Here is a 57,671-nt window from a genome sequence, read left to right as displayed (position 1 = left end):
CCTCATCCTGAGGTCTTGATTCGAGCTGACTTTTTGCCACATCTACAAGGAGGTAAGGATGTTTGGGTCGGTCGTTCTGGACGCGATTCTCGGGATGTTGGCGCTGTTCACGCTGCTGGGTATTTTCGTCACCACCCTCACTGAAATCATTCAATCGTTCTTCCAGAAGGTCCGGGCGAAGTACCTTTATAACGCCCTGAAGCTGTTGTTCACCGGCAAATTGAAGGGGCTGAACGACAGCGACCTGGCGTTCTTCCAGCAGGTGCTCGATCACCCGATGATCCAGTCCATGGCGCCGCCGGGCAATCGCCCCAGTTACCTGGACCCGGCGATGCTGGCGCAGGTGGTGATCACGCTACTGCTGCACAAAGACGACACCACGACCCTCGATATTCCCCTCGACGAACTCAATGCAGCCCTGACCAAGGGCATTGCGCAGGTTCCGTCCGAGCACTTGCGCCGTGCACTGTCGACGATGCTTGCGGCGGCCCAGGCCAAAGTCACCACGGCCCAGGAGCTGCTGTGCGCGTTCAAGACCCGACTGGAGCACTGGATCAATGCGGTCATGGACCGCGCCGAAGGCTGGATGCGGCGTAATGCCAAAGTCGTCTCGCTGGCCTGCTCGCTGGTGATTTGCCTGGTGCTCAACGTCAACGCGTTCGACCTCATGCAAGGCATGGTGCGCAATGACACGTTGCGCGCGGCCGGCATGCAGATGGCCAACAATCTGGTGACAAACAACCCATCCGCTACGTTCGATCAGCTCTGTGCGAATCGAGACGACAAGGCCCAATGCCAGTTCGATTCGGCATTGAGCAGTTTGCAGGCGCTGCCTCAGGGCGCTATCGGCTGGAACAACCCGCCGGCTTTTTTACACCACGATCAGACAAACAAAATCGCCTGGTTCGGCTACTGGTTACTTGGGGTCATGACGGCGGCGTTGGCTGCCTCGTTGGGCGGCGACTTCTGGTTCAAGATGTTGAGCCAGATGATTCGCCTGACGGGCAGCAAAACAGTCCCACAGCCCAAGCCCTGAGCGCGAGCGGGCACATCAACTCAGGGAGAGCAGCATGGCGAACAACTGGCCCGACGAGATTAAGCACGTCGTTGTGCTGATGATGGAAAACCGCTCGTTCGATCATCTGCTGGGGGATTACACCAGCATCAACCGTGCGTGCGACGGCATCAACCGTAAAGCGCCCAGCACCAACCCGCTGAAGGATGCCAGTGGCAACACGGCGGTGATCACTCAAACGGCGGAAACACCTGACTACTTTGCCCTGTGGGCGCCGCCCGCGCCTTTGCCACCGGCGCTACCGGCCAAGGACAGCGAAGGTTTCGACCTGGGCCATGAGTTCGTCGATGTGGTGAAGCAACTGGATGTGTCACTCAAGACCAGCCTGACTGCACCCAAGCTCGATGGCTTTGCGCAGGACGCCTACGACAAGGCCCGCAACAATCTGAAGGTGTACAAAACTTACTCGCAATCCATGGCCCAGCGGGCGATGAACTACATCCCGTTTGGCGCCACGCCTGCCGCCGATCCGCTGCCGGCGATCCAGGGGCTGGCGCGCAATTTCACCGTGTGCGACCGCTGGTTCGCCTCGGTTCCGGGCCCGACCTGGCCGAACCGTTTTTTCGCCATGCTCGGCAGTTGCAACGGCCACTTGCTGATGCCGTCCACGGGCACCGTGCTGGCGGGGATCAAAAGCCTGATCGCGCAATTTGGCGGCGACAGCATTTTTTCGCTGCTGCGCGACAAGGGCCACGACGTGCGCATTTATTCCGACGGTGCCATCCCGCTGGCGGCGCTGGTCAAAGGTGGCTTGCAACACATGAGCATCGACGACTTCAAGTCGGATGTCGCTGGTAACAAGCTTCCTGAACTGTCGTGGATCGAGCCGAGCTATGGCTTGCTCAACGGTAAACTCGGGCCCAACGTATCGCACCATCCACCGGAAGACCTGCGCTTTGGCGATCAGTTTGTCGGCGAGGTGTTCAACGCCTTGTCGGCCAACACTGACCTCTGGAGCAAAACCTTGTTCGTGCTGCTGTACGACGAGCACGGCGGCTTCCATGACCATGTGGTGCCACCGACTTGCGTGGCGACGGGGTCAACGGTCGATGTCGAATGGCCCAATCCCTTCACCCGGCTGGGCATCCGCGTACCGGCGATCCTCGCTTCGCCGTGGCTCAATCCCGGCCTGATTCCGTGGACCGACAACCTCCAGGCGCAACATTACGATCACACCAGTTTGCTGGCCTTTCTCTGCGATCATTTCCAACTGCCGCGCAGTGCACTAGGTGCAAGGGTGGTCGCGGCCCAGCACTTCGGCAACGCGCCGATCTGGCGCACTGCCGCAAACCTTGCTCCGGCGCCGAAACTGGCCGCCACCGCCGTGCCAAGCCGCGCCGGGCTGCCCTTGATCGAGTCCCAACTGGCGACCCAAAGCCGTCAGGTGGTGGACAGCGCCACCGGTTACCTCGATGGTCTTGATCCGGAGCAGATCTGGAAAAACAGCGCCCAAGGTGTCAGCAGTTTCCTCGACAGCCGCACCCGTGCACTGGCTGAGCCCGGCCAGGCCGCCCTGACGTCCGCCGCGCCCAGTGCCGACAGCCTGGAAGCGAAACTGCGGCGCCTGCAGGATTTGATGGCCACCGCCCACGGTCAAACGGTGGCTGCCGTTGGTGCGCCTGCCGTCAAAACCTTGCAAGCAGGGGCGGTGCCGGCTGTTGTGCCCGCGCAACTGCGAGTCCTGTGCCTGCCGGGTGTGGGATTCACGCCGCCCGCCAATGGGCAGGGCAGTACCGACGCGAACTGGCAGGAACAATGGCGCACGCTGATCCGCAACCAACTGGCGCAGAACGGTCGCGTCATCGACGACCAGGACATCGACTTTCTGCCCTTCGATGATCAACTCAAGGATGGACCGGACTTCGCCCAGATCACCCGCGGCCTGGCCATGTTGCGGGACGACGCCAGGGGCAAGGCCGACGAGGATTTCGGCAGTTGGGGCCTGCCGGTCAATCAGATGCTGCGCACCACCGTCGGCGCCATCGTGCAATGGATCGAAGACGCCGAATTGCGCACCGCACTGACCCAACATCTGCTGGACAAAATCGACGCGTTCAACCCGCAGATCATCTTCGCCCAAGGGCTGGGCAGCCTGATCGGTTACGACGCCTTGCGCCGTTCGGTGGCCAAGAAAGGTTCGGCGCTGAAACTCGTCGATGGCCGGGTATTCGTCAGCTTCGGCTCGCCCATCGCACTGCCATTGGTGATGCGCGAAGTGTGGGGCGGACGGGTCATGCGCCTGAGTGAAAACGGTCGAGGCATTCGCCGTTGGTTCCACCTCTACAACCCCAACGACGGCTTACTGACCCGGCCGATCACCTCGCCAGACTCGGCGCGGGTCGACCTGCAAACCGAGTTCAGCGTGCCGCTGCGTGATGACCTGCTCGACCTCAATCACGCAGCGCAAGCCTACTTGTCATCAGCCACCAGCCAGACCGGCCTCTGGCCACAACTGGCCCGCGACGTGGTGGCGGCAAGCGCTCTGGAAGTGCCGGCGTTCCTGTCCCGCAGCGGCCAACGCAAACGCCGCGCCCTGGTGGTCGGCATCAACGATTACCCCGAACCGGGCGCACGCCTCGACGGCTGCATCAACGACACCTACCTGATCAGCCGCATGCTCCAGGAAAGCGGCTACGACGCCGGCGACATTCGGTTGCTGCACGACGCCCGAGCGACGCGGGCGAACTTCGTCGAGCGCCTCGAATGGCTGGTGGAAGGCGCCCGCGCCGGCGACGAGCGCGTGCTGTTCTATTCCGGCCACGGCACCCAACTGCCGGCCTACAGCAGCAGCGGCGAAGCCGACCGCATGGACGAAACTCTGGTGCTCTACGACTTCGACTGGGACGACGAAAACACCCACTTCACCGACAAACTGTTCCGCCAGTTCTACAGCCACCTGCCATTTGACCCGAACGGCCACGGCGCCAAACTGACCGTCATGTTCGACTGCTGCTACGCCGGCGGCATGACCCGCGGCAACGGCCGCGTGCGCGGCATCACCCCACCCAGCGACATCCGCCACCGCATGCTGCGCTGGGACCCCTACGCCGGCGACTGGGACCGCCGGGTGTACGCCGCCGACAGCGACGGCCGCGACTTCAGCGAACACGACCACACTTCCCGCGGACTCACCCGCACCCGCAGCACCCAAGGCGCCGCCACCGGCCTACGCCCCGAGAAAAAGGCCCAACTACAGCGCCAAGGCAAACTCTACGGCCACCACGGCCCCTACATGCCCCTGATGCTCTACGCCGCCCGAGAAAACGAAAAAGCCAACGAGTATGAGGTGGGCTCCACCAGCTACGGCGCCTTCACCTACGCCGTGGTCGAGCAACTGCGCAAACTGCACCAGGAAAATGTGACGTTGGGGTTTGATAAGTTGATAGAGCAGGTAGGCAAAGTGCTGAGCGCGAGGTCGCTGGGGCAGACACCGGAGATCGTCGGGCCGAGCGGGGTGAGGGAAGCGGTGTGCCCGTGGAAGATTAGTGGGTTGGGGAAATGATCTCGTAGTTGCAGTCACAGCCAAAGAAAAGGGCCGCAGGATAATACTGCGGCCCTAACAACACCGAAACTCCTAAACCCACCGCCAATCCCCTGTGGGAGCGAGCCTGCTCGCGATGGCGATCTCCCAGCCAACGACAACCTCAGCAGGTGAATGAGGTCGCGCAACTTGAGAAGTCATTTTTTGACAGATGTTCAGCTCAACACCTTGCCTATCGAAAATCTACGACTTGGGCTAGCTTGGCTAACGCTATGGAGGTGCCACATGAATGAACTGGTACAAGTAAACATGCACGAAGCAAAATCCCAGCTCTCCCAACTTGCTGAGTGCGCATGGCATGGCGACCAAGTTGTGATCACCAAGGCCGGCAAGCCTTATCTGGATCTGTTGCCCCATGTCGATACCCCTCGGATGCGCAAGCCTGGGCGGTTGAAAGGGCAAATCCGGATATCTGCGGATTTTGACAAAACGCCCAAGGACATCAACGATGGAATTGAAGACGGCCTATGAGGCGCTGACAGAATTATTCCTCAGTATCGGGGCGGGTGGTTGCGGCGCGATTGTGAGGGGGCGGAACACTGAGATTTCCAAACCCGCCGCAGTTCCCCTGTGGGAGCGAGCCTGCTCGCGATGGCGTCGGTAAACATGCCACATAAACAAAATCCGCCACCTGAACTTCAGGCCGCGGATTTCTTCATTTCAGCTACGAACAATCAAAACCCTCGCAGCACCCGTAACGCCTTCCACCACCAGGATTGACGCTGATTGAACGGATCATCCACCGATGATTGAGTGCCGGTTGATCACGACGGATACAGCATCGCATGGCTTTTAGCGTAGCTGTTGAAGCAGTTGATCAAGCGTGTCTTGGCCCTTTTTGAGCTGGCATTCCCAAATGATCAGAACTCGCCAGCCCAGAACCTTCAACGCCTCAACGTTTTCAATATCCCTAGCTACGTTACGTGAAAACTTTTCATTCCAGAATTCACATCTGGTCTTTGGGCTCGTAGCGTATCGACACTCTGGGTGGTGATGCCAAAAGCATCCATGGACAAAGATACAGACCCGAAATTTGGCCAATACAATGTCCGGTTTTCCAGGTAGGTTTTTCTGATGTATCCGAAATCGATATCCATGAGCGTGTAGGAACCTCCTGACAATGAGCTCAGGACGGGTATTTATACTCCGAACGGCTGCCATCATTCTTGATCGCGTCGCTTGGTCTACGACATCCACTCTGGTTACCTATTTGGTAATTCAGCATATGAATTTTGATCACCCTTTGCAGGTCGGGATCTCGTCGTCGGGTCGTCTCGACGAAGGTTTTGCTTCGCCTCGTTATTCGGTAATCAGGCGCGCCACCTTCTTGTAAAGCGACAGCGTGAATTCGTCCTTGTCGCTCGAATGGTGACAACGTTGATGACAATTCGAGCACAGAGCGACCGCATTACTAATACGATCTGAACCCTTCTGCGCCAAATGCTTAACGTGATGCACCTCGAGAAACGGCAGTCCGTTTTTCTCAAACGGAGCAGGTTGGCCGCAGCCTTCACAGATGCCGTTAGCCTCATTCCGAACCCAGGCTCTCACCTCTGGATCACGTACATAAGACGTGCAGGTGGTGAGTCCTTGCTTCGGTTTCAAAATCCCGTTTGGCTGACCATTAAACGGTTGCTTCTGAAGTAGGGAGGCTCGTCGCTCTAGTGTTTCCTCATCGGCTGTGGGGGCAAAGTCGTCAGCGGCCAAAATGCTTCTCTCGGCCAGTGCCGCACGAATGGAGCTCTCAACATTTGAGCCGACATGTGGGGCTGGTTTGTATCCTTTGATACGCTCCCTTCCCATTCGTAACAATACTGTTGAAATGTTCAGCATCCGAAATTCAACGGAACCTTCGGTGCGTTCCGATAAGACACCCTGGCGTAGCAGGCGATTTTCCTGAGCTTTGTTGAATTTCTGGCCACTTTGCTCAAGTGCCAGCATCTTCAAATAGGCATCGACCGCAGCCTTAATCTCTAAGTCGCTCCAGTCGCTGTTCTTTTTTCCAGTGTCCATACAATCGCCGAGGGTTGAAAACCCTCGGACGATACTGAGTGGCCATTACGCCGTCTACGAAATTTCCTACAGGCAAGACCATTTTTTTCGCTCGATTGGTCCTACGCAAGACTCCGTCGCGCTAACTCGCCGAAGCTTTGGACCACTGAAACCAATCCATCACCTTCCGCCACCAAGGCCTAACCACCGGCACCCGCCGCCGCGTACGGTTGAGCAGCAAATAAGGCATATCCCGTAACCGAATCCAGCCTTCATCCTGCCAATGCAACAAACTCAACGACATCTCTGGCCAATCCAACAAACTCAACATTGGCCGATCTGTGTTTTTCGATTGCCGTGCGTCTCGCAGCGCCGGCACCACCTGATGCGTCAACCACTCGCGCAGCAACCGATGCCCCGGTGCGTAGTGATACACCAACAACGCATACACACCCGATTCGCTGAGCATAAGCCTGCTTTCCGGCTGACCGTGGTAACGAATCGTCAGCGTGTGCCGCTGGTCTTCGTCCAGCTTGCTGACCATGCGTTCGTTTAGATAGACACCCATCAACCGACCCAGATCGCGGGCGCAGAACCATGGCTGGTTTTCCAGAAGGAGGRCGTGAAGGTGGAGATTATGGCGGGTGAAAACCGTTGAAATGAAGGAGTCAGACATGACCGATCTCCAAAGCTGCGGGAGAGCGGAGTGGATTTTGTGTAGGCATACCCATTACCTCTACGTATGAATTTGGAAAGGGTCAGAACCCGACGTAGAGGATGTAAGAAATCCCAACAAGCCGTCTCTTTCACACACTGGATTACGCATATGCCTTTGAGACAACACGCGGTTCTGTGTGAGGAAGTCAGCTTCTACGTTGGGTGTTTCTTAGGCACCTGTAATGGAGCTTAGAGGTGTTTTGAATGGGCATCAATGCGGAAGGAACTGGAAGTGCTGTAGGAGTTTTGGTGGCGTAACGTAGGGATGCGTAAAGCGTTTTCTGCGCAATAAAAAGGTTCGCCGTGCACGTAGCTAACTCGTATCACGCCTTTGATGCAGGAGCCGTATGCGGTAGCTGCGCACGTACGGATCTGTGCGGGGGGCAGGTAATGCTATTTCTAATGCGACCCTTGGCCGTACCAAACCATCTCAAGGACTGTTTGACTGCATTTGGCAGTACTGGCACGCCCTATATTAGGGGAGTCAAAAATGGCTACGTCACCGGAGCGAACATAATCTGGCGTGCGGCGCCTAGCCGCCCCTTGTAGGCAACAATACAAACTCTTCGTCACGATGCTAGCACAGGGCCTTCATCTTCAGGCAATATCCATATCTGGAGCATGGGGTATTACATGGAATGGACGTACGTTTTGGGCTTGTCGATCACCAACAAGCTGGACTGGCGACTGATGCATCGCCATGCAGCCTTGCGCACTATTCGAACATGGCGATTTGCAACGCTGAGCCTTCCTGCTCGTGAAGCAGAAAAGCTCACCGAGCCGCCTCTAGACCGAGGGTGCATCTCGTGACAGACATTCTGGTGTCGCTAGTTCGTGACAACATCGTCATCGATCAGATACTCCGCCCCCTGCGCTCTCTGGATGGCAAACCGGCAATCACTTATAACAAGAAACTTTGGCCTATTCATGAAGGCATTGTTTACCTCGACGGGTTTCCTCCTCCTTCACCACAGGTTTGTAATAGTGCAGTAGAAGTTTGTGAGACTTTTCCACCCCCACCTCGGATCACCGCAGCCGCGCTCGAACCAGCCCCAACTCTGACCGTAGGTTGGGATCCTTCGCAGCATGCAGTTATCTCCGCTTCTGGCACTGCGAGGTTGATTGTCGATGCGGGACCAGGAACAGGAAAAACCGCCGTTGCGTGCGCCAGGCTTGCCTCACTCATAGAGCAGGGGCGAATCGAGGCGGTTAATTGTTTAATAGTTAGCTTCACTCAAACTGCTGTTTTTGAAATTCGCCAACGAATAAAAGGCTATCTCTCAGATCCGGCTGAAGCTGCTGGTATTAAGGTCGCAACTCTMGACGCTTATGCTTGGTCCCTACGATCAGGTTTTGATGAGTCAGCTTCTCTTAAAGGTGACTACGAAGAGGGCGTAGCAGCGGCTCTTCGGCTGATTACCGAAGATTCAGATGCCGCCGAATATCTTGAGAGAGCAGAACATGTGATCATCGACGAAGCACAGGATATTATCGGTGTTAGAGCCGCTTTCGTCGTGGGACTCGTTCGCAAGCTAGCACCAGATTGTGGAGTTACAGTCTTTGCTGATGAGGCTCAATCCATCTATGGGTTCGCTGAAGATACAAAGCAAGCTACTTTGGGCACAACATTGGAGGATTCATCCCTCCTTCAACGCCTACGTAGCCTCCCTGGCTTTAAGCTCATGTCGTTAACGGAAGTCCATCGCACTTCTTCTCCTGAGTTACGAKAGATTTTTACTACAGTGCGTGGCATGGTGCTGACACCTACAGGCAGTCCTACCCAGCGTAGCGCGGACGTGCGAGCGGCTATTGAGCGCATAACCGGAGAACCAGACCTAAAAGCACCGACCCTCGACATCACTTCACTCCCGGCAGCTTCCCTCGTGCTGTTCCGACGCCGCGCAGAAGCGCTAATGGCATCAGCACAGCTAAAAGATGTACCGCACCGATTGCGCCTTGGCGGTATGCCTAGCTGCCTACCGCCGTGGATTGCTGCATGCTTCTTCGATTTCAAAGAGTCTCGATTAGGACGAGAAGATTTCGGGGCTCTGTGGAGCGCGCGAGTCGCCGATGTGCTTCCGGGTAGCGGTAATATGACTGATGCATGGGTAAAGCTCGCCGAGCTTGCAGGCTTACCTGGTCAAACTATTGATATGCGAACTCTCCGGCGAAAGCTTGGCCGCCGCCAGCCTCCATCGACTCTTTGTTTTCAGGACTTCGGCTCCGCGGGGCCGGTGCTCGGAACAATTCACGGGAGCAAGGGCAGGGAAGCCGAAACAGTTCTGCTGTTGTTACCCAAAAGCGATGCCCGTGGCAATACGGATGAAGAAATGCGCATTGCGTTTGTTGGGGCTACCCGAGCCCGAACTCAGCTGCGCACTGGCAGCGGCTTCAAGCTCTCCTCTGCAAATCTACCTGAAAGCAAACGTACGTACAGTTTTTTGCCAAGATGCACAGAGCAGGCGCTAATGACCGAGATAGGACGGGAGGGCGATATTTGGGCCACTGGTCTAACAGGCTTTGAGCACTTTGACGAAATCGGGGCGGCCTGGGCTCAGCAGCGCTGTTTGGAGCTTGTAGCTGCTCCCAAAATGGGACGTGCCTCTCGCTCAATGGCAACAAAGAATCTTTATGCAATTGCTGTCGAAGATGAAGCCCCCTTAGCAATCCTATCTCCAGCAGTTCGAAACGATCTCTGGTCGTTAGCTACAGTTATCAAATCCAGTGAAGACCTCTACCCATCGACGCAAATAAATCACTTGCGCCTGATAGGTGCTCGAACTCTGGTACTAGCACCTGACGACCAGGAGGCAACTCGCTTGCACGAGCCGTGGGCAACCAGTGGATTTATGCTTGCACCTATGGTCATCGCCTATACCAAGATCCGGTTCTGGAAGAAAAAATGACTCGAGCACAAACCTACCCGCGAGACCATGTGCTATCACGCTTAGCTACTGACTTGGTCGGCCCGCGAGAATCAGATGAATGCGTCAATGCCCGCCCTTCCGATATATACGCAACGGGCATACTTTGGCCACAGAATAGCGCTCCGGATCCGGATGATGACAACAGTTTGGCCACTGAAGGAGAGTCTGTACATGACGAAGGCACTCCTGCTGATGAAGCCGTGGCAGCATCGTCTTTACGGCGACCATCAACAGCTGGGCTATCGTTTGCGGTGAGCTGCAATGATGGCGCACCCGTAGTATCAGTGTTCATTGAGTTTGGACTTTATTCGCCAGAAGAGCTCCCCGGCGCAAAAGGCCCCAAAACCTGGCGTCGCAGAGCAATCGCAATTGAGATTGATCATCTCGAGCTTACAACAGCGAGACCCAAGCAAGCGCTCAACAAGGTCGGAGTTCCTGCGGGTGTTGCACTGAATATTCGAGTCCTTAACATTGGAGAAAAATGGCTAACCACTTTAACTTTGGTTAACGGAGCAACGCCCGAGCAGGGCAGAGATGAATCGGAAGCCGCAACACTTTTTCAAACAAGCTTAAGGGTTGTCCCTGCATACGGCACACAGCTTGTTCCCAAGCCGTCGCGCAGGCCGAGTGTAGATTCGGACGACGAGGCTGCCGCGTTGCTTTACCGTGAAGCGCACGAGTTTGCAGCAGGTCATACCTGTGCTGCTGACTGGGAAGAGGATGCAGAAGGCGCAGCCATATCTGTAAACACTACCTGGTTGCCTTCTGTGATTGTTCCAGCCGTGGACGCCGGCGGCCACCAAGTTTTCCTCGACTTAGCTAGTAAAAGCGAGACGTTCGAAGCTTCTTGGCTTGCTTCTGCCGCACCTGACAAGCTCGCAACTGCACTTATCGGCGTCTCGCAGTCCTATAGAAACTGGATTCAACTGCAAGAGGAAAAACTAATAGAGTTATCCTCAAATCTTAAGGCGGCGGCTGAGGCGAATATCAGAAGGTGCTACGAAGTTGCCGACCGAATGGAGGCCGGTGCAAGAAAAGTCGGGAGTGACCCTACGCTGACCCGCGCTTTCCAGCTCGCCAATAGCGCAATGATCATCCAGTACAGTTGGGACAAGGAAAAATCTGCTCGAGGCACTTTGCGGTGGCGCCCATTCCAGCTTGGTTTCCTTCTTCTTTCAGCTGAGTCAGCAGTGTATTCAGATCACCCCGCACGAGAAATCATGGATCTGCTGTGGTTTCCTACTGGCGGCGGGAAAACTGAAGCGTATCTAGGTCTGATCGCATTGACAGCCTTTTATCGGCGTCTTGCTAGGGGGGACGAGGGGGCAGGAGTGGCCGCAGTTATGCGCTACACCCTACGATTGCTTACTACCCAGCAATTCATTCGTGCCTCAGCACTTATTATGGCGTGCGAAACTATCCGCCGTAACTCCTCTGGACTTGGTCAAACTCCATTCTCGATCGGCCTCTGGGTGGGTGGAGACGCGTCGCCCAATATGCGCAAGGGGTCATATGCATCCCTCAAGGGAGAGAGCGGAGCTTCTCCAAAACAGCTGCAAGCTTGCCCTGCGTGTGGAGAGCGTCTCACATGGACCCAGACTTCTAATGACGCTCCCGTGCTCGTTCACTGCGTCAATAACACCTGCCAACTACACGCTGGTGGTTTACCCTTACCGATCTGGACAGTAGACGAAGATATATACGAAGTGCGCCCAACTTTGCTTATCGGCACCGTAGATAAGTTTGCGCAGATAGTCCGCAAGCCGGCGATAAATCGGTTATTCGGATTGGATAACGGCCACGTGCCAGATTTGATCATCCAGGATGAGCTTCATTTAATTTCGGGGCCTCTCGGGACTGTGACTGGTCTCTATGAAGCTGCCTTCGACCTCATGCTATCGTCCCAAGGTGCGAAACCTAAAGTCATAGGTTCAACAGCTACTATTCGGCGAGCTGCAGACCAAGTACTTGCTCTTTTCGATCGATGCATTTGCCAGTTTCCTCCCCCAGCCATTGACCATGATGACTCTGGTTTCGCCGTAACCAATCATCAAGCAGCAGGGCGTCGATATGTCGGTATTGCCTCAGCAGGTCGATCCGCCAAGTACACACTCCAAGCAGCATCTGCGTCGCTATTGCAGTCCGGGAAAGGAGGCTTCGATAGCTCGAAAGAAGCAGACCCTTACTGGACGTTAGTCGCTTACTTCAACTCACTCCGCGAGCTTGGAGGCTCTCTCGTCCTAATGCAGGATGACGTTAATGACAGTTTGAAGACTCTTTCAGATTTGAGAGGGGAAAAGCAAAGATCTTGCGAAAATATCGAAGAGTTAACTTCTCGACGGTCTCAGGACGAAGTCCGCAATATGCTGGACTTGCTTGCTGTTCATGCTAGTAAGCAAGGTGCTCTAGATGCAGTGCTAGCGACGAACATGCTATCAGTCGGAGTGGACATTCCCCGTCTTGGCTTAATGCTTGTGTATGGCCAGCCTAAAGGTATTGCCGAATACATCCAGGCCACAAGCCGGGTAGGTCGCGGTGACGTTGCCGGTTTGGTCGTATCGGTGCTAAACAGTGCAAAGGCTCGGGACCGATCGCATTTCGAGACATTCCGTACTTGGCATTCAACGCTTTATCGCGACGTTGAGGCGACTAGCGTAACCCCTTTTGCATCGCGTGCGCGGGATCGGGCTCTGCATGCGGTCCTGGTTGCTGCGGTCCGTCATCTCGTACCAGGAATGCTGGAACAGCCAGTTCTTGATGGCAACGCGGAAGCTGCTGCCCGTGCGTTGATATCTCAGATCACTGCGCGGGCGGCTCGCATAGACCCTGATGAAACTGCAGTTGAGGGAGAGTTGCTAGAACGCCTAGATAACTGGGCTGCACGCAACGCAAGCAATTACTGGCATGAATACAAACCACGGGATTCGCTACTCCAAAGTGCTGAGCGCGCGGCGACCGAAAAAGCTCTGGGTCGCAGCCCAGGCGAAGCCTGGCCGACAATGAACAATATGCGCAGTGTTGAAACCGGTACGCCGTTCAGGCTAGCGGAGAGATTACGTGCCGAGGGGGAATCAGGTAAATGAGCAATGAATTAGGAGAACTTCGCCGTAGTGCGGTAGTAGCTACCTTTGGTCCTGGCGCTATTATTGATTTCAGAGCAGACCAGGCAACGATTTCCGCAGTCGCGGCCGGACTGGAGGAGTGGGACCGATCATTTCCCCCTGCAGGTCTCAGAAACGAACAATGTATTCATGAACCCCGACTCCAGCGGAGGCTCGGAGTACATGGCTTCCGTCTGCCGCCGGTAACTGATCCAGCAAGAGCTAGGAAAGGTGATGGAGATAAACGTTCTTTGGTAGCCACCAGGTTCCCAGGATGGCTCCAATGTCCTAGATGTAATCGTATTGCTCCACAAAAGAAATGGGGGTATGAGCCAGGAAAGGCATTCAGATACTGCTCTTGCCTCTCCGGAAAAGGTGAAGCGGGACGCACGTACGTTGTACCAGTTCGATTTGTGATGGCATGCCCAAATGGGCACCTTGACGACTTTCCCTGGCACTGGTGGGTTAGCCATGAAGAAGAATGCACAGGACGTAGCGGTTTCCTTCACTTGGAATCTGAGCGGCCAGGTCATGCTGGACTGATTCTTAGCTGCCCCAAATGCAATGCGCGGAGGTCAATGGATGGGATTTTCTCAAATCAAACTTGGGAGAGGTTTTCGACCTGTTCAGGGAAGCGTCCATGGCTCGCAGGACCAGACCAAAATTGCAGTCACCATCCCCAAGCAGTTCAGCGGGGGGCATCAAACCTTTATTTTCCCGTTATCGAATCAGCCCTAAGTATCCCACCGTGGTCCGACCGACTTCAGGAGGTGATCGGCATTTATTGGGATGCCATCGTTACCGTTGAATCAGGGCAAAGGGTCAGTTTTGTTAGAATGCTTGCTGAAAACGTCTTAGCTCCGGCGCTTCAGGAGTTACACGTAACACCAGAGCAGCTTGTCGCGCAGATCGACTACCGCCTTCACCAATATACTCAGCCAGTAACCGATCTAAAGCAGGAGGAATATCGGCAGTTAACCTCCGGCCAAAACACAGATAGCGATACGGATAGAGAGTTTGAAGTTAGAAATGTTACTGTTCCTACAGATCTAGCGCCGTGGTTTAGCCGAATTGTAAAAGCAGTGCGATTAAGAGAGGTTCGTGCTTTAAAAGGCTTTACACGCATAGTTCCACCGGGAGACGAGAACCGCGATTTAGCAGCACTCTCACTCCAGCCAATGACGTGGTTGCCCGCAATTGAAGTTCGAGGCGAAGGGGTTTTCCTCGAGTTCAATTTAGAGCACCTCGCCAAATGGGAAGTAGAACAGAAATGGGCTCAAGACCGAGCGGAAAAATTGGATCTAGCGTGGAAGCATGAATGGCGTGAGCGGTATGGCGATGACTCTGAGTTACCTGAGTCCATCACTCTGCGTTTTTTACTCATTCACACCTTTGCGCATGCGCTGATGCGACAGTTAACTCTCGAATGCGGGTACTCAAGCGCCTCTCTCCGGGAGCGGATTTATGCATCGACTGGCGATCTCCCGATGGCCGGCCTGCTGATATTCACTGCCACCTCCGATGCAGATGGCACTCTGGGTGGTTTACAACGGCAGGCGGATGCAGCACGGATTGTCAGGACTGTGGAGGCAGCTATTGCAGCGATGGAGTGGTGCTCATCTGACCCGTTATGCATTGAAGATGTGTTCGCACGTCCGGGTAGTTTCCTCCTTGCCGCATGTCACGCCTGTGTGCTGGCGCCGGAAACATCATGCGAGCACTTTAACCGATTTCTCGATCGCGCCTTGCTAGTTGGTCCGGCAGGCACCTCCCAGACGGGATACTTCTCAGATCTACTTCCCGGGAGAAAAAAATAAGATGGCGACTATGTGGCCTAGGTCTCTACCACGTGAAGTTCTTGAAAACCCCCTGCGAGCGGCAGAAGTCAGGATTTACAACGCTCTAAAAGATGCATTGGGCGCTCCGTTCACGGTGTTCTACAGTCGTCCATGGCTTGGACTAACGCCTGCTGGGGCCGAACGGGATGGAGAATGCGACTTCCTGGTTGCCCATTCTGATCTAGGTATCCTAGCGCTTGAAGTTAAGGGCGGAGCGATTGCATATGATCCCGCGTCTAACAATTGGACAAGTCGTGACAGGCATGGATTCGTACACGGCATCAAAGATCCTGTCGCACAAGCTCGGAGTGCCAAACACAATATCCTTCTGCAGCTCCGCAACTCAACCATATGGCGCTCACGCCGAATACGCGCGCACCATGGAATCATGTTGCCTGACTGCGCAGTGCCCCAGACAGGTTTAAGTGCAGAAGCGCCGCGTCAGATTGTTTGCTCATACGAAGACGTACATGACTTGAGATCTTGGGTACTTGAACGAATGGGGGCGGGGCATCCCCTAGCAGGCGGTGAAGAGCTTTTGGGCCAAGACGGTTTAACAGCCTTGGAAGACCTGTTAGCCCGCCCCTTCATGCTGAAAATGCCACTAGGACACCAGCTAGCAGAAGACGAGCATGCTTTGCAGGCATTGACTCCTCAGCAATTCCATATCTTGGAAGCTATTCAAGATGTTCCCAAAGTCGGCATTGCCGGCGGAGCAGGAACAGGTAAAACGATCTTAGCACTGGAAACCGCACGCCGCTTCGCGGATGCGGGTTACCGGACCCTTTTGGTGTGCTACAACCAACCTCTTGCGGCTGAATTAAAACGAAAACTGCATGGTATAAGGAACATCGAAACGGGCAGCTTTCATGAAATATGCCTGCAATTGGCAAGCCGAGCTGCTATTACTTTTCAGGTGTCTGAGCAGGCCTCTTTCTTCGACGAAACTGCCCCCGAGCTGGTCATGGAAGCTGTCGATACCAATCCACAATTTGCCTTTGATGCTATTGTCGTCGATGAGGCTCAAGATTTCAGGCCTCTGTGGTGGATAGCGCTAGAGTCTCTGCTACGACCCGGCGAGCGTTCCCGCCTCCAAGTCTTCTATGACTGCAACCAACGGGTATACGATCGCGGCGGCCGCCCACCTGAGGGAGTAGAGCTTGTTCCTATACGGCTCACGCGTAACTTACGTAATACATCCCAGATCCACACGGCAGCAATGCGACATTATGCTGGGCATGAAATCCTACATAATAATCTCGAAGGGGTTGAGGTAGAAGCCGTACCGGTAAACAGTTTAGCCGCAGCTTTAGAGTCAATTGACGCAAAAATTAGGGAGCTCATAGGGCCTGAGCGCATCCCTCCATGTGATATTGCGGTACTTACCTCATCACCCCTAATTGCCAATAGAATCGCTTCGAATGGCCGTCTAGCGGGGGAGCTGCTTTGCAATGCAACCTCTCCTGATGAGGAAGCAATTACAGTCGATACTATACGTCGGTTTAAGGGGTTGGAGCGTAGCGTAGTCATACTGCTCGCTACGCCAGACTTGCTGGAAACGCCAGAGCTGGCGTATGTCGCTTTATCGAGACCTCGGACTCTTTTATATATCTGCGGCTTCCCCGATGTGCTTGCGGCGATATTAAAGTCACAGATTGCGCCTTAACTGATAGCAGCCATTTTACACGGTCTGAACGACGTGATCAGTTGCTACTCTTGTGGCAGCTTTCGGCCCAGACTGTATGGAAACGCATGCACCGTTTTGTAGTCTGTGCTGCTACGTGAAATCTGCCAGCGTTTGGTTAGTCAGCAGACCCAAAATTTATATAAGAGCGCAATTTTCGCTCCGGCGCTGACTATCACGCGTGTTCTATAATGTTTTCACACAGCCTGGGACAAAAGCAGGCTGTGGGTACGATGCTGATGGCTCCGTATTTTCGCACAAATGATATCGTTTTTTTTCTTCGCCTCCCATATCGCGTTTTCAGACACGACACTCAAGCGGATCAAAGGGTTAATCATGGACAGGGAGCGTTATCAGGCACAAACGGCGGAAAGTATTACGCTACTTGTGCTACGTAATTCCTATTTGTAGTTAGACTTTACAGAAGGAGAAGTGTATGACGCGGATAGATGAAGAAATGAAAATTTCGGAGTGAAGGTTTGACTTTCACGTGTGGCATAAAAGTTTATTGCAGCAAATAGCTGCTCATTATATTTTGGTGAGATTTGGTGGGTGAAAAATATAAAAAGCAACATGGGTGGGGCATAAGTAAAGGAACCCTTGAGGCGATTAAAAAAGCTCACGATCGAGGGTGTGGTTTTGAGTGGGGTACGCAAACATGGAGCATAAGAAGAGCAGGATATCCTATCGACACTTGCATGGTGCGCCGAGCCTAACAAGTGTTCAGATCGCTCGCTTCGCTAATTCGGGACGCCCGCAAGCTAAGCTTGCGTTCGCCTCTTATTCTATACGTAGGGACTTAGAACAGGTGGTTTAGAATGAGTGGAACTCAAAGATGTTGGCTTCTGCTCGAGAAGTCCGATCAGACAAGAGTTTCGAAAGGTATTGATGGTTACCAAGATAAGACAGGTGAAGAGTACCGATATGACAGCCTTGTTCCGAACTTCAAAAATATCAAGACCGGAGATATAGCAATCCTTCGGAAGGAGGACGAAATTCTTGGCTTTGGTCGGATTGGCATAATCGCCGAAGCCCAATCCATAAAGACCCACCGGCGCTGTCCTTCGTGCAAGTCAACCGACATTAGGGAGCGTAAAACAAAGACCCCAAAATGGAAGTGTGGTCATTGCGCAATCGAGTTCTTCGAGCCAGATACCACCGAGGCGCCTGTTATGTCATTTACAGCGAATCTTGAAGGTTTTGCACATTTCGGTAATCCACCACCCGTTCAGGCCATCAAGTTGTGTTCTGCTAGCGGCGACGGCTTGGTATCTCAGTTGTCCATGATGCAGCTGGATTTTGAGACGGTGAGGACGCTTCTGGAAGGAACCGATATTCAGCTATCACCTCGATCTAGGACTGGAGCCATGGGTCAGGGGCTAGGTTTGTCATCGGAGGAGCGTAAGTGCGTCGAGCTCCATGCTATGGGAATCGCTCGTAAGCTCTATGAGGACGCCGGATGGTCTGTAATCGATACTTCGGCTTCGCAGCCCTATGACCTGTTTGCAGCACTGAATGCCGAGAAGCGTTTCATTGAGGTTAAGGGGACGACCGGTGAGGGCGCTTCGATAATTCTTACGAGTGGAGAGGTGATTCATGCGAAAGCCAATCCTCAAGAGTGTGCATTGGTGGTGGTGTCTGAGATTAGGTTAGAAAACGGTGCGGATGGCTTGTATGCGTCAGATGGTAAAGTCAGCACTCATCTTGATTCTTGGTGCCCAGAGGAAGACAGCCTCGAGGCTACTCAATACCGGTACCGCATTAAGAATGATTAGGGCCCAACAATTCGCTACGGGCGCGACTTCCCTGAAGGCTGCGACTTTGTTTCAAGCGTTAGTCGAAGTCCACAATGGTCGAGATCGGTCACCTACGACTGGCTGCTTTAGGCTGACTCTGTTGAAAAAGTCGCTTCCGGTAGTTTTGAGGCATTTCCAGGGGGTACTCGACCCCTAACCCAAAGCGAGATCGTTGCGTATATGAGATTTTAGAAGGGCGGTTTTTCAATACATAGGTAACGCAACGTTGAAAGTCGACTTCTCCAACAGAATCGGCCACAAGCAGTCATTCAAATGTGCCTAGGAAATCAAGGGCGATTCAGCTCCTGAGACTTCTCCTCTCTCTCAAAGCTCTTCAGACGACGTTCATTCAGGTAGAATCGCCGACTGCTAAACGAGCGCCCGCATCGGCGAGGAGAAATACCCAGGCGATGCGTTAGCCATACAGATGACGAGCCCTGCAAATCAGCTGAATTCTGCGCTTCCTTTTGGTTTACGCGCGATCGCACCCTCAACAGGCGGCAAAGATGTACACAGATATGGCTGTCAAAAATCCAAGTGCCCCAACAGCCAGCAAGGCATCTGCTCAGCCCATAAAAATTGTGCGGGGACCTACAGGCCTTCCCAAAGTCATCAGTTTGTTCTGTGGGGCCGGCGGGTTGGATTGGGGTTTTCACCAGGAAGGGTTTCAGATTCCAGTCGCGATTGATATATCTGCGGCTGCCATCAGCACTCATAAGAGAAACTTCCCTAAAACTCATAGCGTTGCTGCCGATTTGATAAAGCTCCAACCTGAAGGAGTGTTCCAACTGGTTAGGAGTCGAGTGAAGTCGAAAAGCCGCATCGGTTTGATCGGCGGGCCACCCTGCCAAGGTTTTTCACGTGCAAACACCAATTCGAAAGTTGATGACCCTAGAAACCAGTTGCCGCAACTATATCTAGATATAGTTAAGAGGCTCCAAGTTGACTATATCGTTGAATTTGTTGTGTTTGAGAATGTTCTTGGAATTCGCGATAAAAAGCACGCTCCAACCTACGAGGCGCTGATTAAGGGGTTGGAATCCCTCGGCTTTTGTATTACGGAGAAGGAGCTATGTGCCCTCGATTTTGGTGTACCTCAAAATCGACGCAGAATCGTGTTGTCGGCTCTACGCGCAGATCAAGGCTATAGTGAAGTACGCCCAGAGGCGCATACTGGATTAAGAACGGTAAAGGAAGCAATAGGCGCACTCGCCGAGCCAACTTTTTTTGATAGAAAGTTGAGGGCGGAAGATATTCCTGTGCATCCCAATCATTGGACTATGAATCCAAAATCTCCACGATTCAGTGATCCCGATGGCGACTATCCGAAAGGGCGCAGCTTTAAGCGCCTTTCATGGGGCGATGCAAGTCCGACAATTGCATTTGGTCATCGTGAGATACATATTCATCCAAGTGGAACTAGACGACTCAGTATTTACGAGGCAATGATACTGCAAAGTTTTCCTTCGAGCTTCGTTCTAGAAGGTAATTTATCCCAGCAAGTCGAGCAGGTATCTAATGCTGTACCACCACTGCTTGGAAAAAGTATCGCCGCGGCCGTAAAAAAATCCATAAAAACCAAAAAAAACTTAAAGGCGAAGTAGAGCGCTAATCTACTTCGCTCTTTTCAGGCAGGAGTTATTAGGTGGCGTTCATAGACCGCTGTTCGTGAACAGTAAACCATTGCCACCACTCAGCGATATAATATCTTTCTGATTCAAGTAGTGCTTTAGTACTCATTACCTCAGCATAAGGATCAGCATTATGATGATGGCATGATCAAGATCTTGAAGCTTAGCGGCTTGTTTCTCGGCTTTAGAGGCCCGCTTAGGTTCCAAGCGAGGCACCAAAGGCGTTGGTGATGGGGCTCGAAAATAAGGGCCAGCGTTCATTGGCCCTTATTTGTATTGCGTTTTAATATAGTTCCATGCGTCGTTTAAAATAAACTTATTTGTCGTTTATGTAAGCTTGCCTGTCGTCCGACGGCGGCCAGCGCCAGAAATCAATCCCAGCTCAAAGCCCCACCAGTCTGATACTCAATAACCCGAGTCTCAAAGAAATTCTTCTCTTTCTTCAAGTCCATGATCTCGCTCATCCAAGGGAACGGGTTAGTCGTCCCTGGATACTCTTCTTTCAAACCGATCTGCGACAAACGACGGTTAGCGATGAACTTCAGGTAGTCCTCCATCATCGCCGCGTTCATGCCCAGCACGCCGCGAGGCATGGTGTCGCGAGCGTATTCGATCTCCAGCTGAGTGCCCTGCAGAATCATCTGCGAAGCTTCTTCCTTCATTTCAGCATCCCACAGGTGTGGGTTTTCGATTTTGATCTGGTTGATCACGTCGATGCCGAAGTTCAGGTGCATGGATTCGTCGCGCAGGATGTACTGGAACTGCTCGGCGACGCCGGTCATTTTGTTGCGGCGGCCCATGGAGAGGATCTGGGTGAAGCCGCAGTAGAAGAAGATGCCTTCCAGAACGCAGTAGTAGGCGATCAGGTTGCGCAGCAACTCTTTGTCGGTTTCGACGGTGCCGGTTTCGAACTTCGGATCGGAGATCGAACGGGTGTACTTCAGGCCCCAGGTGGCTTTTTTAGCGACCGATGGGATCTCGTGGTACATGTTGAAGATCTCGCCTTCATCCATGGCCAACGATTCGATGCAGTACTGGTAGGCGTGGGTGTGGATCGCCTCTTCGAACGCCTGGCGCAGGATGTACTGGCGGCATTCCGGGTTGGTGATCAGGCGGTACACGGCCAGCACCAGGTTGTTGGCAACCAGGGAATCGGCGGTGGAGAAGAAGCCGAGGTTGCGCATCACGATGCGGCGCTCGTCGTCGGTCAGGCCTTCCGGGTTTTTCCAGAGGGCGATGTCGGCGGTCATGTTGACTTCTTGCGGCATCCAGTGGTTTGCGCAGCCGTCCAGGTACTTCTGCCAGGCCCAGTCGTATTTGAATGGGACGAGTTGGTTGAGGTCGGCGCGGCAGTTGATCATGCGCTTTTCGTCGACCGCAACGCGGGCAGAAGCGCCTTCGAGTTCGGCCAGGCCTTCGGCGACGTCGAGTTTGTCGAGGGCGGCCTTGGCGCGAACGATCGCAGCCGAGTCGGTGGCGGTTACGGCGCGAGCTTCAAGGGCTGCGGCACCACCGGCGCTGTCGAGGCGGTCCATGTTGGCTTCAGTAGCATGGCCAGCATTGGCGCCTTTGGCGACAACTTCGCCGTCTTCTTTGTCGAATTCGTCCCAGCTCAGCATGACGTGTCGTCTCCTGCGTGAGGGCCAGTCGCCCGTGTGAAAACACTGATGGTCGGTTTTTCACACGGCCCGCTGGCCGCGTTGTCTCTAAAAGGAATCGTTTGTTGCAGCAGTACGCAGGCAAAAAACAGAAATGTGTACGGGTGTCCTGAAGTCGCTAAGGGCGGAGATAACGTCGTCAGCTCCTGCGGTGGCCTCAGCGTCCTGCATCCTCCTGTAAGGGGATGTTGCAGGCCCGATTTACGGGCGCATTATAGGTGTTTTTTCACGCTTGTGGTGCGACGAAGTGGCTCAGAGAACCCTCGGCAGGGCGCGTAATCAAGGCGGAGCAAGGGTTTACAGGGCTTTGGCCGATGAAGATTTTTTTTAGCGGTTTTTGGCGACTCGGCAGCGCTGATGGTGTCGGAGTTTGCTGTCAAAACGGCGCAAGCCCGATGGGATGGGACTTACAGGGGAGATGGGGTGTTTTTCGAGGCGCGATTGTGTGCAGTTTCGGGCGCCAATTGTTGATTGGATTGTCTGTTCAAAAAACAACCAAAAGCGGCTTATTACACTACATGTAGTGTTTTGATCTGCGTTTCTCTCGCTCCAGACACAACGACGCCCGACGAGAGTCGGGCGGTGATGTCGGGTTCGGCATTAAGCCAAGCCTCAGCGTTGATGATCAGCCGTTGGAGCAGCCGTTACCCATTACGCTGTAGCGCAGAATATGCCGTTGACCTTTCGAGTCTTCATATTCCATGCGGGCCGGTACAACTTCGCAAACGCTGGGAACTTCGCTCATGGAGATAACTTTGGCGATGTCCAGGTGAGTCGAGTAAGTGTATTCCTCTACCGGTACGGTGTTRTTGGCGACATCAGTCGGGATCTCGTCTGCCATGGCGGTTGCACACAGACTGCTGAGGGCCAGAACCAATAAAGCTTTCATTTCAATTTTACCTTTTAAAGGTCGAAGGGGGTCACGCAACCTTTTTGGGGTTGCGTGTGGAACTTGACGACTAAGTGTTGGATTAACTGCCTTCGTGGGGGCTGCAACTGGGTTAATCACGTTTGCCGTGTTGGCGAGGCTGATTTTAGGGGGCCGAGTTGCACGCATATAGGTGTGCTTTTGATAAAGACTTTTGGCATATCCTGTAACAATCCCTTAAAAACGACCTCGTGTGCTTCAGGGCCGGCTTTCTCGAAATGCCTGAAAGCCAATGAAACCGCGGTGTCTGAGCGGTTCGCTCGGTAAACACGACGTTTTGTAGGGGCTTGTTACTACCATCGTCGAATGGTTCTATAGGCCCGCCCCGGGCTACAACTGGGCCATACAAAAACAACTATTCCACCGAGGTAAGAAAGATGAGTGCGGCTTCTCTGTATCCCGTTCGTCCCGAGGTTGCAGCCAACACGCTGACTGACGAGGCGACCTACAAGGCCATGTACCAGCAGTCGGTCGTCAACCCGGACGGTTTCTGGYGCGAGCAAGCCAAGCGCCTCGACTGGATCAAGCCTTTCACCACGGTGAAGCAGACCTCTTTCGACGATCACCATGTCGATATCAAGTGGTTCGCCGATGGCACCCTGAACGTTTCCTACAACTGCCTGGACCGCCATCTCGCCGAGCGTGGCGATCAGGTCGCGATCATCTGGGAGGGCGATGACCCGGCCGAGAGCCGCAACATCACCTACCGCGAGTTGCACGAACAAGTCTGCAAGTTTGCCAACGCCTTGCGCGGCCAGGATGTGCACCGCGGCGACGTGGTGACTATCTATATGCCGATGATTCCCGAAGCCGTGGTCGCCATGTTGGCCTGTACCCGGATCGGTGCGATTCACTCGGTGGTGTTCGGCGGCTTCTCGCCGGAAGCCCTGGCCGGTCGGATCATCGACTGCAAATCGAAAGTGGTGATCACCGCTGACGAAGGCCTGCGTGCCGGCAAAAAGATCTCGCTCAAGGCTAACGTCGATGACGCGCTGACCAACCCGGAAACCAGCAGCATCCAGAAGGTCATCGTGTGCAAGCGCACCGGTGGCAACATCAAATGGAACCAGCATCGCGACATCTGGTACGAAGACCTGATGAAAGTCGCGGGCACCGTGTGTGCGCCGAAAGAGATGGGCGCCGAAGAAGCGCTGTTCATCCTCTATACCTCGGGCTCCACCGGCAAGCCGAAGGGCGTGCAGCACACCACCGGCGGTTATCTGTTGTACGCCGCGCTGACCCACGAGCGCGTGTTCGACTACCGTCCGGGCGAAATCTACTGGTGCACCGCCGACGTCGGCTGGGTCACCGGCCACACCTATATTGTCTATGGCCCGCTGGCCAACGGCGCGACCACCTTGCTGTTCGAAGGCGTGCCGAACTACCCGGACATTACCCGGGTGGCGAAGATCATCGACAAGCACAAGGTCAACATCCTCTACACCGCGCCGACCGCAATCCGCGCCATGATGGCGCAGGGCACCGCGGCCGTTGAAGGCGCTGATGGCAGCAGCTTGCGTCTGCTGGGTTCGGTCGGTGAGCCGATCAATCCGGAAGCGTGGGAGTGGTACTACAAGAACGTCGGACAATCCCGTTGCCCGATCGTCGATACCTGGTGGCAGACCGAAACCGGCGCGACCCTGATGAGCCCGCTGCCGGGCGCTCACGGGCTCAAGCCGGGTTCTGCGGCGCGTCCGTTCTTCGGGGTGGTGCCAGCATTGGTCGACAACCTGGGCAACATCATCGAGGGCGTTGCCGAGGGTAACCTGGTGATTCTCGATTCGTGGCCAGGTCAGGCGCGTACGCTGTACGGCGATCACGACCGCTTCGTCGACACCTACTTCAAGACCTTCCGTGGCATGTACTTCACCGGTGACGGCGCGCGCCGCGATGCCGATGGCTACTGGTGGATCACTGGGCGCGTGGATGACGTGCTCAACGTTTCCGGTCACCGCATGGGCACTGCCGAGATTGAAAGCGCGATGGTCGCTCACCCGAAAGTCGCCGAAGCGGCGGTGGTTGGTGTTCCGCATGACATCAAAGGGCAGGGCATTTATGTCTACGTCACCCTCAACGGTGGTGAAGAGCCGAGCGAAGCGCTGCGCCTGGAACTGAAAAACTGGGTGCGCAAAGAGATCGGTCCGATTGCCTCGCCGGATGTTATCCAGTGGGCGCCAGGCCTGCCGAAAACCCGCTCGGGGAAAATCATGCGCCGCATCCTGCGCAAGATCGCCACGGGTGAATACGACGGGTTGGGGGATATCTCCACCCTGGCCGATCCGGGTGTGGTGCAGCATTTGATTGATACGCACAAGACCATGAGCGCCGCGTAACAGCGGTTCTTGAGTCATCGAAAGCCCCGCCCGGTGTTGAGCCAGGTGGGGCTTTTTTTGTGGTGATTGGGTTTGAGTTCTCTATTGCTTGGGTTGGCCTCATCGCGAGCAGGCTCGCTCCCACGCTAAATCGTGTTGAAACAGAAACCTTGTACACCCCACAAATCCCCTGTGGGAGCGAGCCTGCTCGCGATGGCGGTACCAATAATTATCGACTTCATCTGTCGGCTAATTCCCACTGTTACCCGGCCGGTCTCAAGTAACTAAATGTGTAACCGCCCGCCCGCTTTCGAGGCATTGGGAAACGCAAAGCCCCGTTTTAGGGCCTCTCCAGACCACCTAAAAAATAAGACATAACGCTGCGCTTGCCGGATTAGAAGGGTTTGCGAATAATAGGCCCGCAATTTGCAACATAGATCGGTTCACTGTCTTTTGCTCTTGCATGAATTTGCAGGGCTGTCAATGCGCTCGGTCGGGTTTCTCAGTGCTTCTGTAATTTGTTGTCGCATTGAAGAAATATCGGCTTCGGGCCTGTCGTTAGAATGCCGATCACTCGCTCGCCGTTGCCCGCGTTGAAATCAGAGCTGATCTCAACGCAACAATCCTACGACGCAGCGCAGCTTTCAATTTCCACCCATTCGCATATTGGGCTGTCGCTCACTCTGCCGTTTTCGCCCTATACCGATGGAGTCCTAAGATGAAGAAACTCGTGCTTCTTGGCGCCCTGGCACTGTCCGTGCTGTCCCTGCCAACGTTCGCCGATGAAAAGCCTCTGAAAATTGGTATCGAGGCGGCTTACCCTCCGTTCGCGTCCAAGGCGCCGGATGGCAGCATCGTTGGTTTCGACTACGACATCGGCAACGCCCTGTGCGAAGAGATGAAGGTCAAGTGCGTTTGGGTCGAGCAAGAGTTTGACGGTCTGATCCCGGCACTCAAAGTGCGCAAGATCGACGCGATCCTGTCGTCCATGTCGATCACTGACGACCGCAAGAAGTCCGTGGACTTCACCAACAAGTACTACAACACCCCGGCACGTCTGGTCATGAAGGCCGGTACGCAGGTCAGCGACAACCTGGCCGAACTCAAGGGCAAGAAAATCGGCGTGCAACGCGGTTCGATCCACAACCGTTTCGCCGAAGAAGTCCTGAAGCCGCTGGGTGCTGAAATCAAGCCGTACGGCTCGCAGAACGAAATCTACCTGGACGTGGCTGCCGGTCGTCTCGATGGCACCGTGGCCGACGCCACCCTGCTGGATGACGGCTTCCTGAAAACCGACGCTGGCAAAGGCTTCGCCTTCGTTGGTCCGGCCTTCACCGATGAGAAATACTTCGGCGACGGCATTGGTATCGCCGTGCGTAAAGGCGACAAGGCTGAGCTGGACAAGATCAACGCCGCCATCGTCGCCATTCGTGCGAATGGCAAGTACAAGCAAATCCAGGACAAGTACTTCAACTTCGATATTTACGGTAAGTAAATAGTCGCAGCTGTCCATCCAAAATGGCGCAAGCAACAGGATCTCTGAGGTTTGCGCCATTTTTTCATCCCAACTTTCGAGGACCTGAATCATGTTGAAAGGCTACGGGGCTGTCATCCTCGATGGCGCATGGTTGACGCTTCAGCTCGCCTTGTCGTCCATGGCCTTGGCCATTGTTCTGGGTCTGATCGGGGTCGCATTGCGCCTGTCGCCGATACGTTGGCTGGCCAGGCTGGGCGATCTGTATTCCACGGTGATCCGCGGGATTCCCGATCTGGTGCTGATCCTGCTGATTTTCTACGGCGGTCAGGACTTGCTCAACCGTGTTGCGCCATTGCTCGGCTATGACGACTACATCGACCTGAACCCGTTGATGGCCGGTATCGGCACCTTGGGTTTCATCTTCGGTGCGTACCTGTCGGAAACCTTCCGTGGGGCCTTCATGGCGATCCCCAAAGGCCAGGCAGAAGCCGGTGCGGCGTACGGCATGAGCAGTTTTCAGGTGTTTTTTCGGGTATTGGTGCCACAGATGATTCGCCTGGCGATTCCGGGCTTTACCAATAACTGGCTGGTGTTGACCAAGGCGACTGCGCTGATTTCGGTGGTCGGTCTGCAAGACATGATGTTCAAGGCCAAGCAGGCGGCAGATGCCACCCGCGAGCCTTTCACCTTCTTCCTCGCAGTGGCCGCGATGTACCTGGTGATCACCAGTGTCTCGTTGCTGGCATTGCGTCACCTTGAGAAGCGCTACTCGGTAGGCGTAAGGGCGGCTGATCTATGATCTTCGACTACAACGTCATTTGGGAGGCCTTGCCGCTGTACTTCGGCGGCCTGGTCACCACCCTCAAACTGCTCGCGCTGTCGCTGTTGTTCGGTTTGCTGGCCGCCTTGCCGCTGGGCTTGATGCGGGTTTCCAAGCAGCCGATCGTCAACATGTCGGCCTGGCTCTACACCTACGTGATCCGCGGCACGCCGATGCTGGTGCAGCTGTTCTTGATCTACTACGGTCTGGCGCAGTTCGAAGCAGTACGTGAAAGCTTCCTCTGGCCGTGGCTGTCCAGCGCGACATTCTGTGCGTGCCTGGCCTTTGCGATCAACACCAGCGCCTACACCGCGGAAATCATCGCCGGCAGCCTGCGCGCTACGCCGAACGGTGAGATCGAGGCGGCCAAGGCCATGGGCATGTCGCGCTTCAAGATGTACAAGCGCATCCTGCTGCCATCGGCCCTGCGCCGGGCGCTGCCGCAGTACAGCAACGAAGTGATCATGATGCTGCAGACCACCAGTCTGGCGTCCATCGTGACCTTGATCGACATCACCGGTGCCGCGCGTACCGTGAACGCTCAGTACTACTTGCCGTTCGAAGCCTACATCACCGCAGGCGTGTTCTACCTGTGCATGACGTTCATTCTGGTGCGCCTGTTCAAGATGGCCGAGCACCGCTGGCTGGGCTACCTCGCCCCGCGCAAGCACTGAAACCACTGACTGACTGTTTTTGTGAGAACCGACAGCATGTACAAACTTGAAGTCCAAGACCTGCATAAACGCTATGGCAGTCACGAAGTGCTCAAGGGCGTGTCCCTGAAAGCGGCGGCCGGCGATGTGATCAGCATCATCGGTTCCAGTGGCTCCGGCAAAAGTACTTTCCTGCGTTGCATCAACCTGCTTGAGCAACCGCACGCCGGCAAGATTCTGCTCAATAACGAAGAGCTGAAACTGGTGGCGAACAAGGACGGCGCGCTGAAAGCCGCCGACCCGAAACAACTGCAACGCATGCGTTCGCGGCTGTCGATGGTGTTCCAGCATTTCAATCTGTGGTCGCACATGACCGCAATGGAAAACATCATGGAAGCGCCGGTTCACGTCCTCGGCATGTCCAAGGCCGAAGCCCGTGAAAAGGCCGAGCTGTATCTGGCCAAGGTTGGCGTGTCCCATCGCAAGGATGCCTACCCGGGGCATATGTCCGGCGGTGAGCAGCAGCGTGTGGCGATTGCCCGTGCGTTGGCGATGGAACCTGAGGTGATGCTGTTCGACGAACCGACCTCGGCACTCGACCCGGAGCTGGTGGGCGACGTGCTGAAAGTGATGCAGGCGCTGGCCCAGGAAGGTCGGACCATGGTCGTGGTAACGCACGAAATGGGCTTTGCCCGTGAAGTGTCGAACCAGTTGGTGTTCCTGCACAAAGGCGTGGTTGAAGAAAGCGGTAACCCACGTGAAGTACTGGTCAATCCACAGTCCGAACGTCTGCAACAATTCCTCTCCGGTAGCTTGAAATAATCAGGGCTGCCGTTGTGCACAAGGATAGTGCATGCTTCGCAATTTAGAAGCCCGCCCCCGATCCTTGTGGGAGCTGGCCTGCCAGCGATAGCGGTGAGCCAGTTTGCATCTCTGGCACAGACATACCGCCATCGCTGGCAGGCCAGCTCCCACAGGGGGCTTGCTGGTTTTGAGATTTGTGTTCGTTTACGGGCTAGCATTGGCCCATGCCTTCATCACTGTTTTCGTTTCGGACTGCCCGCCATGACTGCCCATCGAATTGGTTTCCTGATTTGGCCCAGCACTAAAGCCTTGACGCTGGCGCTGGCCGAGGAGGCCTTGCGTGTTGCTCAGCGCGTGCATCCGGACGTTGTTTACGAACTGTCGTTTCTGCAGGCCGAAACGCCTGCTGAAGGGGCCTGGCAATTGCCGGGTGAGGCGTGGACCGGCAAGCTGGAAAACTTCCAGAAGCTGTTTCTGCTGGCTGATGAGCCGCCGACCACGTTGGCACCAGCGCTCAGCAGCGCACTCAAGCAATTGGTGCGTGCCGGTTGCGTGATTGGCGGTCTGTCGGCCGGTGTCTATCCACTGGCCCAGCTCGGTTTGCTCGATGGCTATCGTGCGGCGGTGCATTGGCGCTGGCAGGATGATTTCGCCGAACGTTTCCCCAAGGTCATCGCTACCAGCCATTTGTTCGATTGGGATCGCGATCGCCTGACCGCGTGCGGCGGCATGTCGGTGCTCGATCTGTTGCTGGCGGTGCTGGCCCGTGACCACGGCGCTGAACTGGCCGGTGCGGTGTCCGAGGAGCTGGTGGTCGAGCGCATTCGTGAAGGCGGTGAGCGCCAGCGCATTCCGTTGCAGAATCGCCTTGGCTCCAGCCATCCGAAGCTCACGCAAGCCGTGTTGCTGATGGAAGCCAACATCGAAGAACCGCTGACTACCGACGAAATCGCCCAGCATGTGTGCGTGTCCCGTCGGCAGTTGGAGCGGATTTTCAAGCAATACCTCAACCGCGTGCCGAGCCAGTACTACCTGGAATTGCGCCTGAACAAGGCACGGCAGATGTTGATGCAAACCAGCAAGTCGATCATCCAGATCGGCCTGTCGTGTGGCTTCTCTTCGGGGCCGCATTTCTCCAGCGCCTACCGCAACTTCTTCGGCGCCACGCCGCGGGAAGATCGCAACCAGCGGCGCAGCAGCAGCCCGTTCGAATTGTCTTCGGTGCCGTCGGAGCGTGGCTGATCCGGCACGTCACGCCCTGAGGTTTTACTCGTCGACTTCGGAGCCGTCAGTGGACGAAACGTCCAATTCGCCTCGATCAATCACCTCTTGCACACCGAAATCCATACCCGTGCGTTCGAAGTAACCGATCAGCCGTAGCAGGCTCTCCTCGGAAAACGGATTGCTCCTTAACGTGATGTTTTCGGCGATATCCACCGGCAGTTCCAATACATCGCTCGGAACTTCAGTGATGGCGTTGCCACTGAGATCGGCCCAGTCCAGCTCTGTCATTTGCAGCAGGCCGTGCGGAATTTCAGTGATGCCGGTTTCATTCAGCAGCACGGTCGCCAGCCCTGTCATCTGGCTCAGGTCAGGCGTTCGCCCCAGAGGATTGCGGGCCAGATCGAGATAATCGAGCTGTTCCATTTCCGCTAGCGCGCTTGCCGATTCTACTGACAGGCTGACGCGGCATTCAGGGAGCGACAACGACCGCAGTTGCCCCATCTTGAATACGGCATCGGGAATGTTGCCCAGGTTGCAGTCGCGAAGCCTGAGGCTTTTGAGCTTGGGAAAGGACTCCAGAAAACCTCCGGTGCGGGTTATGCCATCGATGCTCAGTATCTCCAGCGACGTCACATGGCTGAAGTCGGCGCTCAGGGTCGGCAGATCTCCATTGATGAGGAGGGGGATGGCGAGTTCAAACGTGGGCTCAAGCGCCTCATTAAAATCATCCAGATCGGTTTCACGTCGCCAGCACTGTTCCAGCAATTGCTTGAACTCGTCGCGACTCGAGTGCTCGATGAGTTGTTGCTGTGCATCGAAAGGTTCACCGGTCAACGGGTGGCGGGCCGGCAGGTCGGCCGTCCAGGCAGACAAGTCGGTGCGGAGTCGGTTGAGCTCTGCTTCCAGGCGTGCCAGTTCGAGTCGGCCGTCATCGAGTGTGCCGGGCAGCTCATACACAAAGTCGCTTGCCTGTTCGACCTCCATATTCGGGTACAGCGCCTTGACCCGCGCGATATCCGCCTCGGGGGCATAGACCCCCAAGTCATAGAGGCTGTCCAGGTAGCGCTGCTTGATCAGTTGTCGCGCGCTGTCGGAGAGCGGGTTGCGGGTAAGAAACACGCCGTGTTTGTTGTAGACCGGACTCTCGAACAATCCGCCAGGTAGCTCGCTGATACTGTTGTTTGAAAGTCTGGCGGTGTCGAGTTTGGGGTGATGCATGATGCTGGCGGGGAATTCACTCAGGCCGGTTTGGCTCAGATCCAGGTGAACGAGTTCGGGCATCGTTTCGATGCTGGGCACCACACTGAACGGATTATTGAACAGGTCGAGCATGACCAGTTTGTTCAATGAAGACAGTTTCGACCAGGCGACAGCGTCGAGCTGGATGCCGCAATCACTGAGCACCAGTGCGTCGAGGTTCGGCATTCGGGTAATGGCGTCGGGGAGGGTGGTCAGGGAGAAGCGGCGCAAATCGAGACGGTGCAGACCCTTGAAGTTTTGCAGAAACCCGTGGACGCCATGTACCGCACGGCTGCCTTCCAGAGACAGCAGTGATACATGACTGAAGTCGGCAGTCAGTGTCGGCAGGTCACCGAGTAACGGTTCTGCGAGCCTTAGCACATATCGGCCGGTGCCATCCGGGGCGTCAAAGTCCCGATCGGATTGTCGGCGCCAGCTACGCTGGATTTCCTGGGCCAGTAACCGGCGATTGTGTCGTGCGACCTGTTGCTCCAGATCGCTTAGCGCAACCCCGGTTTCAGGGTGGACGGTGGGCGTATCGTTTACCCAGGTTCCCAGGTCCCGATGCAGCTGTGCGAGCTCGCTGGCCAGGCGTGAGAGTTCCACGCGAGCACCGTTCGGATGGCCTTGTAATGCAAGGACAGTCGACTCGATTTCTTCCGGTGAAAGGCTGGGGTAGACCTCACGAACCCTGTCGTTGAGGGTGGGCGTCGTGCGGTTGTTGCGACTGTAACCCTGTGTGCCACCCGGCAGGCGCATGGTTGTCGGGTCGTAGAACGGTTTTCGATGAGGGTGTTTTGCGAACAGTGTGCGTAACGTCGGTTGGTCCACAGCGTGTTCGGCAATGCGCTGTTTGAGGGCCTCGCCGTCTTCGAGGGTGAAGCCCAGTGCAGTGCGATCTGCATCCGGCAGCGCTTGAAGGATGGCGTGATAAAAGTCACCGGGCAGTTGCTTGTCCTCGTGAACCTGGTAAGTGAAGTCATCAGCACGCACCAGCGTTTTCAGGGTCGACGCGTCGGCCTGGCCAATGCTGTCGCGCAAGGTGCCGACGTGCGAATAATCCCTCACCTCGATGCGCAGATGGGCGGGCCAGCCGGGCAATGATTCGAGGCTATGCAAAGCCAGTCGGTGGGTATCTGCCGACTCCATGTCTGCGAGATAAAACCCCTCATAGGCTCTGGCGACACGTACGGCCTCCATGGCTTTTAGCGCCACGTTCTTGAGTCGCTGCGGCACTTGACCGTTGTGCAGGCTCATCAGCTCGGTGCCTGTTGCATTGCTCACCAGTTCTTGCGCGATGTCTGTCGGTAAGTTCTGTACTGCACCGAGCAGTAGCTGAACGTCCTGATCATCGGTTTTTTCAAGTTCACGGTAGCGAGATTCGAACAGTGATTTGCGCTGGTTCAGGGCCTGGTAATGCTCGGGTTGGTCGCTGCTGGTCTGCTCGACCAAGGCCTGAATGTCCCGATTGATCTTGAAGCGCTTGATCGTGTCAGTCAGCAGCGAAGGCGGGCGATAATTTTCGACATGCGTTTCGCGCAATACGTTGTCGTGAAAGCCGCTGATCCGCAGGATCTGTTCGCGCTCGGCGCTGCTGAACGACTCGACGCTATGGCCGAGGCGACGCATGACGGTTTCCCGGTCCCAGCTCAGCGGTTGTTCGAGTCCGGTCTGCCAGGCACCGTAGTTGTTATGTCGCAGGGGCGGTTGATAAGCGTCGGCCCGACTCGGATGCTGAAGCTGAAACTGCCCGGTCTCGCTATTCAAGCGCACCGCATAGAGCTTGTCCTCAAGGGGCAGAAGGGTCTTGCCCTGATGTTGATACAGGCCGAGGTGATCGGGTTTGACCGCGGTCGGGATGTTGGTGGTGTGCTCATAAGGCGTCAGGTCCGGTTTCCAGTAACGGGTTTTGCTCTCGGTCACTTTGACGGGAGTGAGCCGGTCGAACAGCGCCAGTGTGTCGCGGGACAGCAAGGGTTTGATCTCTCCAACAGCAATGACGCCACCCACCGCGAATGTCCCCAGTTGAACGAGCGACTCGACGACGCTCATCAGGTGTCCGAACGCTTCTGTTTTCAGGCCTTCGGCCCAGTCGACGATGCCTTCGAACGCTTCGTCGAGTAACTGGTAGGCCATATAGGCCAGCGTCAGTTCGCCGAGGAATGGAACAAAGGGCAGGGCAACGAACGCGGCCGCTTGAAGGATTGTCGAGGCGACTTTGCTGAAGGCGTCCCACTGCGCCCATCGTGCATTCCGGTCGGCGCGGGCGGTGGAGACAGCAATGGTGCGTGCGTCGTTGAGGATCTTGTTCAGTTGCCGCTGATAGAGGTGAGCCCATAGGTCGGCGTTGATCGGGTTCAGTGAAAATCGCAGGTTGGGTTTGTCGATGGGCGTCTCTCGCCAGCTGGGCAGCGGGTCGCCGTGTTGATGCTGGTGCCAGGTCACGGCGCTGAGGCGGCGGTTAAGGTCGGCGAAAAAATGCCCCCTCTCCTGATGGTCGACGAACTGGCTGAAAAAGCGCTGGTAGGCGGGTGAACGCAATTTGCGGGTCAGCTCGGTCATGAACGCCAGCGTGTCGGGATACTGCTTGACGGGATGTTCGGGGTCTTCCGGGATATAGGCCACGATCCGCGTTGCCTGGCGAGAGTGCTCAAGGTTGGGGGCGAAAATGACAATGCCGGTCAGCGCTGAAGACATCATTGTCAGGTCGTTGCAGTGCAACGCTTGGTTGCCCGGCTTCATGCCCGGGCGTCCTTCCAGGAGACCGAGAATCGAGTCGCAGGTGTCTTTTTCAATGTTCTGTCGAAGCAGCCCCTGATGCAGCGCCGACTTGAGTGCGGCGTGCTGCGCGTTCCTGACGCTTGGCTTTAAAACAGCGCCGACCAGCGGGTTGGTCACGCCCAGGTTGTCGTTGAGGTAGGCGCTGTACTGGCCGCCGATATCCAGTTCTCGGCACAGTCGGGTGAACCCGGCGATGCTGATGTGCTGCTTGATCGTTGGCAGCGTGTCGAATTGTCCGGTGGAGGAGGGTTCGGTGATGAAGCTCGAGGCCGGCTCAAAGGCGTCTGCCTCCGTCTCCGATGCCTGGAAATTGTGCAGGGCAGCGTCGAGCAATGACACTGTCCAGGTGCGTGCGGCACCGGATTTGACCGGGAACCAGGGGATGGTCTGAGGGATGTACAGGCGCAGGAAGGTGGTCTTGACGTCCAGTTCCAGGCCGAAGCGGGTTTTCAGCGCCTCGCTCAGCAGCGGCTCGGCGAAGGCGCGGGCGTTTTGCAGTTTGCCCAGCATCTGCTCCAGCGGGTTTCGATGGGACCAGTGTTCGGTGTTGAGTGCGTTCAGTGTCTGCTGTTGCTGGCGGGTCGCGTTGCGATACCAGTGAGGCGTTTCGAGCCTGGCGTTTTTCAGCGCGTTGCGCGTCTCGGGCGACGTTTGCAAGATCCAGGTCGGGAGGAGTGTGGAAAGGTGTTGGTAGTGGCTGTCCGGATGAGCGGCAAGCTCGTCGTGTTGATTCATGCGCAAGTCCCTTGGCGTTTGGAGTAGACGCAAGGAAAACAAACGGCGATGCGCTCCGTGCAGTACATAATTACCGTCCGGCTGGACAAGCCTGCCTATAACGTACTCCGGCAGTTTAAACTGCGCCTTTGCGACGCTATTTGTCGCATTGCCATAAACCCGGCTCAAACCTGTGTTTGCGCTATAAGAAGTTGTCGCTTGGCGGCAAGGCCGGGCTGAAAACTGTCCTTACAATCCCCCTCATCGCTCGCCAGTTTCAGGCGAGTGTTTCTCATCAGGAGACTCCGATGTCCGTTGAGCACGCTGCGGTACAACGCGCCGATTTTGACCAGGTAATGGTTCCCAACTACGCGCCTGCCGCTTTCATTCCGGTACGTGGCGCCGGTTCCCGCGTTTGGGACCAGTCTGGCCGCGAGCTGATCGACTTCGCTGGCGGGATTGCGGTTAACGTCTTGGGCCACGCCCACCCGGCGCTGGTTGGTGCCTTGACCGAGCAAGCGAACAAGCTGTGGCACGTGTCCAACGTGTTCACCAATGAGCCGGCCCTGCGCCTGGCCCATAAGCTGATCGACGCGACCTTCGCCGAGCGCGTGTTCTTCTGCAACTCTGGCGCCGAAGCCAACGAGGCCGCCTTCAAGCTGGCCCGTCGTGTTGCCCACGATCGTTTCGGTTCAGAGAAATACGAAATCATCGCCGCGCTCAACAGCTTCCACGGTCGTACCCTGTTCACCGTGAACGTCGGTGGCCAGTCGAAGTACTCCGACGGTTTCGGTCCGAAAATCACCGGCATCACGCACGTCAAGTACAACGATCTGGACGCGCTCAAAGCGGCCATTTCCGACAAGACCTGCGCGGTAGTGCTGGAGCCGATCCAGGGCGAGGGCGGCGTATTGCCGGCTGATCTTGCTTACCTGCAATGCGCCCGCGAGCTGTGCACCCAACACAACGCACTGCTGATTTTTGACGAAGTACAAACCGGCATGGGCCGCAGCGGTGAGCTGTTCGCCTATCAGCATTACGGCGTGACGCCGGACATCCTGACCAGCGCCAAGAGCCTGGGCGGCGGTTTCCCGATCGCGGCGATGTTGACCACCGAAGACCTGGCCAAACATCTGGTCGTCGGCACCCACGGCACCACTTACGGCGGCAACCCGCTGGCGTGCGCCGTGGCTGAGGCGGTGATCGACGTGGTCAACACCCCTGAAGTGCTGAACGGCGTCAAAGCCAAGCACGACCTGTTCAAGACTCGCCTGGAGCAGATCGGCGCCAAGTACGGCCTGTTCACTCAAGTGCGTGGCCTGGGCCTGTTGCTCGGTTGCGTCTTGAGCGAGGCCTGGAAAGGTAAGGCCAAGGACGTGTTCAACGCGGCTGAACGTGAAGGCTTGATGATTCTGCAAGCCGGCCCGGACGTGATTCGCTTCGCGCCAAGCCTGGTGGTTGAAGACGCGGACATCGAAGAGGGCCTGCAGCGCTTCGAGCGTGCCGTGGCCAAACTGACTCAAGCCTGATAGTCCCTTCGACGCCTGATCATTCAGGCGTCGAACCAAATTCTTATGCCGKGCCCAGATTGATGTGGGAGTGAGCCTGCTCGCGATGAGGGCCTGACAGCCAACATCTTTGTTGTCTGACAGGACGCCATCGCGAGCAGGCTCGCTCCCACAGTGTCTCAAGGATTGGCCCGGCTATTTTTTCCTCTGTGTGTTTTTCGAGAAAGGAGTGACACCATGCTGGTGATGCGCCCCGCGCAAATGGCTGATCTGGGCGAGGTACAGCGTCTGGCTGCGGACAGCCCGATTGGTGTCACCTCCTTGCCGGATGATGTCGAACGCTTGAGCGACAAGATCGCCGCAAGCGAAGCGTCGTTCGCTGCCGAAGTCAGCTTCAACGGTGAAGAAAGCTATTTCTTCGTTCTCGAAGACACCGCCACCGGCAAACTGGTGGGCTGCTCGGCCATCGTCGCGTCGGCCGGTTATTCCGAGCCGTTCTACAGTTTCCGGAATGAAACCTTCGTGCACGCCTCTCGCGAGCTGAAGATTCATAACAAGATTCATGTGCTCTCCCAGTGCCACGACCTGACCGGCAACAGCCTGCTGACCAGTTTCTATGTGGTTCCTGAGCTGGTGGGTTCACCTTGGGCGGAACTCAACTCTCGCGGTCGCTTGCTGTTCGTCGCCAGCCATCCGGAGCGTTTCGCTGATTCGGTGGTCACCGAGATCGTCGGCTACAGCGACGAAAATGGCGACTCGCCGTTCTGGGATGCCATCGGTCGCAACTTCTTCGACCTCAACTACGCTGAAGCCGAGCGTCTGTGCGGGCTCAAGAGCCGGACCTTCCTCGCCGAACTGATGCCGCATTACCCGATCTACGTGCCGCTGCTGCCGGACGCCGCCCAAGAGGCGATGGGCCAGGTGCACCCACGGGCGCAGATCACCTTCGACATCCTGATGCGCGAAGGCTTCGAGACCGATCACTACATCGACATTTTCGACGGTGGCCCGACCCTGCACGCACGTGTCTCGGGCATCCGTTCGATCGCCCAGAGCCGTGTGGTGCCGGTGAAAATCGGTGAGCCGGTCAAAGGTGCCGGTCGTCAGTACCTGGTGGCCAATGCGCAGTTGCAGGATTACCGCGCGGTATTGCTCGAGCTGGATTATGCGCCGGGCAAACCGGTAACCCTGGATCTTGAAGCCGCCGAAGCCCTGGGCGTCGGTGAAGGTGCCAGCGTGCGCCTGGTGGCAGTTTAAGGCCCGATTTCAGGCTTAAGAGCAGAGAGTTTTACGGGTGGCCTGAGCGACCCGTTTAAGGAGATAGCATGATCGTTCGTCCCGTACGCAGCAGCGATTTACCCGCGCTGATCGACCTGGCCCGCAGCACCGGCACCGGCCTGACCACCTTGCCGGCCAACGAAGAGCGTCTGGCTCATCGGGTTGGCTGGGCTGAAAAGACCTTTCGCGGCGAAGCGGGGCGCGGCGACGCGGACTACCTGTTCGTGCTCGAAGACGATAACGGTCGCGTGGTGGGGATTTCCGCCATCGCCGGCGCTGTCGGCCTGCGTGAGCCTTGGTACAACTTCCGGGTCGGCCTGACCGTCAGCGCTTCGCAAGAGCTGAACATCTACCGTGAAATCCCGACGCTGTTCCTGGCCAACGACCTGACCGGCAATTCCGAGCTGTGCTCGTTGTTCCTGCACGCCGATTACCGTTCCGGCCTCAACGGTCGCATGCTGGCCAAGGCGCGGATGCTGTTCATCGCCGAATTCCCGCAGCTGTTCGGCAACAAGATCATCGCCGAAATGCGCGGTGTGTCCGATGAAGCCGGCCGCTCGCCGTTCTGGGAAAGCCTGGGTCGGCACTTCTTCAAAATGGAATTCAGCCAGGCCGATTACCTGACGGGCGTGGGCAACAAGGCGTTCATCGCCGAGTTGATGCCGAAGTTCCCGCTGTACACCTGCTTCCTCTCTGAAGGCGCGCGCAATGTGATCGGCAAGGTTCACCCTGACACCGAGCCGGCGCTGGCAATGCTCAAGAGCGAAGGCTTCAGCTATCAGGGTTATGTCGACATCTTCGACGCAGGTCCTGCCGTTGAATGCGAAACCGGCAAGATCCGTGCGGTCCGCGACAGCCAGGCACTGGTATTGGCCATCGGCACCCCGGGTGATGACGCCACGCCATTTCTGATTCACAACCGCAAACGCGAAGACTGCCGGATCACTGCCGCTCCCGCACGCTTTGCCGCCGGTACCCTGGTGGTCGACCCATTGACCGCCAAACGTCTTCAACTCAATGCCGGCGATCAAGTACGTGCCGTGCCGTTGTCTGCTGCTCGGGAGTCGAAATAATGAATTCGCTTTATATCGCCGGTGAATGGCTGGCAGGCCAGGGTGACACGTTCGAATCGCTGAACCCGGTCACCCAGCAAGTGCTGTGGTCGGGGCAGGGCGCCAGCGCTGCTCAAGTTGAAAGCGCCGTGCAAGCCGCACGTCAGGCCTTCCCGGCCTGGGCCAGACGCTCCCTGGAAGATCGCATCGGCGTGCTGGAAGCCTTTGCMGCCAGCCTGAAAAAACACGCTGACGAACTGGCTCACTGCATCGGTGAAGAAACCGGTAAGCCGCTGTGGGAAGCCGCGACTGAAGTGACCAGCATGGTCAACAAGATCGCCATTTCAGTGCAGAGCTACCGCGAGCGTACCGGCGAGAAGAGCGGCCCGCTGGGCGACGCCACTGCCGTGCTGCGCCACAAGCCTCACGGCGTGGTGGCAGTGTTCGGTCCTTACAACTTCCCCGGGCATTTGCCGAACGGTCACATCGTTCCGGCGCTGCTGGCCGGTAACAGCGTGCTGTTCAAGCCAAGCGAGCTGACCCCGAAAGTCGCCGAGCTGACGGTCAAGTGCTGGATCGAAGCCGGCCTGCCTGCTGGCGTGCTGAACCTGCTGCAAGGCGCGCGTGAAACCGGGATCGCCCTGGCGGCCAATCCGGGTATCGACGGCCTGTTCTTCACCGGCTCCAGCCGTACCGGCAACCACCTGCATGCGCAGTTCTCCGGTCGTCCGGACAAGATCCTCGCGCTGGAGATGGGCGGTAACAACCCGCTGGTGGTCGATCAGGTCGCAGACCTCGACGCTGCGGTGTACACCATTATTCAGTCGGCGTTCATTTCTGCCGGTCAGCGTTGCACCTGCGCCCGTCGCTTGCTGGTACCGCAAGGTGCCTGGGGCGATAAGCTGCTGGCGCGTCTGGTGGAAGTCAGCGCAACGATCGACGTCGGCGCGTTCGATCAGCAACCGGCGCCGTTCATGGGCTCGGTGGTTTCTCTGGCCGCTGCCAAGGCACTGATGGATGCACAGGAACACCTGCTCGCCAATGGCGCCGTGCCGCTGCTGAAAATGACCCAGCCACAGGCCAACGCCGCGTTGCTGACCCCGGGCATTCTTGATGTGAGCGCGGTTGCCAATCGTCCTGACGAAGAGCTGTTCGGCCCGTTGCTGCAAGTGATTCGCTACGCTGATTTCGAGGCGGCGATTGCGGAAGCCAACAACACCCAATACGGTCTGGCCGCAGGTTTGCTGTCGGATTCGCAAGCGCGTTATCAGCAGTTCTGGCTGGAAAGCCGCGCCGGTATCGTCAACTGGAACAAACAGCTGACCGGCGCCGCGAGCAGCGCGCCATTCGGCGGTGTGGGGGCTTCGGGTAACCATCGCGCCAGTGCCTATTACGCGGCGGATTACTGCGCGTACCCGGTGGCCTCGCTGGAAACCCCAAGCCTGACCTTGCCGGCCGCCCTGACGCCTGGCATAAAAATGGCGTGATGCCCAATCGCGAGCAGGCTCGCTCCCACAGGTTTGCACAATCCAATGTGGGAGCGAGCCTGCTCGCGATGGCCGCGCCTCGGTCTTGAAGAACAGTTACTGAAGCCTATAACAACAGATTCTCGTGGAGCCTCGCTGATGAAATCCTATGAAGTCAATTTTGACGGTCTAGTGGGGCCGACCCATAACTACGGCGGTCTGTCCTACGGCAACGTCGCGTCCCAGAGCAACAGCCAGCAGTCTTCCAACCCCAAGGAAGCGGCGCTGCAAGGCCTGGCGAAAATGAAAGCGCTGATGGAAATGGGCTTTCAGCAAGGTGTACTCGCGCCGCAAGAGCGCCCGGATGTCGGCGCGCTGCGCAGCCTGGGCTTCAGCGGTACCGACGCTCAAGTGATCGAGCAGGCCGCCAAACAGGCGATGCCGTTGCTGGTTGCCAGCTGCTCGGCGTCGAGCATGTGGGTGGCCAACGCCGCCACCGTCAGCCCGAGCGCTGATACCGCCGACGGTCGCGTGCATTTCACCGCCGCCAACCTCAACTGCAAATATCACCGCAGCATCGAACACCCGACCACCAGCCGCGTGCTGGGGGCGATGTTCGCGGACCAGAAACACTTCGCCCACCACGCAGCGTTGCCTGCCGTGGCGCAGTTCGGTGATGAAGGCGCAGCCAACCACACGCGTTTCTGCCGTGAATACGGCGAAGCCGGTGTCGAGTTCTTCGTGTTCGGTCGCAGCGCGTTCGATACCCGCTACCCGGCACCGCAGAAGTACCCGGCGCGTCAGACCCTCGAAGCCTCGCAAGCGGTTGCCCGTCTGCATGGCTTGAGCGAAGACGGTGTGGTGTACGCGCAGCAGAATCCTTCGGTGATCGACCAGGGCGTGTTCCACAACGACGTGATTGCGGTGGGTAACGGCGAAGCGCTGTTCTATCACGAGGACGCGTTCCTCGACACCGAGCAGATGCTGGCTGAGCTGTCGGCCAAGCTTGCCAAGCGTGGAGGCCAGTTCAAGGCGATCTGCGTGCCGCGCTCCCAGGTATCGGTCGAAGACGCCGTGCGTTCGTACCTGTTCAACAGCCAGTTGCTCTCGCGCGCTGACGGTTCGATGCTGCTGATCGTGCCGCAAGAGTGCCAGAACAACCCGCGCGTCTGGCAGTACCTGCAAGAGCTGACCAGCTCTGGCGGCCTGATTCGCGAAGTGAAAGTCTTCGATCTCAAGCAAAGCATGCAGAACGGCGGTGGCCCGGCTTGCCTGCGGTTACGTGTCGCACTGAATGAAACCGAGCTGGCGGCGGTCAACCCAGGGGTTATCATGACCCCGCCGTTGTATGGCACGCTGACCCAATGGGTCGACAAGCACTACCGTGACCGCATGACCGAAAGCGATCTGGCGGACCCACAATTGTTGCTTGAGTGCCGGACGGCACTGGATGAACTGACGCAAATCCTTAAACTGGGCGCGGTTTATCCATTCCAGATCAATTGAAAGCCCGCGTCCTGCTCATGAAGAGCCGGACGCGTTGCTTTATCTCCCAATGAGAACGTAATAATGAGCGATACCCTGCAGCTGATTCTTGAAGACACCGACGGCACTCAGCTGGAAACCTCTTGCACCCGCGTTGCGGTCATGTGGCAAGGCAAAGAGTTGTGGATCCAGCACGATGGCCGTGGCCAGCTGCTGATTGGTGTTGACGTCGAAGAAGGCGATGCCGAATACGCGAACCTGCTGCTGCGCCCATTGGCGACTAATCTGGTAAGTCTGCAACTGGAAATGGAACCGGCTGAAATCGGTGACGAAGACCACGTGCACGGCCCGGATTGCAAACACGATCACTAAGGAATTCGCTCTATGCTCGCCCTCGGCAAACTGCTTGAACTGACCCTCGCCGGTCGTGAACCGGCGGAGAAGACTCAACTGACTGTCGAAGGCGTGCGGATGCGCTGGCTGAGCGAAGGGGCGCTGGAAGTCCGGCCACCCGAGGCTCGCGACAATGGCCTGGACTTGCTGTTGTCGGCCGGCATCCACGGTAACGAAACAGCGCCGATCGAGTTACTCGATCGCCTGTTGCATGACATCGCCCGCGGAGAGTTGAAGCCGCGCGCACGTATTCTGTTCCTGTTCGGTAACCCTGACGCCATGCGTCGCGGCGAGCGTTTTATCGAGCAGGATGTCAACCGGCTGTTCAACGGCCGTCACGAACTCAGCAGTGGCTCCGAAGCGCTGCGAGCCTGTGAACTGGAGCGTCTGGCGGCGACTTTCTTCAATCTGCCCGACCGCGCCCGGTTGCACTACGACCTGCACACCGCGATCCGTGGCTCGAAGATCGAGCAGTTCGCGCTATATCCCTGGAAAGAAGGTCGCCAGCATTCCCGTCATGAACTGGCCCGCTTGCGCGCTGCCGGCATGGAGGCGGTGCTGTTGCAGAACAAACCGTCCATCGTTTTCAGTTCGTACACCTACGACAAGCTCGATGCCGAGTCTTTCACCCTTGAGCTGGGCAAGGCCCGGCCGTTCGGGCAGAACGACGGGGTCAACGTCTCGCGCCTTGAAACCCTTTTGAAGCAGATCATCGAAGGCTCCGAGCCGGAGTCAGCAGAACAGAGCCTGGATGGTTTGCAACTGTTCAGCGTGGCGCGGGAAATCATCAAGCACAGCGACAGCTTCCACTTGAACCTGCCGGCGGACATCGAGAACTTCTCGGAGTTGAAAAAGGGTTATCTGCTGGCCGAGGACATCGCCCAGACCCGCTGGATCGTCGAGGAGGAGGGTGCGCGAATCATCTTCCCGAACCCGAAGGTCAAGAACGGCCTGCGCGCCGGCATTCTGATTGTGCCGACCACCGGCGACGATCTGGTCTGAGACCAGAACTTCGATCCTGACAAAGATCTACTGTGGGAGCGAGCCTGCTCGCGAAGCGGTGTATCAGCCAACACAGTCGTTGGCTGATGAACAGTCATCGCGAGCAGGCTCGCTCCCACAGGTTTTGTGTTTAGACGGCTACCGCGCGGTGTTCAGTGCGACGCAAGGCGCGCATCTTGTGCAGCGTGTCGGCGCAGGTCTTTGCCGCTTCCTGGCCCTTGTGCACGAAGTGCTCGAAGAAGAACTTCTGGTGCTCTTCGCCGGCATGGAAGTGGTGCGGGGTCAGCACGACCGAGAACACCGGCACTTCGGTTTCCAGCTGAACCTGCATCAGGCCGCTGATCACCGACTGGGCAACGAATTCGTGACGGTAGATGCCGCCGTCAACCACTAAGCCTGCAGCGACGATACCGGCATAGCGGCCAGACTTGGCCAGCAGCTTGGCGTGCAGTGGAATTTCAAAGGCGCCGCCGACTTCAAAAAAGTCGATATCCGATTCCTGATAGCCCTGGGCGACCATCTCGCTGACGAAGCCCTTACGGCTCTGATCAACGATTTCCTTGTGCCAGCACGCCTGGATAAACGCTACGCGCTCGCCCTGATGGTTTTTGCTTTTGCTATCGATTGCGGTGGGTTGCATCTGTTCTGACTCCTGTTTGTGTGAAAAACAGGGCGTTATGAATCGAATGGGATTTAAGGGTACGTGCAGGTCAGACGTGCAGAGTATGCGCGTTGCCCACGGACGGCCCTTTGGTGCCAATCCCGTTCTCTCTTCATCCGGACTATGACCGTCGGCCCCGGGATCACACCGGGTCTGCTGACCTTACCGTCACCTGCTGCCGAAGCGTCAGTGACACCAAGCGCTCGCGGGCTATGCGCATTGCGCGCAATTACCGCCGGTGGGGAGTTGCACCCCGCCCTGAGAACGTTTTGCTGCCAGGTTTTCTGGCAGCGGAGAGTTTTTAACACATATTTGCGGGCTGCGCATGGCTGCTTTCTGATGATATACATCGGTTTTTCCGTTGGCTTGAACCGGCTTTTCCAGTCCTGGCCTTGATTAATTGCGGCGTTGGCCGCAGTAATCCCCTTCGAAAGAGATTTCCTTTATCAGCAGCGACGTTAGCGTCCTATTCCGAGGCCTGATTCATGAGCGTTATCGATCTTCGTAGCGACACCGTCACCCAACCGACCGCAGGGATGCTCGACGCGATGGCCAACGCGGCCACCGGGGATGACGTCTACGGCGAAGATCCAACGGTCAATCAGCTTGAGGCCGAACTGGCCAGGCGTCTGGGGTTCGCTGCGGCACTGTTCGTGCCGACAGGCACCATGAGCAACTTGCTGGGGCTGATGGCCCACTGCGAGCGCGGGGACGAGTACATCGTCGGCCAGCAGGCGCACACGTATAAGTACGAAGGCGGCGGTGCCGCGGTGCTGGGTTCGATCCAGCCGCAACCGCTGGAAGTTCAAGCCGATGGTTCGCTGGACCTGGCTCAGGTGGCAGCGGCGATCAAGCCGGATGACTTCCACTTCGCCAGGACCCGTTTGCTGGCGCTGGAAAACACCATGCAAGGCAAGGTATTGCCGCTGGAGTACCTGGCGCAGGCTCGCCACTTTACCCGTGAGCACGGTCTGTCGCTGCACCTGGACGGCGCGCGGTTGTACAACGCAGCGGTCAAGCTGGGTGTCGATGCGCGGGAAATCACCCGGCACTTCGATTCGGTATCGGTGTGCCTGTCCAAAGGCCTGGGCGCGCCGATCGGTTCGGTGCTTTGTGGTTCGGTCGAGCTGATCGGCAAGGCCCGGCGCCTGCGCAAGATGGTGGGTGGCGGCATGCGTCAGGCCGGCATTCTTGCGGCGGCCGGCTTGTATGCGCTGGATCACAACGTGCAACGCCTGGCGGATGACCATGACAACGCGCAGTTTTTGGCTGAAGGCCTGCGCGCGGCGGGGTATAAAGTCGAACCTGTACAGACCAACATGGTTTACGTGCAGATGGGCGATAAGTGCGAGGCGCTCAAGGCGTTTGCCGGTGAGCGCGGGATCAAGCTCAGTGCCGCCTCACGTTTGCGCATGGTCACTCACATGGACGTCAACCGGGCGCAGATCGAGCAGGTGATCGCCACTTTCGTCGAGTTTTCTCAAAACTGAAGGTGTTAGCCGTCCAATTGACTGTCTGTATCGTACAAACACACTGTACCTGCTCACTAACGCCGATATAATGCGGCCCTTTGCCGTCGCTTCGTCTGTTGACGATTCGTACAGGCCTTTGGCCGCAGTCTCCGTGGAAGAACCTAATGAAAAGCGCAGAAATCCGTGAAGCCTTCCTTCGCTTCTTCGAAGAGCAAGGCCACACCCGTGTAGCCTCCAGCTCTTTGATTCCGGGCAACGACCCAACCCTGCTGTTCACTAACGCGGGGATGAACCAGTTCAAGGACTGCTTTCTGGGCCAGGAAAAGCGCGCCTATACCCGCGCCGTCAGCAGCCAGAAGTGCGTTCGCGCCGGTGGCAAGCACAACGACCTGGAAAACGTCGGTTATACCGCTCGTCACCACACCTTCTTCGAAATGCTGGGTAACTTCAGCTTCGGTGACTACTTCAAGCGTGATGCGATCACCTACGCCTGGACCTTCCTGACTTCCGACAAGTGGCTGAACCTGCCGAAGGAAAAGCTCTGGGTCACGGTCTACGCCAGCGATGACGAGGCCTACGACATCTGGACCAAGGAAGTCGGGGTTCCGGCCGAGCGCATGGTTCGCATCGGCGACAACAAAGGCGCGCCGTACGCGTCCGACAACTTCTGGACCATGGGCGATACCGGCCCGTGCGGTCCTTGCACCGAGATTTTCTACGATCACGGCGCCGACATCTGGGGTGGCCCACCGGGTTCGCCAGAGGAAGACGGCGACCGTTACATCGAAATCTGGAACAACGTGTTCATGCAGTTCAACCGCACCGCCGATGGCGTGTTGCACCCGTTGCCAGCACCGTCGGTGGATACCGGTATGGGTCTGGAGCGGATCAGTGCCGTGCTGCAGCACGTTCACTCGAACTATGAAATCGACCTGTTCCAGAGCCTGCTGAGCGCTTCGGCCAAGGCCATCGGTTGCACCAACGACAACCAGGCTTCGCTGAAAGTCGTGGCTGACCACATTCGTTCCTGCGGTTTCCTGATCGCCGACGGCGTGCTGCCGTCCAACGAAGGTCGCGGCTACGTGCTGCGCCGGATCATTCGTCGCGCTTGCCGTCACGGCAACAAGCTGGGCGCCAAGGGCAGTTTCTTCTATCAGATCGTCGGCGCACTGGTTGCCGAGATGGGCGAAGCCTTCCCTGAGCTGAAATCCCAGCAGGCGCACATCGAGCGCGTGCTGAAAGCTGAAGAAGAGCAGTTCGCCAAAACCCTGGAGCAGGGCCTGAAGATCCTCGAGCAGGATCTGGCCGAACTCAAAGGCGATGTGGTGCCAGGCGACGTGGTGTTCAAGTTGTACGACACCTACGGTTTCCCGATGGACCTGACCGGCGACATCGCGCGTGAGCGCAACCTGACCATCGACGAAGAGGGCTTCGAGCGCGAAATGGAAGCCCAGCGCGTCCGTGCTCGTTCAGCCAGTTCCTTCGGCATGGACTACAACAGCCTGGTCAAGGTTGATGTGGCCACCGAGTTCACCGGTTACACCGCTCACAGTGGTTCGGCAAAAATCGTTGCTCTGTATAAAGACGGGCAATCGGTCGACGTATTGAGCGAAGGCGAAGAGGGCGTGGTCGTTCTCGATCAGACGCCGTTCTATGCGGAATCCGGCGGCCAGATCGGTGATTGCGGTTACCTGCAGGCAGGCGCTGCGCGTTTCGACGTACGCGACACCACCAAGACCGGCGGTGCATTCCTGCACCACGGTGTGCTGGGTTCGGGCAGCCTGATCATTGGCTCGCCGGTCCAGGCTCAAGTGGATGCCGAGGTGCGTCACGCCACTTCGCTGAACCACTCCGCCACGCACTTGCTGCACGCGGCATTGCGCCAGGTGCTGGGCGAACACGTTCAGCAGAAAGGCTCGCTGGTCGACAGTCAGCGTCTACGCTTTGACTTCAGCCACTTTGAAGCGATCAAGCCTGAACAGCTGAAAGCGCTGGAAGAAATCGTCAACGCCGAAATTCGCAAGAACTCCGAAGTTGAAACCGAAGAAACCGATATCGACACCGCCAAGCAAAAAGGCGCCATGGCGCTGTTCGGCGAGAAGTACGGCGACAGCGTGCGCGTACTGAGCATGGGCGACTTCTCCGTCGAGCTGTGCGGTGGTATCCATGCCAATCGTACCGGCGACATCGGCCTGCTGAAAATCATCAGCGAAGGCGGCGTGGCTTCTGGCGTGCGTCGTATCGAAGCGGTGACAGGCGCTGCAGCACTGGCTTACCTGAACGCTGCGGAAGAGCAACTCAAGGAAGCGGCCAACCTGGTCAAGGGCAGCCGCGACAACCTGATCGACAAGCTGTCGGCTGTGCTTGAGCGCAACCGTCTGCTGGAAAAGCAACTCGAGCAGTTGCAAGCCAAGGCCGCCAGTGCGGCGGGCGACGACCTGTCGGCTTCTGCCCAGGACGTCAAAGGCGTGAAAGTCCTGGCCGTGCGTCTCGACGGTCAGGACGGCAAGGCGCTGCTGGCGCTGGTCGATCAACTGAAGAACAAACTCGGCCGCGCAGTGATCCTGCTCGGCAGTGTCCATGAGGAAAAGGTCGTACTGGTTGCGGGTGTAACCAAGGACCTGACTGGCCAACTCAAAGCCGGTGATTTGATGAAGCAAGCCGCTGCAGCAGTGGGCGGGAAGGGCGGTGGTCGTCCGGACATGGCGCAAGGCGGCGGTACCGACGCTGGCGCACTGGATGCTGCGTTGGCCCTGACCGTGCCGTTTGTAGAGCAGGGTATTTAAGGCTGCGTGCCGAGCCCGTCGTCTAGTGGCGGGCTTCGTAGCTGTTTGAGTGATTAATGGGCGCCCTTCATGGGCAGAGGCGGCTTTGAAATGGCTTTGATCGTACAGAAATTTGGAGGCACCTCAGTCGGCACTGTCGAGAGAATCGAGCAGGTCGCCGACAAGGTTAAGAAATTCCGCGAAGCCGGCGATGACCTGGTGGTTGTGCTGTCTGCAATGAGCGGCGAGACCAACCGTCTGATCGATCTGGCCAAGCAAATCAGTGGCGGCGATCAACCGGTTCCGCGTGAGCTGGATGTCATCGTGTCCACCGGTGAGCAGGTGACGATTGCACTGCTGGCCATGGCGCTGATCAAGCGCGGCGTACCGGCGGTGTCGTACACCGGCAACCAGGTACGGATTCTGACGGATAGCGCGCACAATAAAGCGCGTATCTTGCAGATTGATGACCAGAAGATTCGCGGTGACCTGAAGGCCGGTCGCGTGGTTGTCGTTGCCGGTTTCCAGGGCGTCGACGAGCACGGCAACATCACCACCCTTGGTCGTGGCGGTTCCGACACCACCGGCGTGGCGCTGGCAGCGGCCCTGAAGGCTGATGAATGCCAGATCTACACCGATGTCGACGGCGTCTACACCACCGACCCGCGCGTGGTGTCCGTGGCTCAGCGCCTGGACAAGATCACCTTTGAAGAGATGCTGGAAATGGCCAGCCTCGGTTCCAAGGTGTTGCAGATCCGCGCGGTCGAGTTCGCCGGTAAGTACAACGTTCCGCTGCGCGTACTGCACAGCTTCAAGGAGGGTCCGGGTACCCTCATTACTATTGATGAAGAGGAATCCATGGAACAGCCGATCATTTCCGGCATCGCTTTCAACCGCGATGAAGCCAAGCTGACCATCCGTGGCGTGCCAGACACCCCGGGCGTGGCCTTCAAGATTCTCGGCCCGATCAGCGCCGCGAACATCGAAGTCGACATGATCGTGCAGAACGTTGCGCACGATAACACCACCGACTTCACCTTCACTGTGCACCGCAACGACTACCAGGCGGCGCAGACCGTGCTGGAAAACACCGCTCGCGAGATCGGTGCCCGTGAAGTCGTTGGCGACACCAAGATCGCCAAGGTATCGATCGTCGGCGTTGGCATGCGTTCTCACGCAGGCGTTGCCAGCCGTATGTTCGAAGCGCTGGCTAAAGAAACCATCAACATCCAGATGATCTCGACTTCGGAAATCAAGGTTTCCGTAGTGATCGAAGAGAAGTACCTGGAATTGGCTGTGCGCGCTCTGCACACAGCTTTCGAACTGGACGCACCGGCCCGCCAGGGCGAGTGATGCTCCTCTAAGGGCGCGGTCTGACCGCGCCCTTTGTTTTTTTGAGCGGCGCGACTGAAATCTGTTCTTTTGCTCGTGCTGGTCAATACTTAGGCGTGTAGGGCTACGATCGTTCTGGTTGTAGGTCGAACGCCTTTTTTTTGCAGACTGTTGTCCCTGAAATGAAATGCGTGAGGAGAAAGGTATGCTGATTCTGACTCGTCGGTGCGCAGAAAGCCTGATTATTGGTGATGGCGAAATCACTGTAACCGTGCTTGGCGTCAAAGGAAATCAAGTGCGTATTGGCGTTAACGCGCCGAAAGAGGTGGCTGTTCACCGTGAGGAAATCTACCTGCGGATCAAGAAAGAGAGGGACGACGAACCAAGCCATTAATTTTTATCGTTTTTTATGTTTGCAAACGGGGAAAAGGTTGGTTAAGATACGCCCCGTGTTGCGGAGAGCTGGCCGAGTGGCCGAAGGCGCTCCCCTGCTAAGGGAGTACACCTCAAAAGGGTGTCGGGGGTTCGAATCCCCCGTTCTCCGCCATTATTTATTTAGTACGTTGTAATCTGGCTTCTTCGGTAAGTTGTTGAAATTACTAGAAAAAGTGCTTTACAAAAAGATTTAACGGCCTATAATGCGCGGCAACAAATGCACTCGTAGCTCAGCTGGATAGAGTACTCGGCTACGAACCGAGCGGTCACAGGTTCGAATCCTGTCGAGTGCACCATTTAAGGGTTTTTTGCAGTAATGCAAATAACCTGGCTTCAACCAGTTGTGATCTGGTCTAAAAACACAAATTGCACTCGTAGCTCAGCTGGATAGAGTACTCGGCTACGAACCGAGCGGTCACAGGTTCGAATCCTGTCGAGTGCACCAAACACCAAAAAGCCTGCGTCTAACGCGGGCTTTTTGCTGTCTGGGATTTGCCTTTTACACATCCCTTCTCGTCGAATACGATTTGCGCACTACGACCTTTCTTGCTGTCGTAGCGATAATTCGTCGTTGCGTTTCGAATGCTGATCTTGTCTGGTTTGCCCAGCGCACTTTCAACTTCCTGCTGGCTCATGCCTGGAACGATCCGCTGATTGATGATTGCTTCGCGACGCTCCTGGGCACTGAGCAAATTTCCGCATTTGTCATTCATTTGGCCGATAACGACCGGATCTCTCGGTGTACTTTTAATTCCTGATGTTTCCTGATGGTTGGCACCGGGGAGTATTGCCTCGAATTTGAAAACGCTTGGGTTGTAAATATTCTGTCGCGACAGTGCCTCTCCAGGAGGGCAACTCAGTGTCGTGTAAGTGATACGGCCCATGGCGTCTTCACATCGATGCACGGTTGCTGCAGTGACCTGTAGGGGCGTGCAGAGCAGGGTGATCAACAGGGCTGTGGGTGTTTTTCCGGGCATTGGGCGTCCTCCATGACGGTCACGATCAAGGGTAGTCAGTACATTTCTCAGTGGGGGTGTGTTTTCTTTTCAGGATGAGTCGTCGCAGTTTCAGGGACGTGGACAGCGCTGTAGTTTATCTCGCAAGCGCTTGTTTCAGGCTGGTTTTTTTAACGTTTAAAACCCTCAGGCGGTGTATGATTGCGCCCGTCAGCCCCGCCGGGGCTTGTGGAATACCTCCATGGACTTACCCAGTAGTTACTCAGTACCCCGTTTTACCAATCATGAATTGACTGATTGATCCTTCCGGCGTGCCCCGCTGCTGGGAGTGGAGTTCGCCTATGACTGAAGTTGAAGTAAAGAAAACGCAAGAAAGCCTGCAAGACCGCCTTGCTCAAGTCGTTGAGCTGCTGCATCGCCAGCGGGTGGTCGAAGACCTGACTCATCGCCAGGAAGGTCATCATCACGACCTGGTCGAGAACCTGGTCCACCGGCAAAACCTCGTCGAGTTGCAACGCAAGCTCGATGATCTGCACTCCGCCGACGTTGCCTACATTCTTGAAGCCTTGCCGCTTGCCGAGCGCCTGACTGTCTGGCAGTTGGTCAAGGCCGAGCGCGACGGCGACATCCTGCTTGAAGTATCCGACTCGGTTCGTGAAACCCTGATCGCCGACATGGACGATCACGAGCTCCTGGCGGCGGCCAAGGAGATGGACGCCGACGAACTTGCTGACCTGGCCCCCGAGCTGCCGCGAGACGTCGTCCACGAGCTGATGGAAACCCTTGATAGCCAACAGCGTGAGCGCGTTCGCTCCGCGTTGTCCTATGACGAGGAACAGGTCGGTGCATTGATGGACTTCGAGATGGTGACGATCCGCGAGGATGTCAGTCTTGAAGTGGTTCTGCGTTACTTGCGTCGCCTCAAAGAGCTGCCAGGCCATACCGACAAGTTGTTCGTGGTTGACTACGATGGCGTGCTTAAGGGTGTGCTTCCAATCAAGCGACTGCTGGTCAACGATCCAGACAAGCAGGTCTCGGAAGTCATGGCCAGCGATCCGGTGAGTTTTCACCCGGATGAAGACGCCTACGATGCCGCACAGGCTTTTGAGCGTTATGACTTGATTTCGGCCCCGGTGGTCGACAAGAACGACAAGCTCATTGGTCGTCTTACCATCGACGAGATGGTCGACCTGATTCGTGAAGAGAGCGAAAGCGAAGTTCTCAACATGGCGGGTCTGCGTGAAGAGGAAGATATATTCGCGTCTGTCTGGAAATCCTTGCGCAACCGCTGGGCCTGGCTGGCGATCAACCTGATTACCGCATTTGTTGCCTCGCGGGTAATCGGTTTGTTCGAAGGTTCTATCGAGAAACTGGTGGCCTTGGCGGCGTTGATGCCGATCGTTGCCGGTATTGGCGGTAACTCCGGCAACCAGACGATTACCATGATCGTTCGTGCGATGGCGCTCGATCAGGTCAGTACCGGTAATACCTCGCGTCTCATGCGCAAGGAGCTGGCGGTTGGCTTGATCAATGGCCTGGTCTGGGGTGGGGTAATCGGCGTGGTGTCTTACATGCTGTACGGCAGTTGGTCATTGGGCGTGGTGATGACTGCTGCCATGACCTTGAACCTGTTGCTGGCGGCGTTGATGGGGGTTTTGATTCCGATGACCCTGGCGCGCTTTGGACGCGACCCGGCGATGGGCGCGAGCGTCATGATCACGGCCATGACCGACAGCGGTGGCTTCTTCATCTTCCTCGGGCTGGCGACAATCTTCCTGCTCTGAGTTTCTATTGCGCGGTCCTGCTCAAAGCAGCAGGCCGCGCACCTTCATTTTTTAATCTATTAGCGTAATGTCGATGGCAACTGGGCTTGCCGTTGAGTAAGCGATTGGCTGAATTTCAGGCAAAAAAAAGCCAGCACATGGCTGGCTAGAGCTTACGGGATGCAATCAGGAGGCGTCTGCGGCCATTTCAGCGTCGTGGGCAATCAGCGAAACCAGTGCGTTTTGCTGGCGGTGGGAGAGTTGACGGAAACGCTGAAGCAGTTCGCGTTCGTGCAATGACAGCTCGGGGCTGTCCAGGCGCATGCTCAACTCTTCGCCCAGCGCACCTTCCTGAATAAGACTCTGCTCAAGGCGGGCGATGATCTCGGAATTCATGCTGCGGTGATGATTGCGAGCCACCTCGGCAATGCGTTCACGCATCCCGTCTGGCAGACGTACGACGAACTTGTCAGCCGTACGGCTGGAATAAATTGCCTGTTTCAATGGGCGCATATATTTAACCGGTTAGTTCAGGGGAGCGGTTCTCGGAATTGGCCGCAGGATGTCATGTAGGACAAGCTTCGTTACCAAATGTTCAACCTGAATTGATATGAGGCCCGCATCATGCCTCAAATTTGCCAGATCATTGGCGTCAATTCTGTGACAAATATTGAACTGGAAGCAGGCGTTATGCCAGCACCAATTATCAGAAATGCGGACTGGTTTGAAAACACTTACCGGGCCCGTACATCTGACCGCGTCCTCTTTGCCCGACAGGTGGGTGCTTGGGCGCCCCTGAGCGTGCATGCTATGCGGATACGATCTTCGTTCCTTGCAAGATACAGAATAGTGGCAAATGGCCGATTTACTAGGGCGGGCACGCGATGGGGGTGATATAGCGATGCGCGGCAGACTTATTTATTTAATGGGGCCATCCGGCTCCGGCAAAGACAGCCTGATCGATGCGGCCCGCGGCGCCTTGCTTGGCCTTGATTGCGTTGTGGTGCGCAGGGTGATTACCCGGTCGGCTGAATCGGTCGGCGAAGACGCTTTGAGTGTTTCCAGGGAGCAATTTGCTCAAATGAGGCGTGAAGGCGGTTTTGCGCTGTGCTGGCGTGCCAATGGGCTTGATTACGGCATCCCGGCAGAGATAGATCGCTGGTTGAGTGACGGTCGCCATGTACTGATCAACGGCTCAAGAGGTCATTTGTCCGAAGCCATGGCGCGTTATCCGACGTTGTTGCCCATAGTGCTGACGGTCAAAACCGATGCCCTGCGCAAACGTCTGGAACGGCGAGGGCGTGAGAGCACTGAGGAAATCGAAGCCCGACTTGCGCGCAATGCCCTGTTTTCAACGGATGCTGCTCAGGAGGACCCGGAAGGGATTTTTCAGCTGGATAATTCTGGTGAGCTTTCCGCTGCCGTCGACAACTTGCTGGCTCTATTGATGCTAGAGGGTATCAGTGCAAAAGCGGATCAAATTTGAGCCCGTGATCGAAGCTGGCGTTTGCCTACACTTAATAAGCCTTACAGACGACATGACAAAAACGGGCCTGCCCGTTAACATGCACGCCGTCCATCGCGCCGCATGTCCTTGCGGCCGGCATGTGTCTCAGTAGCTCAATTGGATAGAGCATCCCCCTCCTAAGGGGAAGGTTGGCAGTTCGAACCTGCCCTGGGACACCATATAAATCAAGGCTTCCAGCGATTTAAGCTCTCACCGTAAAAACGCCATGGGTGCATGGTGGGTGCGTTTGAGGCTTCTTACAGACCTGCTGTACGTCTGAATTCCTGAACCTATACGTGACTTCTTGCGTCTTAAAAATATAAGATCGCCGGCCGTGACGTTGGCGCATATGTCAACTATCTTCATCTTCACGGCACATTGCAGAAATTTGAGATGAAGCCGCTAGCCTCTGGAGGGAATTTGTTCGTCCGGAGCAGATCGTTGACCAGGCAATGCCTTGGTCGAGGAGTTACCATGACTATCACCCATCTGGTGTACGTTAAGCCGACAGATGAGAAAGAGCCTGTCACAAGCTTCGACATTCAGCAGATGCGAGCTTCCCTTCAGAGTGGAACTGTTACTGTTCCACGCGGGCTAACGCCTGCACAGCTAAGGAAGTGGCTGCGAGAGATGGAGAACAGATGACCTATACCGTCGACTTAAGTGATTATTTTCGGAAAATCTATGCCGGTTTTCCGGATACAGATTTCAATTTAGTCGCGGCCTTCATCACTCACGTCGAAAACAACGGCCTCATAGGCTGGATGGGGTTGACCAAATCGAGTGCACTTGTGCCTCTGGATTACCCTGACCGAGAGGAAAGAATTGCACTTGCTAGGGAGTTTAACCTGTGGCATAGCCACATTGGTTTTCCCTTATGGGTGCCACCCAGGGATGGAAGCAGTTACCCATACACATCAGATTGGGTAGTCCATTACCAACACTTTCCTTCAAAAGATCGCATTCGCATCGTCGATTATCGTCACCATGACCCCTTCAATCTGCCCACCCGGGAAGATATGAAATAGGCCGGAGAAATCCGGCTTTTTTATGCCATCAAATCGCGTATCCGAAGCACTGTTGTCGTAGAACAGTTGGCGTGCCGAGCTGTTGCTCTGATCCCGAGGCCGGCGCTGAGCAACTCTGTCACGCGTTTGTGCAGATCGGCATCAGCCGGACGCCCCTGATACTTGCCGGCGGCCTTGGCCTTCTCGATACCCTGGGCCTGGCGTTCGCGGCGCTGCTCGTAATCCTTGCGAGCAATGGCGGCCATCATTTCCACCAGCATCGAGTTGATCGCCCCCAGCATTCGCCCGGTGAACTCATCGCCTTTGGTGTCCTGCATGCCCTGGTGACTGGTTGGCAGGTCGAGCGCGACGATGCGCAGCCCCTTGGAATCTATCGCAGCCTTGAGCTTCTGCCAGTCCTCCACAGGAAGGCGTGAGAGGCGGTCTATCGACTCCACCAACAGCACATCACCCTTACGCGCATCCTTGAGCAGGCGCAGCAGCTCAGGCCTGTCTGCGGTCGCGCCGCTGGCATTCTCCAGGTACACACTGGCAATGACCTTGTTGTGATCGCTGGCGAACTGCTCGAGCGATTTCCGGGCGCGGCCGGCGTCCTGCTCTTCGGTCGATGCTCGGAGGTATGCGCGGATGAACATGATGGGTGCCTGTATCAGTTAGGGTGTTCTCCTAACACTGTTTCACTTTGGGTGTTACTTATCAAGCGAAAAGGCTCAAAAAGTCGAAATCTGCCCGTATCTGGATAGGCATACCCAGCCGCGTATCGCTTACAATCGGACTTCCCCTAAGGTAGGAGTGAGTAGATGGACGCTACTGCTGCGGAACCCTCGATCCCGACGTGTATTCAAGGAAGCCAGGCGCCAATGTTCCATGGTGAAGGTGCCGATAGGTTGAAGTGCCAATGCGGCCACGTTCTTATCGAGGGGTACAAACCTCGCCAGTACGCCGGGATCGGCTTCGAATGCGTCAACTGCAAATCACTGACTCTGAGCGAATCGTGGCCTATTGGCGAACCGCTTCCTCGGACTATCGTTACACTAGGCCGCTCTGGACGGTTCCTACTGGGTAGCACGGTAGACGTCAAAGGTAAGGCTGGATTCACATGTGATCAAGAGATCGAACGCGTGGGGCGCGAGACGAAGGTAAGGCCTCCAGCAAATGTGCCCTTTGATCTGTCGTTGGATGCCCTTCAACAGCTTGAAAGCGAGATCAATCTCCTAAGCGCGGGCGAGCTCGACAAAGCGATACGCTCCGCAGAACGCGCCCATGCTAGCGGCAATGTAAACTTCCTAAATTCGCCGCCTGCTTGGGCGATATGCCACATGAAGTCATGCGTCGAGTCAGCGACGATCAACCTCGATGACGAGAGAACGCTAGCTGCACTGACTTTTCTTCAACTAGCCAAACATCTGATTGAGCGCTGGGAGCATCATCCGTTATTCGCGCTCATGTCAAAGGCACTAGTCTTAGAATATCCTCACGCCATCACTCAATTGATAGCAGCTGCATACTTGTCAGAGCATGGTAATCCGATTGGATTCAATGATCCCGCCAGGTTCGAAGGGCAATCTCCCGATTTGTTCATCAACGCCAATGTATTTGAGACCATATCGCTTGAAGTGAAGGCTCCACGTGAGCTGCAATGGCCGAATCCATGCCCCAGTTTGAGCACCATGGAAACTCTGCTGGTTAAGCAGCTACAGAAGGCAAGCAAGCAAATCACGGGTGAGCTTGGGGGCGTAGTGATAATAGGCACCTCGTGGGCGAGCCGGGAGGGTGAACAAGTATTTCAACAGGCTCTCGAAAATTTGGATAAGCGAAAAAAGATTTCGTCACGAATTGCTGGAGTAGTTGGTGTCTGCCTTAACATTTCAGGACATTATTATTTCCCAGCGGGGAAGCCCCTTACCTCAAACATTGCAGCCCATACCTCTGTACATCTCAACTCAAGATTCTCCGGCCAGCAATTCATCAATACTTGATGAGTTGCTTTGGCCGAAACAAGCGTCAGGATGACCATAATCGGTTGGTACTAATACGCTCAGTCATGTCTTATCTTCGGCGTAGATCGCGGCACTGATGATCGCCCCTCCCACCCGACGCTTGCCGAAGCAGAGCGGGACCGGGTTGCCCGACGCGGTGGTATTCCTCGCGCTGCCAAAAGCATAACCAGGGGTGTTTTCCGGCGCGGCGCTGGTCTTGAGGCCTTTGGGTTGAGGGCTGAGCATTTGGATGACGCCGCCGGCGACCATTCCTACACCTGTTGCAAACAGAGCAGCAGATACCGGCGGCGCCCAAAGGGATAGGAAGGAAGCGGCAATTAGCAGCGCGCCTACAACCGTCTGCAACACACCAGCCCGCTTGCTCCCGACGATCACCGGGGCGATCACAATGTCGCCATCGCCATGCATTCTGAGCTCATTCTCTCCGACGTTCTTTTTCCCTGAGAACACCGCGAACTCAAGTCCCCTTGATTTCGCGTTCGATAGRAAGCGCTCGAAGCCAGGCAACTGCACACAAAGCGCTTTGATGGCCTCGGCAGGGGTGCGCACGGCGAGCTGGTAAGACTTCCCAAATTGGCGCAACTGGCCATAGAGCTTAATGGTTCTGATCTGGTTGTACTGTGAGGCGTTCATACCTGGTCCTCTGCGTAGATTCC

General features: G+C 56.4%; 41 protein-coding genes, 4 tRNA genes and 1 riboswitch. Of the genes, 34 read left to right on the top strand and 11 right to left on the bottom strand.

Going from position 1 to position 57,671, the window contains the following annotated elements; genetic code table 11:
- Nucleotides 1–58: 58 nt before the first annotated feature.
- The 3 genes from AC1DHT_RS21395 to AC1DHT_RS21385 all read left to right on the top strand — a co-directional run bounded on the left by AC1DHT_RS21395 (nucleotide 59) and on the right by AC1DHT_RS21385 (nucleotide 5,087).
- Nucleotides 59–1,036 (top strand): hypothetical protein, encoded by a 978-nt coding sequence (locus AC1DHT_RS21395; RefSeq protein WP_427535968.1) that lies wholly within the window; start codon nucleotides 59–61, stop codon nucleotides 1,034–1,036.
- A gap of 34 nt (nucleotides 1,037–1,070) precedes the next feature.
- Complete coding sequence (locus tag AC1DHT_RS21390) at nucleotides 1,071–4,577, top strand: alkaline phosphatase family protein (protein ID WP_427535966.1); 3,507 nt, start codon at nucleotides 1,071–1,073, stop codon at nucleotides 4,575–4,577.
- A 264-nt stretch (nucleotides 4,578–4,841) separates the two neighbouring features.
- The gene (locus AC1DHT_RS21385; protein ID WP_427535964.1) at nucleotides 4,842–5,087 is read left to right on the top strand and encodes a type II toxin-antitoxin system Phd/YefM family antitoxin; all 246 of its coding nucleotides are present in this window, start codon (nucleotides 4,842–4,844) and stop codon (nucleotides 5,085–5,087) included.
- Nucleotides 5,088–5,408: 321 nt separating this feature from the next.
- On the opposite strand, the gene AC1DHT_RS21380 is transcribed toward AC1DHT_RS21385, so the two are convergent.
- From AC1DHT_RS21380 to AC1DHT_RS21370, 3 genes are all read right to left on the bottom strand, one after another.
- Complete coding sequence (locus AC1DHT_RS21380) at nucleotides 5,409–5,813, bottom strand: very short patch repair endonuclease (RefSeq protein WP_427535962.1); 405 nt, start codon at nucleotides 5,811–5,813, stop codon at nucleotides 5,409–5,411.
- A gap of 102 nt (nucleotides 5,814–5,915) precedes the next feature.
- Nucleotides 5,916–6,629, bottom strand: coding sequence for an HNH endonuclease (locus AC1DHT_RS21375; RefSeq protein WP_427535960.1), 714 nt, complete (start codon nucleotides 6,627–6,629; stop codon nucleotides 5,916–5,918).
- A gap of 121 nt (nucleotides 6,630–6,750) precedes the next feature.
- Nucleotides 6,751–7,284 (bottom strand): BRO-N domain-containing protein, encoded by a 534-nt coding sequence (locus AC1DHT_RS21370; RefSeq protein ID WP_477761463.1) that lies wholly within the window; start codon nucleotides 7,282–7,284, stop codon nucleotides 6,751–6,753.
- An 847-nt stretch (nucleotides 7,285–8,131) separates the two neighbouring features.
- Here AC1DHT_RS21370 and AC1DHT_RS21365 point away from each other — a divergent pair.
- The 6 genes from AC1DHT_RS21365 (at nucleotide 8,132) to AC1DHT_RS21340 (ending at nucleotide 20,275) form a co-directional block, all read left to right on the top strand.
- A complete protein-coding gene (locus AC1DHT_RS21365) occupies nucleotides 8,132–10,231 on the top strand; it encodes a UvrD-helicase domain-containing protein (RefSeq protein WP_477761462.1) in 2,100 nt (699 codons plus the stop codon).
- Nucleotides 10,228–13,335, top strand: coding sequence for a helicase-related protein (locus tag AC1DHT_RS21360; RefSeq protein WP_427535954.1), 3,108 nt, complete (start codon nucleotides 10,228–10,230; stop codon nucleotides 13,333–13,335). The genes AC1DHT_RS21365 and AC1DHT_RS21360 overlap by 4 nt, the downstream gene beginning before the upstream one ends.
- A complete protein-coding gene (gene drmB, locus AC1DHT_RS21355) occupies nucleotides 13,332–15,170 on the top strand; it encodes a DrmB family protein (RefSeq protein WP_427535952.1) in 1,839 nt (612 codons plus the stop codon). The genes AC1DHT_RS21360 and drmB overlap by 4 nt, the downstream gene beginning before the upstream one ends.
- A gap of 583 nt (nucleotides 15,171–15,753) precedes the next feature.
- A complete protein-coding gene (locus tag AC1DHT_RS21350) occupies nucleotides 15,754–16,857 on the top strand; it encodes an AAA family ATPase (protein WP_427536309.1) in 1,104 nt (367 codons plus the stop codon).
- An 836-nt stretch (nucleotides 16,858–17,693) separates the two neighbouring features.
- Nucleotides 17,694–18,650 carry a protein NO VEIN domain-containing protein gene (locus AC1DHT_RS21345; protein WP_427535950.1) on the top strand — a complete coding sequence of 319 codons (957 nt, stop codon included), beginning with the start codon at nucleotides 17,694–17,696 and terminating at the stop codon, nucleotides 18,648–18,650.
- A gap of 527 nt (nucleotides 18,651–19,177) precedes the next feature.
- A complete protein-coding gene (locus tag AC1DHT_RS21340; protein ID WP_442114431.1) occupies nucleotides 19,178–20,275 on the top strand; it encodes a DNA cytosine methyltransferase in 1,098 nt (365 codons plus the stop codon).
- Nucleotides 20,276–20,673: 398 nt separating this feature from the next.
- On the opposite strand, the gene AC1DHT_RS21335 is transcribed toward AC1DHT_RS21340, so the two are convergent.
- Both AC1DHT_RS21335 and AC1DHT_RS21330 read right to left on the bottom strand, forming a co-directional pair.
- Complete coding sequence (locus AC1DHT_RS21335; protein WP_054593626.1) at nucleotides 20,674–21,921, bottom strand: ribonucleotide-diphosphate reductase subunit beta; 1,248 nt, start codon at nucleotides 21,919–21,921, stop codon at nucleotides 20,674–20,676.
- A gap of 664 nt (nucleotides 21,922–22,585) precedes the next feature.
- Nucleotides 22,586–22,849, bottom strand: coding sequence for a DUF2790 domain-containing protein (locus AC1DHT_RS21330; protein WP_123585392.1), 264 nt, complete (start codon nucleotides 22,847–22,849; stop codon nucleotides 22,586–22,588).
- Nucleotides 22,850–23,265: 416 nt separating this feature from the next.
- On the opposite strand from AC1DHT_RS21330, the gene acs reads away from it, so the two are divergent.
- The 6 genes from acs to argR all read left to right on the top strand — a co-directional run bounded on the left by acs (nucleotide 23,266) and on the right by argR (nucleotide 30,196).
- A complete protein-coding gene (acs, locus tag AC1DHT_RS21325; RefSeq protein ID WP_477761461.1) occupies nucleotides 23,266–25,221 on the top strand; it encodes an acetate--CoA ligase in 1,956 nt (651 codons plus the stop codon).
- Nucleotides 25,222–25,918: 697 nt separating this feature from the next.
- Entirely contained in the window at nucleotides 25,919–26,695 is a 777-nt protein-coding gene (locus AC1DHT_RS21320; RefSeq protein ID WP_262111705.1) for an ABC transporter substrate-binding protein, read from the top strand.
- A 91-nt stretch (nucleotides 26,696–26,786) separates the two neighbouring features.
- Nucleotides 26,787–27,476 (top strand): ABC transporter permease, encoded by a 690-nt coding sequence (locus AC1DHT_RS21315; protein WP_429539256.1) that lies wholly within the window; start codon nucleotides 26,787–26,789, stop codon nucleotides 27,474–27,476.
- The gene (locus AC1DHT_RS21310) at nucleotides 27,473–28,171 is read left to right on the top strand and encodes an ABC transporter permease (protein WP_019693167.1); all 699 of its coding nucleotides are present in this window, start codon (nucleotides 27,473–27,475) and stop codon (nucleotides 28,169–28,171) included. Before AC1DHT_RS21315 ends, AC1DHT_RS21310 begins: the two co-directional genes overlap by 4 nt.
- 36 nt (nucleotides 28,172–28,207) lie before the next feature.
- Nucleotides 28,208–28,972, top strand: coding sequence for an ABC transporter ATP-binding protein (locus tag AC1DHT_RS21305; protein ID WP_019693166.1), 765 nt, complete (start codon nucleotides 28,208–28,210; stop codon nucleotides 28,970–28,972).
- 243 nt (nucleotides 28,973–29,215) lie between these two features.
- The gene (argR, locus tag AC1DHT_RS21300; protein WP_427545766.1) at nucleotides 29,216–30,196 is read left to right on the top strand and encodes a transcriptional regulator ArgR; all 981 of its coding nucleotides are present in this window, start codon (nucleotides 29,216–29,218) and stop codon (nucleotides 30,194–30,196) included.
- A gap of 24 nt (nucleotides 30,197–30,220) precedes the next feature.
- Here argR and AC1DHT_RS21295 read toward each other — a convergent pair whose 3' ends face one another.
- Entirely contained in the window at nucleotides 30,221–34,933 is a 4,713-nt protein-coding gene (locus tag AC1DHT_RS21295) for a dermonecrotic toxin domain-containing protein (protein WP_477761460.1), read from the bottom strand.
- Between the two features lie 287 nt (nucleotides 34,934–35,220).
- Here AC1DHT_RS21295 and AC1DHT_RS21290 point away from each other — a divergent pair, with 287 nt between their 5' ends.
- The 7 genes from AC1DHT_RS21290 (at nucleotide 35,221) to astE (ending at nucleotide 43,096) form a co-directional block, all read left to right on the top strand.
- Complete coding sequence (locus AC1DHT_RS21290) at nucleotides 35,221–36,441, top strand: aspartate aminotransferase family protein (protein WP_427545770.1); 1,221 nt, start codon at nucleotides 35,221–35,223, stop codon at nucleotides 36,439–36,441.
- A 216-nt stretch (nucleotides 36,442–36,657) separates the two neighbouring features.
- Complete coding sequence (gene aruF / locus AC1DHT_RS21285; RefSeq protein WP_427533045.1) at nucleotides 36,658–37,677, top strand: arginine/ornithine succinyltransferase subunit alpha; 1,020 nt, start codon at nucleotides 36,658–36,660, stop codon at nucleotides 37,675–37,677.
- 68 nt (nucleotides 37,678–37,745) lie between these two features.
- Nucleotides 37,746–38,771, top strand: a complete 1,026-nt coding sequence (gene astA / locus AC1DHT_RS21280) for an arginine N-succinyltransferase (protein WP_427545772.1) — start codon at nucleotides 37,746–37,748, stop codon at nucleotides 38,769–38,771.
- On the top strand, nucleotides 38,768–40,237 hold the full coding sequence (gene astD / locus AC1DHT_RS21275) for a succinylglutamate-semialdehyde dehydrogenase (RefSeq protein ID WP_427545802.1): 1,470 nt from the start codon (nucleotides 38,768–38,770) through the stop codon (nucleotides 40,235–40,237). The genes astA and astD overlap by 4 nt, the downstream gene beginning before the upstream one ends.
- A gap of 138 nt (nucleotides 40,238–40,375) precedes the next feature.
- Entirely contained in the window at nucleotides 40,376–41,722 is a 1,347-nt protein-coding gene (gene astB, locus AC1DHT_RS21270) for an N-succinylarginine dihydrolase (protein WP_427545774.1), read from the top strand.
- A gap of 63 nt (nucleotides 41,723–41,785) precedes the next feature.
- A complete protein-coding gene (locus AC1DHT_RS21265) occupies nucleotides 41,786–42,073 on the top strand; it encodes a hypothetical protein (RefSeq protein WP_019693158.1) in 288 nt (95 codons plus the stop codon).
- A gap of 12 nt (nucleotides 42,074–42,085) precedes the next feature.
- Entirely contained in the window at nucleotides 42,086–43,096 is a 1,011-nt protein-coding gene (gene astE, locus AC1DHT_RS21260; protein ID WP_427545776.1) for a succinylglutamate desuccinylase, read from the top strand.
- 130 nt (nucleotides 43,097–43,226) lie between these two features.
- Here astE and AC1DHT_RS21255 read toward each other — a convergent pair whose 3' ends face one another.
- On the bottom strand, nucleotides 43,227–43,736 hold the full coding sequence (locus AC1DHT_RS21255) for a 6,7-dimethyl-8-ribityllumazine synthase (RefSeq protein ID WP_019693156.1): 510 nt from the start codon (nucleotides 43,734–43,736) through the stop codon (nucleotides 43,227–43,229).
- Nucleotides 43,737–43,856: 120 nt separating this feature from the next.
- Nucleotides 43,857–44,027: riboswitch (FMN riboswitch) on the bottom strand.
- A 215-nt stretch (nucleotides 44,028–44,242) separates the two neighbouring features.
- Between AC1DHT_RS21255 and ltaE the strand changes: the two genes are divergently transcribed.
- The 7 genes from ltaE (at nucleotide 44,243) to AC1DHT_RS21220 (ending at nucleotide 50,206) form a co-directional block, all read left to right on the top strand.
- The gene (gene ltaE / locus AC1DHT_RS21250) at nucleotides 44,243–45,247 is read left to right on the top strand and encodes a low-specificity L-threonine aldolase (RefSeq protein ID WP_427545778.1); all 1,005 of its coding nucleotides are present in this window, start codon (nucleotides 44,243–44,245) and stop codon (nucleotides 45,245–45,247) included.
- A gap of 146 nt (nucleotides 45,248–45,393) precedes the next feature.
- Entirely contained in the window at nucleotides 45,394–48,015 is a 2,622-nt protein-coding gene (gene alaS, locus AC1DHT_RS21245; protein ID WP_442114432.1) for an alanine--tRNA ligase, read from the top strand.
- Between the two features lie 90 nt (nucleotides 48,016–48,105).
- Nucleotides 48,106–49,347 (top strand): aspartate kinase, encoded by a 1,242-nt coding sequence (locus AC1DHT_RS21240; RefSeq protein WP_054593612.1) that lies wholly within the window; start codon nucleotides 48,106–48,108, stop codon nucleotides 49,345–49,347.
- 184 nt (nucleotides 49,348–49,531) lie between these two features.
- Nucleotides 49,532–49,720 carry a carbon storage regulator CsrA gene (csrA, locus tag AC1DHT_RS21235; protein WP_477761459.1) on the top strand — a complete coding sequence of 63 codons (189 nt, stop codon included), beginning with the start codon at nucleotides 49,532–49,534 and terminating at the stop codon, nucleotides 49,718–49,720.
- 62 nt (nucleotides 49,721–49,782) lie between these two features.
- Nucleotides 49,783–49,873: transfer RNA gene (locus tag AC1DHT_RS21230), tRNA-Ser, on the top strand.
- 107 nt (nucleotides 49,874–49,980) lie between these two features.
- A tRNA-Arg gene (locus AC1DHT_RS21225) sits at nucleotides 49,981–50,057 on the top strand.
- 72 nt (nucleotides 50,058–50,129) lie between these two features.
- A tRNA-Arg gene (locus AC1DHT_RS21220) sits at nucleotides 50,130–50,206 on the top strand.
- 19 nt (nucleotides 50,207–50,225) lie between these two features.
- Here the strand turns inward: AC1DHT_RS21220 and AC1DHT_RS21215 are convergent.
- On the bottom strand, nucleotides 50,226–50,738 hold the full coding sequence (locus AC1DHT_RS21215; RefSeq protein ID WP_427545784.1) for a DUF4124 domain-containing protein: 513 nt from the start codon (nucleotides 50,736–50,738) through the stop codon (nucleotides 50,226–50,228).
- 320 nt (nucleotides 50,739–51,058) lie between these two features.
- Between AC1DHT_RS21215 and mgtE the strand changes: the two genes are divergently transcribed.
- Entirely contained in the window at nucleotides 51,059–52,501 is a 1,443-nt protein-coding gene (gene mgtE, locus AC1DHT_RS21210) for a magnesium transporter (protein WP_054593610.1), read from the top strand.
- Between the two features lie 165 nt (nucleotides 52,502–52,666).
- Here the strand turns inward: mgtE and AC1DHT_RS21205 are convergent, their stop codons facing one another.
- Complete coding sequence (locus AC1DHT_RS21205; protein ID WP_003178899.1) at nucleotides 52,667–52,993, bottom strand: Arc family DNA-binding protein; 327 nt, start codon at nucleotides 52,991–52,993, stop codon at nucleotides 52,667–52,669.
- A gap of 388 nt (nucleotides 52,994–53,381) precedes the next feature.
- Between AC1DHT_RS21205 and phnN the strand changes: the two genes are divergently transcribed.
- The 3 genes from phnN (at nucleotide 53,382) to AC1DHT_RS21190 (ending at nucleotide 55,015) form a co-directional block, all read left to right on the top strand.
- Nucleotides 53,382–53,966, top strand: a complete 585-nt coding sequence (phnN, locus tag AC1DHT_RS21200) for a phosphonate metabolism protein/1,5-bisphosphokinase (PRPP-forming) PhnN (protein ID WP_427545804.1) — start codon at nucleotides 53,382–53,384, stop codon at nucleotides 53,964–53,966.
- A 123-nt stretch (nucleotides 53,967–54,089) separates the two neighbouring features.
- Nucleotides 54,090–54,166: transfer RNA gene (locus tag AC1DHT_RS21195), tRNA-Arg, on the top strand.
- A 462-nt stretch (nucleotides 54,167–54,628) separates the two neighbouring features.
- On the top strand, nucleotides 54,629–55,015 hold the full coding sequence (locus AC1DHT_RS21190; RefSeq protein WP_477761458.1) for a hypothetical protein: 387 nt from the start codon (nucleotides 54,629–54,631) through the stop codon (nucleotides 55,013–55,015).
- A gap of 20 nt (nucleotides 55,016–55,035) precedes the next feature.
- On the opposite strand, the gene AC1DHT_RS21185 is transcribed toward AC1DHT_RS21190, so the two are convergent.
- Nucleotides 55,036–55,650, bottom strand: coding sequence for a recombinase family protein (locus tag AC1DHT_RS21185; RefSeq protein ID WP_477761457.1), 615 nt, complete (start codon nucleotides 55,648–55,650; stop codon nucleotides 55,036–55,038).
- A 165-nt stretch (nucleotides 55,651–55,815) separates the two neighbouring features.
- On the opposite strand from AC1DHT_RS21185, the gene AC1DHT_RS21180 reads away from it, so the two are divergent.
- Nucleotides 55,816–56,994, top strand: a complete 1,179-nt coding sequence (locus AC1DHT_RS21180) for a hypothetical protein (protein ID WP_477761456.1) — start codon at nucleotides 55,816–55,818, stop codon at nucleotides 56,992–56,994.
- Nucleotides 56,995–57,057: 63 nt separating this feature from the next.
- On the opposite strand, the gene AC1DHT_RS21175 is transcribed toward AC1DHT_RS21180, so the two are convergent.
- A complete protein-coding gene (locus AC1DHT_RS21175) occupies nucleotides 57,058–57,648 on the bottom strand; it encodes a tail assembly protein (RefSeq protein ID WP_477761481.1) in 591 nt (196 codons plus the stop codon).
- Between the last annotated feature and the right edge of the window lie 23 nt (nucleotides 57,649–57,671).

The sequence above is a fragment of the Pseudomonas sp. 05N432 genome (assembly GCF_056396945.1).
This window is presented reverse-complemented; position numbering and strand designations above follow the sequence as displayed.

Excerpts from the sequence above, each read along its gene's own strand:
- AC1DHT_RS21395 (WP_427535968.1), top strand. The coding sequence starts at position 59 with ATGTTTGGGTCGGTCGTTCTGGACGCGATTCTCGGGATGTTGGCGCTG.
- AC1DHT_RS21390 (WP_427535966.1), top strand. The coding sequence starts at position 1,071 with ATGGCGAACAACTGGCCCGACGAGATTAAGCACGTCGTTGTGCTGATG.
- AC1DHT_RS21385 (WP_427535964.1), top strand. The coding sequence starts at position 4,842 with ATGAATGAACTGGTACAAGTAAACATGCACGAAGCAAAATCCCAGCTC.
- AC1DHT_RS21375 (WP_427535960.1), bottom strand. The coding sequence starts at position 6,629 with ATGGACACTGGAAAAAAGAACAGCGACTGGAGCGACTTAGAGATTAAG.
- AC1DHT_RS21360 (WP_427535954.1), top strand. The coding sequence starts at position 10,228 with ATGACTCGAGCACAAACCTACCCGCGAGACCATGTGCTATCACGCTTA.
- drmB (WP_427535952.1), top strand. The coding sequence starts at position 13,332 with ATGAGCAATGAATTAGGAGAACTTCGCCGTAGTGCGGTAGTAGCTACC.
- AC1DHT_RS21345 (WP_427535950.1), top strand. The coding sequence starts at position 17,694 with ATGAGTGGAACTCAAAGATGTTGGCTTCTGCTCGAGAAGTCCGATCAG.
- AC1DHT_RS21340 (WP_442114431.1), top strand. The coding sequence starts at position 19,178 with ATGTACACAGATATGGCTGTCAAAAATCCAAGTGCCCCAACAGCCAGC.
- AC1DHT_RS21335 (WP_054593626.1), bottom strand. The coding sequence starts at position 21,921 with ATGCTGAGCTGGGACGAATTCGACAAAGAAGACGGCGAAGTTGTCGCC.
- AC1DHT_RS21320 (WP_262111705.1), top strand. The coding sequence starts at position 25,919 with ATGAAGAAACTCGTGCTTCTTGGCGCCCTGGCACTGTCCGTGCTGTCC.
- AC1DHT_RS21315 (WP_429539256.1), top strand. The coding sequence starts at position 26,787 with ATGTTGAAAGGCTACGGGGCTGTCATCCTCGATGGCGCATGGTTGACG.
- AC1DHT_RS21310 (WP_019693167.1), top strand. The coding sequence starts at position 27,473 with ATGATCTTCGACTACAACGTCATTTGGGAGGCCTTGCCGCTGTACTTC.
- AC1DHT_RS21305 (WP_019693166.1), top strand. The coding sequence starts at position 28,208 with ATGTACAAACTTGAAGTCCAAGACCTGCATAAACGCTATGGCAGTCAC.
- argR (WP_427545766.1), top strand. The coding sequence starts at position 29,216 with ATGACTGCCCATCGAATTGGTTTCCTGATTTGGCCCAGCACTAAAGCC.
- AC1DHT_RS21295 (WP_477761460.1), bottom strand. The coding sequence starts at position 34,933 with ATGAATCAACACGACGAGCTTGCCGCTCATCCGGACAGCCACTACCAA.
- AC1DHT_RS21290 (WP_427545770.1), top strand. The coding sequence starts at position 35,221 with ATGTCCGTTGAGCACGCTGCGGTACAACGCGCCGATTTTGACCAGGTA.
- aruF (WP_427533045.1), top strand. The coding sequence starts at position 36,658 with ATGCTGGTGATGCGCCCCGCGCAAATGGCTGATCTGGGCGAGGTACAG.
- astA (WP_427545772.1), top strand. The coding sequence starts at position 37,746 with ATGATCGTTCGTCCCGTACGCAGCAGCGATTTACCCGCGCTGATCGAC.
- astB (WP_427545774.1), top strand. The coding sequence starts at position 40,376 with ATGAAATCCTATGAAGTCAATTTTGACGGTCTAGTGGGGCCGACCCAT.
- AC1DHT_RS21265 (WP_019693158.1), top strand. The coding sequence starts at position 41,786 with ATGAGCGATACCCTGCAGCTGATTCTTGAAGACACCGACGGCACTCAG.
- astE (WP_427545776.1), top strand. The coding sequence starts at position 42,086 with ATGCTCGCCCTCGGCAAACTGCTTGAACTGACCCTCGCCGGTCGTGAA.
- AC1DHT_RS21255 (WP_019693156.1), bottom strand. The coding sequence starts at position 43,736 with ATGCAACCCACCGCAATCGATAGCAAAAGCAAAAACCATCAGGGCGAG.
- ltaE (WP_427545778.1), top strand. The coding sequence starts at position 44,243 with ATGAGCGTTATCGATCTTCGTAGCGACACCGTCACCCAACCGACCGCA.
- alaS (WP_442114432.1), top strand. The coding sequence starts at position 45,394 with ATGAAAAGCGCAGAAATCCGTGAAGCCTTCCTTCGCTTCTTCGAAGAG.
- AC1DHT_RS21240 (WP_054593612.1), top strand. The coding sequence starts at position 48,106 with ATGGCTTTGATCGTACAGAAATTTGGAGGCACCTCAGTCGGCACTGTC.
- csrA (WP_477761459.1), top strand. The coding sequence starts at position 49,532 with ATGCTGATTCTGACTCGTCGGTGCGCAGAAAGCCTGATTATTGGTGAT.
- AC1DHT_RS21215 (WP_427545784.1), bottom strand. The coding sequence starts at position 50,738 with ATGCCCGGAAAAACACCCACAGCCCTGTTGATCACCCTGCTCTGCACG.
- mgtE (WP_054593610.1), top strand. The coding sequence starts at position 51,059 with ATGACTGAAGTTGAAGTAAAGAAAACGCAAGAAAGCCTGCAAGACCGC.
- AC1DHT_RS21205 (WP_003178899.1), bottom strand. The coding sequence starts at position 52,993 with ATGCGCCCATTGAAACAGGCAATTTATTCCAGCCGTACGGCTGACAAG.
- phnN (WP_427545804.1), top strand. The coding sequence starts at position 53,382 with ATGCGCGGCAGACTTATTTATTTAATGGGGCCATCCGGCTCCGGCAAA.
- AC1DHT_RS21190 (WP_477761458.1), top strand. The coding sequence starts at position 54,629 with ATGACCTATACCGTCGACTTAAGTGATTATTTTCGGAAAATCTATGCC.
- AC1DHT_RS21185 (WP_477761457.1), bottom strand. The coding sequence starts at position 55,650 with ATGTTCATCCGCGCATACCTCCGAGCATCGACCGAAGAGCAGGACGCC.
- AC1DHT_RS21180 (WP_477761456.1), top strand. The coding sequence starts at position 55,816 with ATGGACGCTACTGCTGCGGAACCCTCGATCCCGACGTGTATTCAAGGA.